Source organism: Desulfofustis glycolicus DSM 9705 (assembly GCF_900130015.1).
Taxonomy (GTDB): Bacteria; Desulfobacterota; Desulfobulbia; order Desulfobulbales; family Desulfocapsaceae; genus Desulfofustis; species Desulfofustis glycolicus.
Window position 1 is genome coordinate 1 of sequence record NZ_FQXS01000018.1, and the last position, 57,538, is coordinate 57,538.

Genomic DNA, 57,538 nt, shown 5'->3' on the forward strand with positions numbered 1-57,538 from the left:
ATGTCTTTGTTGTCATGCTGGCGTATCTGATCCGGCGCAAGCTGGCGGATGCCTGGCGGGATCTGGACGTGACCGTCGAGGAGGGGTTGAAAAAATTATCAACCCTGTGCGCGATGGAGCATGAAATCAACGGCAACCAGACCGGTGGCATGCTCAGCGTACCACAGCCACGGCCAAGTCTGGCTCGGTTATTCTCAGCACTGACGATTACCCCGCCCAGTGCTCTGCCGCGTCGGACTGGTCACGTAGACAGCAGAAGGAAGCTGCCGAGCAGGAGAAAATCGAAATAAATTCAGAATATTGAGGGGCAAAATCGGCCTTTCTATATTTGGAACATCCGTTGGAGCTGCCTGGGGGATCGCCTCATATACATGAAACCATGTACAATATTTAGGAGTTGTGTAAATATGACAAAATGTGCTGTACACTGCTGAACGGACGATCGGGCTGATCAGTATTGCCGTTCGCTCACGTGCGACCCCGTGGGCTATAGGTCCTGTCTCTTTATCATAGTTGGATCTGGTGATTTATGATTTCATACCCAGGGCGAGTTACCGTAGAATGAGACTCTCCGGACTGACACTATCCATTACGGTAACGTTCGTGCTGGTGCTCTGCGGTTCGCTGGCGCTGGGGCTCTTTGTCACCGTTGTTTTCTGGCAGCGAAGTCTCGTGCATGCCGAGGAAGCACGGGTACAGTTCGCACTTTCTCAAATAACACGGGACCTGGCGGCGGGGAGTAGGCCGGGTGAACCTGTAAGCGTTGAGAGGTTGCAACGGTTCGTTGATGACAAGGTGCTTCTTCTTGACGGCTTGTCATATTTCGATGGGAAGAAATGCGTCAGTTTTCCCGGCCCCGAATGCGATGGCGCTGTTGAGCGGGTTGTTCGCAGCTGCGCGCTCACGCAGCAGCAAAGTTGTGTTTCCCGAGACAGTGTCTGGGCAGCCGTATCGCCCGGAGTCAAGACACTGGTTGTTGCCCGGCCGTTTGATCTGGTTGGGGGGGCGGGAGGTTCACTTGCCGCCGTTGTTGAGATGGAGCCGATCTATTCTGCCTTTCGCCGTGAAATCAAAATGGTCGGCGTATATGTGGCGGTTAACATCATCATCTTTACCGTCATCGGCCTCTACCGAATGATCAGCCTAGTGGTCAGACCGATCGAGCGCATGGTCAAGGTGTCCGAGACTTACTCGGTTGCCGAAGGAGCCCGCTTCAGCGGGATGGATACCGGCAGTGAATTCAGCCGTCTTTCCATGGCACTGAACTCCATGCTGCTACGCATCGAGCTGGATCGGGAGGAGTTGCGCCGTACCGTCTCCTCGCTGGCTTGGGCCAATGAAGAGCTGCGCAAGACGCAGCGGGAGATGGTGCAGGCAGAGAAATATGCGGCGGTGGGGCGATTGTCTGCCGGCCTTGCCCACGAGATCGGCAATCCGCTCGGTATCGTTCAGGGGTATGTGGAGTTGTTGAGGCAGGCCGATCTCGCCATTGGTGATCGACGGCAATTTGCTGAACGGGCTCTTAGAGAGTTGGGGCGCATCGATCGGCTGATTTGCCGATTGCTCGATTTTGCCCGGACCCGGCCGCGCCGCAAGGAACTGTTTGGCGTACAGAAAGTTTTCGAGGAGTTGCAGGATATGTTTGCTGCCCAGGCGCGCCGGCTTGGTTTCGAGTTGACATTTGAGGCCGGGGACCAGGTGCACGTGCTCGGTGACCGCGACGGCATTAAACAGGTGCTGCTCAATTGCCTGCTCAACAGCTTTGACGCGGTCGAGACGGCAGGCCGGGGAGGCGGGGGGCGGGTGTCTGTCTCCGCCTCTGTCGAAGCGGAGACAGACGGCGGCGAGTATGTTTCTATTATAATAAGTGACAATGGCATCGGGCTCGATGGTGGTGAGGCGCCCCTTCTGTTCGAGCCATTCTACACCACCAAGGGACCTGGTAAGGGGACCGGGCTCGGCCTGTCGGTGTCCCGCGCCATTATTGAAGCGCATGGCGGGACGATGGAACTGACCGGGGTGAAAGGATCTGGAGCCCAGGTTATTATAGAGTTGCCCGTTGCAGGCGACGACGAACATCAGCCAGGAGATTCCCGTGACGGAGCAGCAACACCTTCTCGTCATTGACGACGAGGAGAACATGTGCCATGTCCTCAAGGTTCTCCTCGAGCGGCATGGCTACCAGGTTACGACTGAAACGGCCGCCGAGAGGGCCCTGGCGCTGCTCGAGAGCGAGACGTTTTCATTTATCCTCTGCGATGTGCGGATGCCCGGCATGGATGGCCTTTCGTTCATCAAGAAGGCCAGTGAGCGGTTAAACGATTGCCCGGTGATCATGATGTCTGCTTACGGCAGCGTCGAGAGTGCAATTGAGGCCATGAAGGCCGGCGCCTATGACTTCATTTCCAAGCCGTTCAAAACTGACGAGGTGCTCCTGGCCCTGAAAAAAGCGGAAGAGCGGGAACAGCTCAAGCGGGAAAATGTTACGCTGCGCGAGCAGATTGCCGAAATCAGCGGAGGTTTGCGCTTCGGCTCGATGGTTGCCGCCAGTCCGCTTATGGCGGAGTTGTTCGAGGTGGCGGAACGAATAGCTCACTACAATACGACTGTGCTGATCAGCGGGGAGTCGGGTACCGGCAAGGAACTCATCGCGCGCGGTATTCACCGGGCGTCTCCTCGTCGTGACAAGCCCTTTGTCGCCGTCAATTGCGGCAGTATTCCGGCCAATCTGCTGGAAAGCGAACTCTTCGGTCACGTGAGAGGGGCATTTACCGGGGCCGACACGGAACGAAAGGGGCTGTTTCGCGAGGCCGACGGCGCAACCCTGTTTCTCGATGAAATCGGCGAGCTGCCCCAGCCGATGCAGGTGAAGCTGTTGCGCGTGCTGCAGGAACAGGAGGTTCGTCCGGTGGGATCCGGCAAAACGGCGAAGGTGGATGTCCGGGTGCTGGCTGCTACGGCGCGCCGTCTCGAAGAACAGGTTGCCGGCGGCGCTTTTCGTGAAGACCTCTATTATCGGCTCAATGTCATGCCCTTGACCGTGCCGCCTTTGCGTGACCGGAAAGAGGATATCCCGCCTCTCTGTCTTCATTTTATTAAAAAATTTAACACCAGTCTCGATGTGCAGGTACAGGGAATCCGGCCGGCTGCCATGTCCCGGCTGCTTGAGTATCGCTGGCCCGGTAACGTGAGGGAACTCGAAAATATCCTGCAGCGCGCCATGGTCCTCACACAAAGTGGATATATCGAGGAAGAACATGTGCCTGAAGTGGTGACAAAAAATGTCACCGCTGATGTTTGCCTCGTTGATTCCTGCCGGATCGACATGATTGACGGTAACCTTTCTATCAAGCAGGCGCAGCGACAGATGGAAGCGCGCATGATCATGCTCGCCCTGGCTCGATGCGCCGGTAATAAGAGCAAAGCGGCAACCTTGCTGGACCTCAGCTACCCCTCTCTGTTGAGCAAGATCAAGCAGTACGGTTTGGAACCGTAGCGCGAAGCCGTTTTCGCGGGGGCTGTGTCTCCCCCTCATGAATCGCAGCTATTAAAAAAGTTAATAGAACGGAGCCCCCCTGCGAAAAAGCCAGTGTGCTCTGCTCTGCGGTACCATTCATATCAGTTAATTAGAGCATGTCTGCGCCAATTGGATAAGAATTTGCATATGTCGTTGGGAGATTACAGGCTCATATCATTGTCTATAGGAGTGTCACGCTATGAAGCCCGGTACAGATGATCAAAGGTTGCATCGGAAGAGGAACGGATTCACCTTGCTTGAGGTGATGATAGCCTTGGGGATTTTTTCCATCGGTATATTGGCGGTTATTGGCGCCCAGCATCTTGTGGTACGGGGCAATGCCAATGGCAATGTGGTAACCGAGCAGATGTTGCTTGCGCAGCGAACGATGGAACGGCTGAAAAATAATCCCGACCCGACGACCCTGTCCTCCGGTACTGATGCCAATATCGACGCAAATGGCGACCCGGGTGGTCCATATACCGTTTCTCGCCGGGTAACCAACGCCCTGAGCAGTACCTCCAGCCGGGTTATCGAGGTTACCGTCACCAAACAAGGGCCGCACGGACATCCTTTAACTATCCGATCTGTAACGCATGGGAACGGCGTATGAAACGGGACTATAAAAAAAAATTGATCATGGGGGGCAATGGCGGCTTTTCGCTCATTGAGTTGATGGTGGCGATCGCCATTGTCGGTATTGTTCTCGTCTCCCTATCAGCCGTATTTGAACGCTCAGGCAGGCTCTACACCACGCAGAACGTGAGCGCAGCCCTCCAGGAGGAAGTCCGTGCCGCCGTGGAGATTATCGCCCGGGAGGCACGGATGGCTGGTTTCGATCCGCTGAAGACCGGCGATTTTGAATTAAAGACGGCAACGTCGACCCACCTTCGTTTTACTACGGACCTCAATGAAGACGGAGCGGTGGCCACCACCGGCTTTCCAAACTGTGAGCGTTTGTCGTTCCGTTATTCCGCAGCGCAACAGGCCCTACAGATTGTCTGCAATGAGGGCGGGGCCGGCCAGGATATCCAGGTCCTGATCGGTAATTCGGATACGCTGGTGACCGCCGTCGATTTCGCCTACCGGGATAACGACGGCAACCCAACCACCTTCGTCAACCAGATGCGCAGCATGGTCATTACGTTGACCGCCGAAGCGCCGGCGGGAAGAACGGGCATGATCGAGCGGAGTTACACAACCTGGGTGGATTTCAGGAATATGGCCTCCAATGCAGCCTACAATTGAGAAAACGGACAACAGGTACTCGAGTGGCAGGAGAGATATGATGAATACGTGGAGATGGGGAGGGTGCATATGCACTGTGCCCAATCAAACCGGAGCGGTCCTCGTCGTTGCGCTGATGATGCTGGTCATTCTTTCGATCATGGGCGGTTTCGCTTTGACCATCAGTTCGATCGAACAGCGGGTGACCAATAACAGCGAGGTCTTTCAGCATAATTTCTACGCGGCGGAAGCGGTTACCCTGGAAGCGGCGACAACGATTTTTGAGGAAGATGATGACAATCTGAATCCTCCCAGCGGTGCACCGCCTGCTTTCAACTGGCTCAAGCTTGACGATCCAGCCATCGACCTGACGCAATCCTCGCAATGGCCGAGCGCGCTCATTGCACCGGCAGATACCACACTTACAGAGGCCCTCAGTGCCTTTGCCGATATCACCCCGCCCGGTTACGCGTCGGATGGGACTGCTGCTGGGGACCGCATCTGGTACGCCGCCATCGACAACGGCACCTGCGGGGCCTGGACCGGCTCCGGCGGGTCGTTAACCGGTGGTCCGGGTGCCCCTCAGGAACGGTGTTACGACGTCTATGGCATGTACGATGTCAAGCGGGGAGGCGGCAAGACGTACACTGGTCGGATGATGATGACCATCGGGTATAAGAAAGTTCTGTACAATTAAACGGACCAACCGAGTGATCGAACGGAAAACGTGTTTTCTGTTGACTCTAGTGCAACATGTCACTTCTCTGCGGCTCTTGCAGTGGAGGGAAACGGCAGCTTAGCTGAGGTAATAAAGATGAAAAAAAGCGTCACAACGCGAGTATTTTTCTGGGCATCGCTTTTAGGAATGCTCAGTCTTGCCGGCAGTGCCTGGGCGGCGGACTACACGGTCAGTATAGACAGTCCGACAGCAGCCGAAGGAGGCACAACGACGAGCGGATCGCTTCTTTTTACTGTGACGCTTGATCCGCCGGTTACTTCGGGAGAAGGGGTAGAAGTTTCCTGGGCGACAACAGACGGCTCGGCAACGGTTGCGGATGGGGATTATGCGAGCCAGAACGGTGTGCTGGTGTTTGGCGTGGGAGAATTCTCCGGTAGCTTCGCAGTGGACATCAGCGGCGATAACGCGCGGGAGCCGGATGAAACCATCGGAATTACCCTGTCCAGTGCCTGCTCTACCAGCGCGCCACCATGTTCGATCAACGTGGCAAGTATGACCAGCACGACGGGCACCATCGTCAACGACGATCACGATATCACCGTATCGGCGCCTGCTGATCAGGTTGAAGAATCGAGTCCGTATACCTTCGAGGTTAGCGTTGTTCCCCCGGTGACCGGAGGGGAAACCGTTGCAATTTTCTATGACATTTCCGACGGTGTTGCGCCGTCCGCCACTGCCGGCAGCGATTATACCGACCAGAGCGGTACGCTTACCTTCATCAGTGGAGACAGTGGGCCGAAACTGGTCGAGGTCGGTATTGTCGATGATGCGTTTTACGAAGAGGCGGAAAACTTTGTTTTCGAACTGCACACTCCATCAGAAACCGTAGACAGCTATCCTGCCTCCACCGCGGGGCTGATCACCAACACCGATTATTACTCCATCTCGATTGCCGCGGTCGCCTCTCCGGTGGCCGAGGAAGCCGGCAATGCCCAGTTCGAGATTACTGTTACCCCGGCCATCCAGGGCAGTGATACGGTTTCCGTTCAGTACCAGACCGCCGATGGGACAGCTGTAGCCGGTTCCGATTATACGGCGACCAGCGATACGATGACGCTGTCTGCGGCCACCAATCCGCAGACCTTTTCCGTGCCGATTCTCGATGATGGTATACAGGAGACAGACGAGTCATTTTCGGTGTCCCTGAGCAGCCCGAGCAGCAATAGCGGTATTGGTACTGGCAGTGCGTCGGTGACGATCAGCGACAGCGATTACACCATCTCGATTGCTGATGAAACCGTCAGTGAGGACGATGGCACGGTAACCTTTACCGTTTCTCTGGATCGGGCGCTGCCGAGCGGGCAGGTGACTGTAGAGTATGCCACGCAAAACGACACGGCGGTTGCCGGCAGTGATTTTCAGGCTGCCAGCGGAATGGTTACCATCGCCGCTCCTGCCGCTTCCCAGACCTTTACCGTAGACCTGATCGACGACAATGTGGTTGAGGGATCCGAACAGTTCCAGGTCCTACTGAGCAATCCTTCCGCCAACGCCTCGATGTCCGACAGCGAGGCGAATTGTACGATCACCAATGAAGACCATACCGTCACGGTTACGTCCGTGGCTAGCCAGCCGGAAGAGACGTCCCCCTACGTCTTTTCCGTGGCTGTGAATCCGCCGATTTCCGGAGACGAGACGGTATCCATATCCTATGCTCTGGCAGATGGAGCGGCGCCTTCGGCTACTGCCGGCAGCGACTATGTCGACCAGACCGGCACGCTGACCTTTACCAGTGCGACTCCCGGGCCACAGACCGTCAATGTGAACATCATCGACGATCCGGCCACCAACAACGCCCACTGGGAGGAGGACGAGAATTTCGACTTCGTCCTGAGCAGCCCGTCCGCCAATATTGAGACCTATCCGGCAACCACCACCGGTGTCATCACCAACACCGATTTTTATTCGATCACGATCGGCGCGGTGGCGGCCTCCGTCGATGAAGAAGACGGCTCGGCGGCATTTCAGGTTATCGTCTCCCCGACCATTCGCGGCTCGGACCAGATAACCGTTGACTACCAGACGGTCGATGGCACTGCGCTAGCCGGCGACGATTATACCGCTTCAACCGATACGCTGACCTTTACCAGCACCAGTCTCAACCCGCAGACGATAACGGTACCGATCCTTGACGACGGCGCCCAGGAACCGGACGAGACATTTTCCGTCTCGCTTTCCGATCCAAGCATCAACAGCATCATTGCCACCGGCAGTGCTTCTGTCACCATCGTTGATTCCGATTATACGATTTCCATCGCCAATACCAATGTAACCGAGGGAGAGCCGTCGGCAGCGTTTATCGTCTCGCTCGATCGAGCGGTTGATCCCGGCGAACAGGTGACCGTCGAATACGCCACGCAGAATGGTACAGCTTTAGAACCTGGAGACTACACGCTGACAACCGGTACCGTAACCTTTGATCCCGGCGACGCGACCGAGACGATTACCGTCCCGATTCAGGATGACGCCGTCGCCGAAACGCTTGAGACCTTCCAGGTGGTTCTGACCAATGAGTCAGGTAACGCATCCATCTCCGATGGGGTCGGTGACTGCAATATTTCCGATGACGATTACACGGTTGCCACCTTCGCCGATATGACCGTAAATGAGGACGCGGGCACGGCCCAGTTGACACTCCGTCTCAACCGAGTGGTCCCGGCAGGCGATTCGGTGACCTTTGATGTTGCCGTGATGTCCGGTTCGACGGCGATTTCGGGGACTGACTTTAACCTGCCTGCTATCCCTACCATCACGGTTCCGGCAGGAGCCCTAGAAGGGACACTAGACGTTGCCATCAACGATGATGGAGAAGTCGAGTTTCCCGAAACCATTATCCTGGCAGCCACACCGACGTCCGGCAACGTTATTTTCTCCGGCGCGACTGTTCCGGATAATACGGCGACCATTACCATCGGTGTCGATGATCGGTACGGTGTTTCAGTGAACGATGTCACCCTGCTCGAAGGGGATGGTGAAGCCATCTTCACCGTTTCTCTCGATCGACCGCTGGAGGCCGACGATGACGGCTTGCAGGTGAATTACGAAACGGCCGACGACACGGCCACGAGCCCTGATGACTACACCCACCAGAACAGTTACGTCGAGTTCCTCTATACGGTTGCCGGAACCACGACGGCCACGTTTGCCGTCCCGGTCATCGATGACGTCATCGACGAAGGCGCCCTGGAGACCTTTCTGGTGAACCTGAGCGCAGTATCGCCCTATGCGGAGATCATCACCTTTGTCGATCCGCAAGGTGTCGGCACCATCCAGGATACCGAATATATCATCACCCCGAGCTGGACCCAGGGGGGCACGGTAACACTGGAATCGCCCGCCGGCACTGCCGTCGCCATCAGCAACGGCGCAGCTGTGGGTATCGAGGACAATACGCCGGCGATCTTTACGGTCGTAGCGGATTACGAGATTACGCAGGTCCTTGTTGACGGAGTCGCTCCGTCGTCGTTAGGCTACATCACCGTGACGGTCAGCTCACCCGTATACCATACCTACGAGTTTCTCAGCACGACACCGCAGGGCAATCGCACGATATCGGTACAGTTCGACCACCGCGTTCAGTACACCGCCACCGGTCCCGGAACGGTAACCGACCCCGGCGGTCTGTCAGTGCATGACGGCGGCCCGATGGATTACATCGCCGATCACAACTCGAGTCCGACCTTTCTGATAGACGCCGACTCCGGATCCTGTGTTACCGATCTGCTGGTTGACGGTTCCTCGAAGTACGCGTTTCCTGTTTCCAGTTCGAATAACTGGGAGGGTGATAGTTACACATTCTCGGGCATTACGACCGATCACACGATTGAAGCGGAGTTCGGCTCCGTTGAGATTACCGTCATGCTTGGTGCCGATGACGGGGCCACCGGCACCGCCGAGGACCTGATCATCCAGAATCCGGTCAGCGGCAGCGGCTGGCGTGCCTATGTGACCGACTCCAGCGGTGACACTTTGATCATGGAAGGAGATCATAGTGAATCGTTTGTTATCCCTGATGATATACCTACAGCCACGCCCTGTGATGCCCGCTATATCAGGATCGAATTTCTCAATGTCGACGGTTGGCTAAGGCCGGATCCTGTGCCTCTTGATTTGCGGGATCAGTTTGAAGATCAAGTTGTTGAAGGGCTCTACGATGCCAGTTCGCATGTCCTACAACTCGTCTTCGATCATGGCTCGATTACGGCCGACCCGATCGGTGAGCCGGCGGTTGGCGCCAACCGCTATTACTATCAGAGCGATACAGACGTGACCCTGGTCGCCGTGCCGGATGCGGGGTGGTATTTCCACGGCTGGGAGGGAGATGCATCCGGTACCACCACTCCGATGACCATCACGATGAATCGCGACAAGGTTGTCGAAGCAGCGTTTGTCCAGGGGTGTACCGATAACGACCTTGACGGCTATCGGGTCGATCCCGGTGACGGCAGTTGCGACCCCGGCCCGCTTGTCGACTGCAATGATGGGGATGCGTCCATCAACCCCGGAGCAACCGAGATCTGCGGCGACGGTATCGATCAGGACTGCTCGGGTGGTGATCTTGCCTGTACCGGAGATGATTCCGACGACGACAATGACGGCTACACCGAGAACCAGGGTGACTGTAATGACGGCGATGCCGCCATCAGACCCGGAGCCGAGGATATTCCCGGTAACGGGGTCGACGAGGACTGTTTCGACGGCGACCGGCAGATCGGCAGTGAAGTGACCTGTGTCGCCCCGTCGGATATTCCGGCCAACGCGTCCCGGAAGCCGGCGCCGCCGCTGCTCATGTTCCTGCTCGACGACTCGGGTAGTATGGACTGGGAGTTCATGACTGATGCTGACAACCAGCTTTATGCAAGCCGCTATTATGTTTATTACTCGGATGATGAATCCAGAAACTATTGGGATAACCGCCTTTCTGAAACCCAACGCAGGGAGTGGCGGAGTCAGTGGGCGGGCCACAACCGGATTTTCTTCAACCCGGAAGCAACATACGACCCGTGGCCGATGTGGGAGGATGTCGTAGCCAGCGTTGATAGCGGCGAGTATGACGGCAGTGAGCAGATGTCGGTCCGTACCCACGAGAACAGCTATGATACCGACAACGCCATGTTCCCGGATATTGCGTTTCCTGACGGGTTCACCCATGCCGATATGGACTGGCCGAGAAATAATACGCTCGATGGTGAGGACGGTCACTCATGGTCCTATATCGCAGACGATGGCACACCCAATCGGCACATTTTCGAGCTCAATGCTGAATACTTCAATGTCCAGGCAGCAGGTGGAGGACAGCAGGTTATTGTGACGCGTGATGAACTGAGTTCACCGGACGATAGCGATACACGGGCCGATGCCATAGGGCTATCTGTGAGGAATGATCTGCAGCTAAATGTTCCACATCGTTGGTATTGGTATACTGCCGCTAATCGTCCCGAAATTATATTCGATAATGAAGACGGTGATGACATCTACTGGGAAACGGATAACTGGATCGAGTCCTGGGGAGAGGACTATTGGGAGTGGGAGGACAGTTTACATTACACCGAAAATGTCGGTGAGTCAGCAGGATGGAGGCTTAACCTAACTGCTGATCAGGCGAACGACTGTGCTGCGGCTGGTGGCTGTTATGTCTACGCTTGGATAGATGAATATTACAATAGTGATGCGAACGCAAAATATACTATTTATTCCCGTAATGCTTCAGGTGATTTGGTATCGGAAGATGTTCGGGTTAATCAGCAACCTGATCCTGACAACGACGGGACGGACGAAGGCCCTCAGTGGATATTGCTTTCTGACACAAGGTACAATTTTACCGCGCAAGCGCCGGTCCAGGTGAGTGTCAAGAATGCTCATTATTACGTCTGGCATGACGAAAACGGCAATGATGATCGAGATCTCGGCGAAATTTACCTGATCAATATTCCCGGTGAAGGGCATGCGGTGGGTGACTACAGCCTCGAGTATTATCGGTTCAACGATCTCAACGGTGACGATCGGGTCGATGATGGTGAGTTAATCGAGCTGACGGATCCGGCCGATTACGCACCGGTAAAGCCGGTCCGTTATGATGAGACCGGCACTGAGATTACCGATGATGACGAGCTTGCCTATGTCGTTCGGCAGAATTTTGCCGACTGGTACTCGTTCTACCGGCGGCGTATCCTGACCGCCAAGGCGGCGGTGGGGTTGACCGTGGCCGATATGGAACGGGTGGAACTCGGTCTGCACACCATCAATCGCAGTTACTCCGAGCCGTTGGAGTATATGGTCACGGCTGAGAGTGCCGAAAAGATCGCCTATCTGAAAACACTCTACAATGTCAATGCGAGCGGTTCCACGTATCTCCGTCGCGGACTCAACGATGTCGGTAGATACTTCGAGGAGGGCGATTCCGGAGATTATTTTGACCTTTATGATGCAACCCGTGATTTGAGGACGTCAAATGGGCTGCCTTCTGGCGATAATTCTGTATTCTGGGACGCGACCGTCGATGACGATGCGGACGATATAGACGACAGCGGCGGTGAGTGTCAGCGCGCCTATGTCATTGCCATGACCGACGGCTACTACAATCAATCTTTTTCGATTAGTAATCGTGACGGCAATTCCGCCTACGCCTTGACCGACAGTGCGTCCAACACGGTGGCCGATATCGCCCATCGCTGGTATCATACCGATATGGACTCGGGACTTGATAATAATGTCCCGGCCAAAGGGTTTGACGATGCGCCGCATCAGCACATGACGACGTTTGGTGTTTCGTTCGGCGTGTTCGGCCAGTTTGATCCGGACCTGTATCCCGACTGTCTGCCCGCCTGTACGACGCCGGGCAGTGACGGCTGCCCGGATCTGCAGGACCTGGGCAAGGTTGACGATTGTCAGACCAATGGAGATGGGGACATTGAGTGCCGCACCTGCACGAGAGCTTCCGATGGAACGACTACCTGTTCAGATGACCGCACGGTGGGACCGTTCGACAATATGTGTCCGGACTGGCATAGCCAAATCTATCTGGATACAGAGAGAACAGTCGACGACCTCTACCACGCCAGCGTCAACGGTCGCGGCAAATTCCTCAACGCTGCCGACCCCTCGGAACTCGTACAGTCGATGAAAGCGATCAAGGATCTGATCGAGGAGACCGAGGGAACCGCGGCGGCAGTCTCTATCAATGCCAACAAGGTGGAAACCAACACCCTGCTCTTTCAGACATCTTATGATTCAGGTGACTGGAGCGGCGACATCCAGGCAAAATGCCTAGATATCTGGGGTAATATCTCACCCTGTGACCGGGTGGTTTGCTCGAGCACGTGCGATGCTTCCTACGAGAGTTGCATTGCACTCTGCACGATTGGCGATATTGATTGCGAAGAGGTATGCCTTACGGCACGAACCAACTGCTATACGACGAACAATTGCGAGGATTACCAGACATGTTCAGCGGCGCACACCGGTTGTGTCAATGCGTGCGATAACGATTCCGCCTGCATTTCCTTGTGTGACGATGCTCAGTCGGTCTGTCTCGACGATCCGCCGGAAGTTAAGTGGTCGGCGGCCGAGGAAGTCGATAGCATGGGCTGGTCTACCCGCAGGATTATTACGGCAACCGCTTCCGGTCAGGGTGTGCCGTTCCGCTGGGGTGATGCGCTCGATTCCACCATGGACGGCCTGACCGCTGCGATGAAAGTGCAGCTGGACGGAGATGAGTTCGTGCTCAATTATCTGCGGGGCGATCACAGTTGCGAGGAAGACACCACGACCGGCTGTACCAGGGGGTTCAGGAACAGGTCAAGCGCGCTCGGTGATTTCATTAACGCAGAGCCCCACTATTACCAGAACAGCGCCTACAACATCGACTGGGTCATCGCCGGTGCCAACGACGGCATACTGCACGTGTTTAACGGTGAAACCGGTGCGGAACTCTTCGGCTACGTTCCGAACATGGTGTTCGGCAACCTGATCGAGTTGACCGAACCCGGTTATAACGATTCGCACGTGGTCTTTGTCGATGGATATACGACCATCTCCGAATTGGATAATGCCAGCCTGTTGGTCGGTGGCTTGGGCAAGGGCGGCAAGGGCTATTACGGACTTAACCTGCGGGCGGCCAAAGCCGCTCTGACAGCGGGGACGCTGGAGGCGTCGGCCGGGTCGATTATCAAGTGGGAACTGAATACAACAACCCCGAACACCATCGCCAACGCGGCCGATGCAACGGTGTTGAGCAGTCACCTGGGATACAGCTTCTCCCGACCACAGATTATCAACTCCAATGACCCGAGCGCCGAAAAGCTTCTCGTGTTCGGTAATGGCTATGACAGCGCTTCCGGCCATGCCGTTCTGTTCCTGGTTGGACTCGATGCCGACGGCGAAATCGTCTGGACCCACCATATCGACACGGGGGTCGGGGACAGCGGGCCCGATAACTGCAATGGCCTCTCCTCTCCGGCCATTATCTTCCCGCAGGGGGATGGCCTGAACGATTATATCTTTGCCGGCGATCTGCTCGGCAATATGTGGAAGTTTGATATCAGTGATCCGGACCGGGCCAACTGGGGTGTCTATTTTGCCGACCCGGTCAGCGGGGATCCGAAACCGCTGTTCTCCGCGAAAAGCAATGCCGGCTATCGTCAGCCGATTACCATGCAACCGGACGTGACGACAACCTGTGTCTTCAATACCGAAGGCTATCTGGTCGCGTTCGGGACCGGCCGTCTGCTCGATCCGGATGTGGACATTATGGACCTCTCGATCCAGACTATGTATGGGATATGGGATTGGTCTGCGGAGTGGGAGGTTCAGGGAGCCGATCCGACGACCACCTATCTCGGCGATTTCCAACCGAAGTCAACGGCAGTGACATCCTCCTGCCTGGGGTCATGTTCCGCCATTCAGACGCAATGCGTATTCGATTGTTTCGGCAACGCTGAGTGCGAGTTGGAGTGCTCCGAAGAAAATATGAGCTGCGTGGACAATTGCAGTTCGGTGAGAAACCTCTCCAACATGTCGACGATCGTCGGCGGTGGCAATGCCCCGTATGTCGCCCTGCTGCAGCAGCGGCAGATCTCGGTGAACGGGCTTGTCTACAATACCGACGGTTCTCTGCAGAGTCAGGAGTATGGTGAGACGAACCTGAACGCGGTAGACCAGGTTGTCCGCACCATGTCCGACTATGAAATGCAGTGGTTCCTGCCGTCCGCGGCAGCTGCGTTTGCTGCTGAACCGAACAAAACCATCCATCATGTGGGCTGGTATTTCGACCTGCCGGCCAATGGCGAGCGTGCGACAAAAGACGTCCTGATCGCCGCCGGCAAGCTGATCTTCACCACGTCCACCCCGGCGGACGACCCCTGTACCGGCGGCGGCACATCGAGTATCTGGACGGTTGAGGTGTGCAGCGGCGGCAGAACCTCCTATGCGTACATGGATCTCAACAACGACGGAGTTATCGACGAGAACGATTATATCAATATCGGTACGGATGCCGACCCCATCTGGGTTGCTCCCAGTGCGGTCAACGTCGAAGGGATCAGCCCGCAGCCGACCCTGGCCGAGGTGAGTCGGGGGCTCGACCGTATTTACGCGCCCGGCCTCGGCGGAGGAGGCGGCGGCGGTGGCGGCGGTGGCGGCGGCGGTGGCGGCGGCATGGGCCACGGCGGCTACGGCATCCCCATTCTCCACTGGCGTGAACTGAATTGGCAATAAGAGGAGCCATTTGCAAAACAATCTTTTCGCCCAGACTCTGCGTTATGCTCAAAATTTTATCCTCGGAATATCATGTATATGCCTGCGGTAAAATTTTTCACATGCCTAGATTTTGAACGAAAATCTAAGTTTTGCAAAAGGCTCCGAGGTTGAAACGTTCTTCATAAGGAGGTTGTGCAGATGAGGAACAAGATCATGAGAATAGTACTGGGAATCGCGGTTCTCTGCTGCGCTTTCATGCTGGCAGGATCTCCGGCGATCAGCGAACCGCGTTATGATCTCCACGACGACCTGGTGGCCTACAGTGCCATCGAGCGTCAGGGGAGGCTGGATCTCATCACTCCGGGTAGTGCTGAACGACCTGCATCGGTTACCATCGACGATCGGTCCTTTGCACTTGACGAGGACTGCATCTTTCGGAACGGTTATGGTGGCAGAACGTCGCTTGACGCGTTCGAAACCGGCATGGACGTCGGTTATTTCGTCGTCGATGATAAGACGATCACCAAGATGTGGCACGATGCGGAACAGGAAACAGACAGTGACCAGCCGCCTCCGGAACTCACTCCCGATTCTTCCGGATCGACGGGAGACGAGATTAGGTTTGAAGACGGCGTGTGGCGAAACTAATCTGCCTAAGGAACCAGGTGCCTTTTATGACGAGGTCTGAAAACAAGCGTGGAACGTTAGGTTTTACGCTGATCGAGGTTTGTGTTACTGTCGGGATCATTGGGATATTGGCGTTAATCGCCATTCCCAATATGATTGGCTGGCGTGCGGAGCGGCAACTGCAGGGTGCGGCACGGGAGTTCTACGGCAATCTACAGCACGGGCGGTTTACCGCGATCAGGGAGGCCGTGAATGTCTCGATGACCATCAATTCGCCGAGCGGAGATTATCGGATATTTGTCGATCCGAACCAGAACTACACGCTCGATGCCGGCGAACAGGTCCTGAGAGATGTGACAACGCCGTCCCAGGTATCGGTGGACGCGACAAACCTGCCTGGCAACCAGACGCAATTCGACAGCAGGGGAATGGCACTGGTGCAGGGTAATCTGAGATTTTTCAACAATCGGGGAGACCAGGTGGAAATTCATCTGAACCCGGTCGGGCGATTGTGGATTGATATGTAACTAGCTCATAACACCTGTTTTATGGCGCGATCTCGGCAGTGAGTGAGATCGCGCTTTTTTTGTGCATCCCTGGATGCCCGTAATACAATTTTTTTCACCCGACGGGGACCGTAATCAGAAATTTGTCAGATCAGCATCGTAGGATTGGAGAAAACTCATCAATTTCTCATAAGGGGCTGATCGATGAAACCCCAAACCGGCATTACCCTGATGGAAGTTGTGACGGCTGTCAGTATCCTGGCTGTTCTTACCTTGATTGCGACCCCGCCGCTGCTCGCCTGGAAGAAGAACGCCCAGCTGCAGGGAGCGGTGTCTCGAATGGCTGCGGGTCTGCAATTGGGAAGGACCTATGCCCTTGCGAACCGAGAATACGTTGTTCTTGATTTCCAGTCGAACCACTTCCTGGTTTTTGTCGATAACGGTGCGGGCGGAGCGGTTGCCGGCGATTGGCTGAAAACAGGGGATGAACAGGTGCTGCGCGAGTATGAGTTCCCCTCGACCATCGCGTGTTCCACGAATTTCCCGTCAGACAGATTCCGCTTCAAGGGGTTTGGCAGAAACCAGCCGGGGACGATCGTCATGACGCAACAGGGCGGCAATATCGCGAAAGTAATCGTCAATGTCGTCGGGCGAATCCGTGTCGAATAATCTGCCTGATCGTCGCCCGGGCTGGAACGGATGTCTCAGTCGACAACGTCAAAACCTGTTTTTTCTATCGCTTCTTTGACAAGACCGTGGTTGATGTCTCCCTGATAGGTCGCCTTCCCCTTTTCCAGGTCCACTTTAACATCCGAGACGCCTGGAAGACCCTCAAGCGCCTTGGTGACCGAGGCGACGCAATGCTGGCAACTCATTCCTTTTATCCTGATGGTATTCATTGTCATCTCCCGAAGGTTCCTTATGGTTTAACCTGTGAGTTTAGTTGATACCACACTGTATGCTACTAGCTACACTAAGAAATGACAGTCGATCGATCAAGGGAGCGTTGTTGATTTATGGCTCGTGTGGAAAAGATGTTCTCGGTCGGCGGCATGCATTGCGCCTCCTGTTCAAGTCGAATTGAGAAGGTTCTCTCGCAGCTGGACGGGGTGGACTCCGCCCAGGTCAACCTGGCTACCGAGGAGTTGCGTCTGAGCTTTGACCCGCAGCAGGTAGGTGTTGATGAGGTGGTCGAGCGGGTGGCCGGACTTGGGTTCTCGTTGCAGGAACAGTCGACCGGAGAGAAGACGGTCGGTTTTGCCATTTCCGGGATGCACTGCGCTTCCTGTTCGGCGCGGATCGAAAAAGTGCTGCGTGCTCTGGACGGGGTGGCTGAGGCCGAGGTCAGCCTGGCCGATGAACGGGCCCAGGTGAGCTATGACGGGCGTCTGGTCAGCGTGCGCCAATTGCGGGAGACCATCGAGAAGCTCGGTTTTCAGGCGACGCGCAGTGAAGGGGGGGGCGATGAATACAGCCGCCGTCGGCAGGAGGCCGAGGAGCGGCTCCAGGCGATGAAGAAGCGGCTGGTTGTGTCTCTGGTGTTTGCCGGTTTGCTCTTCGTTGTTTCCATGGGCGAGATGTTCGGGCTGCCGCTGCCGGGGGTGATCGACCCGCATCGCCAGCCGCTTGCTTTTGCCGTGCTGCAACTGCTGCTTGTGTCGCCGGTGATGGTGCTCGGCCGGAATTTCTTTCTCGACGGACTGCCGGCCTTGTGGCGACGGGCGCCGAATATGGATTCGCTGATTGCGGTCGGCACCGGGGCGGCCTTCGTCTATTCGACCTGGGGCGTGGCCGAGATTGCTTTGGGGATCGACGTGCAGGAGCGGGTCATGGATCTCTACTTCGAGTCGGCTGGGGTGATTATCGCCTTGGTATCGCTCGGCAAGTTCCTCGAGACCCGCTCCAAGCTGCATACCTCCGATGCCATCTCTAAATTGTTGCAGTTGACGCCGGAGACGGCAACGCTGCTGGACGGTGACGAGCAGCGGACCATCGGCGTCGATGAAATCGGCGTCGGCGACCGGCTGCTGATTCGGCCCGGTGAGCGGGTGCCGGTGGACGGTCTGGTGGAGAGCGGGGCCGGCAGCATTGACGAGTCGATGCTCACCGGTGAGAGTCTGCCGGTGGACAAGACGGAGGGGGACAAGGTCTTCGGCGGCACGCTGAACCAGACCGGCGCGTTGCGGGTGCGAACGCTGAGCACCGGCGAGGACACCGTGCTGGCCCGGATCATCAAAACGGTGCAGCAGGCACAGGGCTCCAAGGCGCCGATCGCCTCATTGGCCGACAGGATCAGTCTCTACTTCGTGCCTATTGTTATGGCGATCGCAATCGCCTCCGGCCTGGCCTGGTACTTCCTTGGCGGCGCCGATTTTTCGTTGTCGTTGCGCTTTTTCATAGCCGTGATGGTGATTGCCTGCCCGTGCGCCCTCGGCTTGGCGACGCCGACCTCGATCATGGTCGGTACCGGGCGCGGCGCCCAGCTCGGTGTGCTGATCAAAAACGGTGAAGCGTTGCAGACCGCGGAGCAGGTGAAGACCATCGTTTTTGACAAGACCGGCACGCTGACCCATGGTCGGCCGGAGGTAAGCGACTTTAGTGTTATTGGTGACGGATTCAATGACGAGCAGGTGCTGTACCTGGTCGGCTCGCTGGAGCAGGAGTCGGAGCACCCGCTGGCCGAGGCGCTCGTACGGTATGCCCGGGAGCACCAGAGTCGTTTCGAGCAGGCCGAAGCGTTTCGGCCGCTGGCCGGTTCCGGTGTCAGCGGGACGGTGGCCGGTCGCCGGGTGCTGGTCGGTAACAGTCGTATCCTGGAGCAGCATGGCATAACGGTGCCCGAGGAGGTGCGGGATGACGACAGCTTGTCTGCCGCCGGCAAGACTGTGCTCTTTATCGGGGTCGACGGTGGGTGTGTCGGAATGGTGGCTATTGCCGACAAGCTCAAGGAAGATGTGCCGGCGGCCGTGGCCACGCTGCGCCGGCTCGGCATCTTGGTGGTCATGCTCACCGGTGACCACCCGCTGACCGCCCGGGCCATTGCCGCTCAGGCCGGCATCGATGAGGTGATCGCCGGCGTGCTACCGGACGAGAAGCAGCAGAAGATCGAGGAGCTGCAACGCGCCGGGACCGCGGTGGCGATGGTCGGCGACGGCATCAACGACGCACCGGCCCTGGCCCAGGCCGATGTCGGCATCGTCATGGGGTCGGGGACCGATATCGCCATCGAATCCGGTGATATCGTCTTGATGAAGAGCAGCCTTGGCGGCGTCATTACCGCGCTGTCACTGTCCCGGGCGGTGATGAAGAACATCCGCCAGAATCTGTTCTGGGCCTTTGCCTATAACGTGGTCGGCATCCCGGTCGCCGCCGGCCTGCTCTACCTGTTCGGCGGCCCGACCCTCAATCCGATGCTGGCCGGCGCAGCCATGGCCCTCAGCTCAGTATCGGTTGTCAGCAACGCCTTGCGCCTTCGCTTTTTTCGTGGCTGAGGGGGGGATGACAGCAACGCTTTTGGCTTGACTTTTTCTCCTTCTCCTATATATATAAGCCTCTGTAAATGAATAGCGGTTCAGGCGTCGTTTCGTGCGTGTCGTCTGCATCGGCAAGAGTCAGTTTGTCTTGATGAACGTTGCCGGCTCGCTCTGGGTGGGCCGGCGCCATTTATTTCAATACACTTCAGAGAGGAATGCTATGTCGAAATTAGTTGCTCCCCACGGTGGAAAAGGTCTGGTCTGCGCCCTTCTCGAAGGCGCCGAGCGCGAAGCGGAACTGAAAAAAGCTGCTGGCCTCAAGCAGATTGAGATTTCCGCCCGCGCCAAAGGCGATTTGATCATGATGGGTATCGGCGGCTTCAGCCCGCTGACCGGTTTCATGAAAAAAGCCGACTGGAAAGGTGTCTGCGAGAACTTCCAGATGGCTGACGGTACCTTCTGGCCGGTCCCGATCACCCTCGACGTTTCCGCTGCCGATGCCGGCGCCATCAAGGAAGGCGACGAGATCGCCCTGGTTCGCGGTGGTCAGACCTTCGCGACCATGAAGGTCGAAGAGAAGTTCGAGATGACCGAGGAAAACAAGAAATGGGAGTGCGAGAAGGTATTCCGCGGTGAAGGTGAAGACTCGATCGGTGACAAATTTTGGCAGGTCGCCATGGAAGATCATCCCGGCGTCCAGATGGTCATGGCTCAGAAAGAGTTCAACATAGCCGGCCCGGTCAAGGTCCTTTCCGAAGGTGAGTATCCGGCCGAGTACCCGGGCATCTACATGCGTCCGGCAGAAGTACGCGCCAAGTTTGAAGAGCGTGGTTGGGCCAACGTAGCCGCTCTGCAGCTGCGCAACCCTATGCATCGTTCACACGAGTATCTGGCCAAGATCGCCGTCGAGGTCTGTGACGGTGTGCTGATCCATTCGCTGATCGGTAACCTCAAGCCCGGTGACATTCCGGCCAAGGTTCGGATTAAAGCAATTGACGTCCTGATCGAGAATCACTTCGTCAAAGAGAACGTCATCAGCTCCGGTTACCCGCTCGACATGCGTTATGCCGGCCCGCGCGAAGGCCTGCTCCATGCCACCTTCCGCCAGAACTACGGTGTTAACAACATGCTGATCGGCCGTGACCATGCCGGCGTCGGTGACTTCTACGGTCTGTTCGAGGCCCAGGAGATTTTCGATCGCATTCCGGTAACCGGCGATCCTGCCAAAGACCTGCTCTGCAAGCCGATGAAAATCGACTGGACCTTCTACTGCCACGAGTGCGACGGCATGGCATCGCTGCGTACCTGCCCGCACAAGAAGGAATCCCGCGTCATTCTGTCCGGCACCAAGCTGCGCAAGGCGCTGTCCGAGGGAGCCGAGGTCGTCGATCACTTCGGTCGTGACGAAGTCCTCGCCCTGCTGCGCGAGTACTATGAGGGTCTGACCGAGAAGGTCGAGGTCAAAATGCAGGGCTTCGCATCCGGAACAAAGATGTAATTGAATCGTTTTACATCGCTGTAACGTTGTATCGGGAGATGCCGCTGTGCTGGCGGCATCTCCCGTTTTTTTTCTGCAGTCGATTCTTTAACAGAGGCTGGTTTTTTAAGCCGGCAGGGGAGGATGAACCATGGGGATCTTGCAGGTCGGGCTGGGCGAGCGGAGCTATCCTATTTTTGTCGAGTCAGGGTGCCTGGCAACGGTGCCGGCCGAACTGGCCGCTCGCTGGCCGGCCAGCTGCTATTGCCTGGTCGCCGACGACACGGTGGCCGCCCTGCACGGACAGGAGCTTCTTGAAGCACTGCGGGCCGCCGATCTGACAGCCGAGATGCTCAGCTTTCCGGCCGGCGAGGCGAGCAAGACCATCGAGACTGTGGCCTGGCTGGCCAGCGCCGCCGCCCGGCTTGGCCTTGATCGCCACTCGATGATCATCGCCCTGGGCGGCGGGGTTACCGGTGACCTAGCCGGTTTTTTGGCGTCTGCTTATCTGCGCGGCGTGGATTTCGTACAGGTGCCGACTTCCTTGCTGGCCCAGGTGGACTCGTCGGTGGGCGGCAAGACCGGGGTCGACCTGCCGGAGGGCAAGAATCTGTTCGGCGCCTTTTACCAGCCCAAAGGTGTGTTCATCGACCTGCATGTCTTGCAGACGCTGCCCGAGATCCAATATCGCAACGGCCTTGCCGAGGTGATCAAGTACGGAGTGATCCGGGAACCGACCTTTCTCGATTATCTCGAGCAGCATCGGGATGCTATCCTGGCCCTCGAACCGACCGTGGTGAGCGAGATGGTCCTCACCTGCTGCCGGATCAAGGCGGATGTGGTTGCTGCCGATGAGCGCGAGGGCGACCTGAGGCGCATCCTCAATTTCGGCCATACCATCGGCCATGCGGTGGAGGCCGCCTCCCGGTTCGAAGTGCTGCACGGCATGGCGGTGGCTATCGGCATGGTTGCAGCGAGCCGTATCGCAGTGAGCCGCGGAATGCTCAGCGCCGAGCGGGCCGAGCGGATCACCGGGATGATCGCCGCTTACGGGCTGCCGACGGAAATTCCCGAAACCCTTGACCGTCGGCAGATCAAAAGCTATCTTCTCACCGATAAAAAAAGGATCGGTGGTACCCTGTTCTTCATTCTGCCGCGCAGCGACGGCAGCGTGGTGATCACCGACGAGGTTACCGAGGCCGATATCGACGCCGTCCTGGCGGTCGGGCCGTAGGATTTCTGTACGAGTCTCACAGAGGATAGAGCGATGCCGATTTACGAGTTTTATTGTCAGCCCTGTAATACCGTGTTCAATTTCTACTCGAAACGTATTGATACGACGACCACGCCGAATTGTCCGCGCTGCGGCGGTCCCGACCTGCAGCGACAGGTGTCGATGTTCGCCACCATCGGCAAGGCTAGCGAGGAAGACGATCAATTCGCCGGTCTTGACGAGAACAGGATGGAGCAGGCGCTCGAGTCGCTGATGCGGGAGTCGGAAGGCATCAACGAGGATGACCCGCGGCAGATGGCCGGCCTGATGCGCAAGTTCTCCGAGAAAACCGGCATCAATCTCGGTGAGAACATGGAGGAGGCCATCGCTCGCATGGAACGGGGCGAAGACCCGGAACAGATCGAACAGGAGATGGGCGAGCTGTTCGAGGGCGACGACTTCTCCTTCGACGCGATGAAAAAGCGGGCATTGGCCCGATCGGAGCGACCGCGCCACGACGAGACCCTGTACGACCTGCACCCGGAATAATTCGTAAAAAGAAAAAAGGGGACAGTCCCCTTTTTTTGTCCTTTTTTTGCTTCCAGAAGGCGGAAAATGGTCGGTATCTGGTGAAATTGCTGCTATAATCCTTCGATAATCATTGGCGATATGTCGCAATGCGGCGGCATGGCCCGTTAACCGACTTTGATCCCGGGAGAAGACAATGAATCGCTTTGACGGCGGCGTGTTCCTGGAAAACATCGAATGGTTCGACGAGACCGGACAGGAACTGGTGCATCGGCTCCCCGAACACGGCTCAGGCGAGATCAAGTGGGGCGCGCAACTCACCGTTCGCGAGAGTCAGGCAGCGGTATTGTTCTATCAGGGCAAGGCCCGCGATGCGTTCGGTCCGGGCCGGTTCACGCTGAAGACCGCCAACCTGCCGATCATCACCAAGATCCTGTCCATCCCCTGGCGCGGCGACAGTCCGCTCCGCGCCGAGGTGTACATGGTTAACCTCAAGTATTTTCCTAACCTGAAATGGGGGACCACCAATCCGGTCGCCTTTCGCGATAGCGAGATGGGGCTCATCAGGCTGCGCGCCCACGGTATCTTCAACATCCAGGTGGTCCAGCCGATCCTCTTTATCAACTCCCTGGTCGGTACCATGGGCCGGATTGGCACCGAGGAGGTCGCCTCCTATCTCAAACGGGTGATCGTCTCCCGCTTCAACGATTATCTCGGCGAGAATCTCGATACCATTTTGAATCTGCCGGGTCGGTTCGACGAACTCTCCGTCGAGCTGCAGAAGAAACTGACCCTTGATTTCGCCCATTTCGGCTTGCGTCTCAGCCACCTCTACATCACATCGATCACGCCGCCGGAAGAGGTGCAGAAGGCCATCGACGACCAGTCGCGGATGAGCGTGATCAAGGATATGGAGAAATTCGTCAAGCTCAAGGCGGCCATGGCCATGGAAAAAGCGGCCGAGAACCAGGGCGAGGCCGGCGCCGGACTCGGCTTGGGCATCGGCATGATGATGCCGGCCATGTTCTCTGCGGCGGCAGCTGGCAGGACCGGCGGGAGTGGCGGAATCGGCGGCGGAGTCGGCACTGCCGGACGCGGCGAGACGACGACCTGTCCGGATTGCCAGAATCCTATTCCCGCCGCCGCCCGGTTCTGTCCGCTGTGCGGCCATCAGGTGCTCGTTCTCAGCCAATGCAGCTCCTGCGGCAAAAACCTCTCGCCCAATGCCAAGTATTGTTCACGTTGCGGTACGGCAACCGAACAAAGCCCGTCCGAGGTTCACTGCCGGGAGTGCGGTACCGAGAACCTGCCGGGGGCGACCTTCTGCAACCAGTGCGGACATCGGCTCGGGTAGGGTATGGAGCTGCGAATCAGTCACGGCTGTCCGTCCTGCGGCGCCCCGGTGGAGATGAAAGAGGCAGATCGGCTGACCGACTGCGCCTTTTGCGATGTTCAGAACTATCTGGTCGACAGCGGTCTGCAGCGTTATGCCCTTCCGAGCAAGGACACCCGGCGCCGTGCCGACCACGGCGCACTCTATTTCCCGTATCTGCGCTTTAAGGGTAATATTTTCAGCTGTCAGGGGCTGCAGATCAGCCATAAGGTACTCGATACCACCTATCGTGGGCTGAGCGCGCCGCTGCTGCCGCCATCGCTCGGGGTACGGCCCCAGGCGATGAAGGTGCAGATGGTCGATGCCACCCTCGGGGGCCGCTATTTTCGGAGAAAGGAGACGGCGGTAGCTATTTTGCAGCGGGCCGCGTCAACGGTCAAGGCAAGCGGCACGGTTGAAGACGGGCCGCTCTACCACCGCTCATTTATCGGCGAGACGGTAAGCTGCATCTACCTGCCGCTGGTGGTCGAGGACGGCATCGTCTATGACGGGGTTCTCGACCGGCAGATCGGTCCGGCCGAGCCGTGGATGATCGACACCTCCATTTCAGTGCCGTTCCAGCCACAATGGCAGCCGTCGTTTCTGGCGACGATCTGTCCGCAATGCGGTGCCACCATGCGCGGTGAGCGGGACAGCCTGGTGCTGCACTGCGACAATTGCCAGACCTGCTGGTCGGAAAAAGGGCGAAAATTCGTGCCGGTGCCTTACCAGGTGGTGCCGGGGACGGCGAGTGATCTCGTCTACCTGCCGTTCTGGCGGATCGGTGTCGAGACCCGGGGCATCGAGATGCGGACCATGGGCGATCTGCTGAGAGTGACCAATCAGCCGGTGGTGGTAAACAGCGCCCATCGCGAGCGTGGCCTGGAGTTCTGGATCCCGGCGGTGAAGCTGCGGCCGACGGCCTTTCTCAAACTTGCCAGGAGCGCAACCCTGTCGCAACTCAAATTTCCTGAGGGTGAGCGTCGGCTGGCCCGCCCGCTCCATCCGGTCACTCTGCCCCTGAAAGAGGCGACTCAGGCCTTGAAAAGCCTCGTTGCCGAAATGACGGTGCGAAAAAAAGAGGTCCTGCCACAACTGCCGCAGCTCTCGTTTGGGGTGCGGCAGACGTCGCTGGTCTTTCTCCCCTTCGAGGACACTGGTCATGACCTGGTGCAGATCCATGCGTCACTGGCCGTGCCGTCGTCCGTCGTTCGTTTCGGCCGGAAACTCTAGCCGGGTTTCCTTTCGTCAATGTCTTCCATCGATCACCAGACACCGATGCGGGCTGCTTTGGACGAGGCCCGCCAGGCCCTTGCTGCCGGCGAGTTCCCGGTGGGCTGCGTGATAACAACGGGGAAGGGGCTGATCGTTGCTCGGGGGGCGCGGAAAAACAGTAGAGACGGCGGCGAGATCGATCATGCCGAGGTGGTTGCCGCCCGCTTGCTGCTTGCTGATCCGGACGGCGGCCCGGATCCGGCGGAGTTGATCGTCTACGCGACGATGGAGCCGTGCCTGATGTGTTTTTCCACCTTGATTCTCAACGGTTTCAGAACCATTGTCTATGCCTATGAAGACGTAATGGGCGGCGGCACCGGTCTTGATTTGCAGGCCTTGCCGCCGCTCTATGCGGCAATGGACGTCACCGTTGTCGGCGGCGTTTGCCGCAGCGAGAGCCTGGTGCTCTTTCAGCGTTTTTTCCGCGAAGACCCGCACGGCTATTGGCGGGATTCACTGCTGGCACGCTATACGCTGGCCCAAGAGATATGAGTCTTGATCCCCGCACCGTTTCCTTTGCCGCCGGCGAACGAAACGTTTTTCTGCACATCCTGACCGCCTGCAACCTGTCCTGCCGTCATTGCTATATCAATCCGGTCCAGCACGGTACGACGATGCTCAGCCGGGAGCAACTGGCTGCCTGGATCAGGTTGTTTGCCGACAGGCAGCGGACGGCCAATATCATCTTTCTCGGCGGCGAGCCGACCATGCACCCGGATCTGCCCTACGGTATCGAGATTGCCCGCTCCTGCGGCTACACAACCACAGTGGACAGCAACGGCTACTTGTTTCACGATTTTCTCGAGCGCGTCAATCCGCACCACCTCGACTATCTCAGCTTCAGCCTCGATGGGCCGGACCCGGCGATCAACGACCCGATCCGCGGGCAGGGGGTGTTCGCTGTCTGCACCGACAACCTGCGCCGGGCTGTTGCCCGCGGCTTCAACACCAGTCTGATCTATACCGTGAGCAGCAGCAATATCGATCATCTGCAGCGGATGGTCCCGCTGCTCGTCGAGTTGGGTGTTAACCGCTTTTTTATTCAGGTGATCGGCCTGCGCGGAAAATCGGCTCCAGCCGGAGGCACGGTCGAACAGCAGTTGCAGGTGGCCCCCGAACAGTGGCTGACCGTGGTCCCGGCCGTGGCCCGGCAGGTGGCCGAGGCCGGTATCGACGTAGTCTATCCCAAGGTCTATCTGGAGGAGGGCGAGATTTTCGAGTGCGCCGGCCGGGTCGCCGAAAACTTTTTCGTCTTTCCCAACGGCCGGGTCTATCAATGCCCGCTCTGCGAAGACCACCCGCTCCATTCCTATGAGATCAGGGACGATCAATTGATCAGGACCGGCGGAGTCAACGAGGAGCGTCTCTTTACCCTGGGCATCCCGGAGGGCTGCGTGATGAACAAATTGCTGCAGCCGGACACCATCGCCTACGACAGTGCCGGCCGGCCGCTGCACCGCATCTCCTGCTGCTTGTTGAAGCAGCGAATCAGCGGTGGTGGCAACGGAGCCGAGCACCAGCCGCGCTGACGATCGCCGGTAGCGGTTGCTTAACCTTTTTCACGCAGAAATCCCCGCCAGACAGACATATTTGACCTCGACGAACTCCTCGATGCCGTAGCGCGAGCCTTCCCGACCGATGCCCGATTCCTTGACGCCGCCAAATGGTGCGACACTGGTCGAGATAATGCCGGTGTTGACCCCGACTATGCCGTACTCGAGTGCTTCGGCCAGTCGCCAGATACGGCCGATATCGCGGCTGTAGAAGTAAGCGGCCAGCCCGTATTCGGTGGCGTTGGCAAGTCGGATCGCCTCTTGTTCGTCGGTGAAACGGAAGACCGGTGCTACCGGGCCGAAGGTTTCTTCCCGGGCGATCAGCATTTCCTCGGTGACATCGGCCAGCACGGTCGGCTCGAAAAAGGTGCCGCCCAGCCGGTGGCGCTTGCCGCCGGTCACCGTCCGGGCGCCTTTGGTCAGCGCGTCGGCGAGTTGCTTTTCAACCGTTGTCACCGCCTGCTGGTTGATCAGCGGCCCCTGCTGCGTGCCCTCCGCCAGGCCGTTGCCGACGCGCAGATCGGCCGCGGCCGCCGCCAGCTTTTCGACGAAACGATCATAGATACCGTCCTGCACGAGAAAGCGATTGGTGCAGACGCAGGTCTGACCGGTGTTCCGGTATTTGGAGAGCAGCGCACCGGCAATGGCCTGGTCGAGGTCGGCATCGTCAAAGACGATGAACGGTGCGTTGCCGCCGAGTTCCATCGAGACCTTCTTCACCGTGCCGGCACAGGCGGCCATCAGCTTCTTGCCGACGGTGGTGGAGCCGGTAAAAGTCAGCTTGCGAACCAGCGGGTTGGTGGTCAGTTCGGCGCCGATGGTTCCGGCCGAGCCAGTGATGACGTTGAGAACCCCCGCCGGAACGCCGGCGCGCTCGGCAAGTGCAGCCAGGGCCAGGGCGGAAAACGGCGTTGCCGAAGCCGGCTTGACCACCATGGTGCAGCCGGCCGCAAGCGCCGGCGCCGCTTTGCGGGTAATCATAGCCGCGGGGAAGTTCCACGGGGTGATCGCGGCGCAGACACCGATCGGCTCCTTGAGGACCAGCAGCCGCCTGTCCTGCTGCTCTGAGGGGATGATCTCGCCATAGACTCGTTTGCCTTCCTCGGCAAACCACTCGATAAACGAGGCGGCGTAGGCGATTTCGCCGCGGGATTCAACCAGCGGTTTGCCTTGCTCGGCGGTCATCAGAATTGCCAGGTCTTCCTGGTTGGCCATGAGCAAGTCGTGCCATTTTTTCAGGATGGCGGCCCGTTCTCTGGCCGTCCTGGCCCGCCAGCCGGAAAGGGCGCGAGCGGCCGCTTCGATGGCCCGGCGGGTCTCCGTCGTGCCCATGGAGGGGACGGTGCCGAGTACGTTACCGGATGCCGGATCGGTTACCTCGATGGTGCTTTGGTTGTCGGCAGTGGACCATTGGCCGTCGATGAAACAGTGAGAGCGGAGCAGGGCGGGATCGCTGAGAGTCGGTATGGTCATGGAGTATCCTGTTGGTATGGGGGGCGTTAGTGCTGCCGGATGTCGCGCACACGCGCTCTACCCGGATGGCGCAGACTTTGTAATCGGGAGTCTTGGTAATCAGAGTCAAGGTGTACCTGTTATCGTTGATGATCCAAGGAAATTTGAAATGCTGGATCACGTTACCGGGGAAGACGGTAATATGCAATATATGCATATTACCGTGGCAAAGGCAACCGGGTAATCCGGAAAAATGACGAGAAGGGGGAGGTGCCGGCTATAACGGCTTCTGCGAATCGGGGTCGAACAGTTCGCGGAAACGATGGTTGGCGTAGGATTCGATATCGTCCTGCAGGGTTCGATAGTTTTTGATAAGAGACCGTGCGGTAGGGGTCAGCGTCGTGCCGCCGGCCCCGCTGCCACCTTTCTTGGAGAGTACCAGTTCGTCGGCGAAGTGCTTTCGCAGGATTTTAATGTGGGTCCAGGCTTTTTTATAGTTCATGGACAATCGCTGGGCGGCACCGGCAATTGAGCCTTCTTCCTCGATCAGTTCCAGCAAATCCGTTTTCCCCTTGCCGAATAATAGATCGTGGTTGTCGTTCTCGATCCATGTCTTTGTTTTGACGTGTAGTTTCATGGCTGAAAGAAGCGGTGACAGATCCTATTTGTCAATGTTTTCCCGGTTTGCTTCATCCTCTGCCGGACCCGGGTCAACCGTGGGCTTTTTTTTGCCGAACAGTGCCGTGAGTAGCACGCCGGCTTCGTAGAGACCGAACAATGGAAAACAGAGCAGCACGGTGGCCATGAGATCGCCGGCACTGAGCAGGAAGGCGACGACGACGATGGCGGCGTAGAAATAGAGACGTTTTTTACGGAAGTAACCGGGCTTGACGATGCCGGCCTTGCCGGTCATTACCATCAGAAAGGGGATCTGAAAGGCCAGGCCGAAGGCGACTATCAGCCGGGCGACAAAGGTCAGGTAGAGCCCGAGTTTCGGTAGAGGCTCCAGGCCGGGGTGGGCATAGCTCATGAAATAGACGAGCAGGCGCGGCAGCACGCTGAACAGGGCAAAAGCGGCACCGCCGACGAAGAGCAGGGTGGACCAGAAGACCACGGTGGTGACCAATCGTTTTTCGTTGTCGTGCAACCCCGGGGCAATGAAGCACCAGCTCTGGTGCAGTAGAAACGGAAAGCTGGTGATCAGGCCGATCATGACAGCCAACTTGATATAGGCGATGAACGCCTCCGGCAAGTTGGTGTAGACCATCTGGTAGACCATCGGACTGGCCTCAAACAGTGGCCGGATAAAGAATTGGGCGATCTCTTCGGCAAAGAAATAGGCAACACCGGAGCAGAGAATAACAGCGATGAAGCAGCGCACCAGCCGCTTGCGTAGTTCGTCGTGATGGGGGCGGAAAAAGGCCAGGCTGCGTTCGAGCGAGGACATCGATCAGGCGCGCTGCGAATCGGGAGTCGACTGCTTGTCGGTCGAATCTTCGGCGGTCGTTTCGTCACCGGTCGGCGCCTGCTTGCCGGAGGCATTTTCAGTCGGTAGGTCGTTTTTGTCTTCGGTCGAAACGTCTTCAATCGGTACGTCGTCGACATCTTCGATAGGGATGTCGTCAGCCGATTCTGATGCATCAGCGGCTATCACGCCTGCCGACTCGTCGGTCGGTTCGTCGTCTTTCTCGCCGATATCGGAGACGACAACTTCTTCGGTGCTCGCCTGTTCGTTGATTGCCTGTTCATGCGTATCGACGATATCGTAATCGCCGGCTACCCCGGTCCAGCCGTCGGGATCCGGCTCGCCGAGCTGCTTCTTCAACGAGTTGGCCGCGTCTTCGAGCTGCGGCCGGACCTCGTCGAGCGGATTGTCTTTGGCCAGGTCTTCCTTCAGGTTGTTGACGGTCTTTTTCAGCTCCATGACGCCCTTAGCGATCGAGCGGGCCATCTCCGGGAGTTTATCCGGGCCGACGACGATCAGTGCAAGCGCCATGATCAATATCAATTCTGGCAAGCCGATGCCGAACATAATTCGTATTCACCGTATCGGGTGTGCCGTTGGCACTACCCATTGATCTTCTTTAGGGAACCTTGAAAAATTGTCATTTCGTCCAATCTCGTCGTTGCGCAATCAAATTTTATCCTCGGAATATCGTGTATATGCCTGCGGTAAAATTTTCTTGCGCGCCTCGATCTTGAACGAAATTCCTGCTTTTTCAAGCTCCCCTGAACCTTGAAAAATTGTCATTTCGTCCAATCTCGTCGTTGCGCAATCAAATTTTATCCTCGGAATATCGTGTATATGCCTGCGGTAAAATTTTCTTGCACGCCTCGATCTTGAACGAAATTCCTGCTTTTTCAAGCTCCCCTTCACTTTCCCGCCGAGGCGACGATCAGTCGTGTGTCTCTGCGGACACCAGCTGAAATCTAACAGAACGGTCGGCAGAAATCGACTGCTAATTGGTTGGAGCCCACCGACTGGGAGGGTGACGAGCTCTGCCTAACCTCCCAGATTTTTATGGGAAAAGCGAATAAATTTGATAGATTGACTTTGTTTGCATGGTTGACTATAATTACCAGGTTTTACTTCTGACAATCCGTGCGGTTTCCGTCGTCCGGCGGGAACCGGCATGTTTTTTTGACGAGGAGATACCAGATGTCCAGTGTTGTTGTGGTCGGCGGTCAGTGGGGTGACGAAGGCAAAGGCAAAATCGTTGACCTGTTGACCCGTTATGCCGATTGTATCGTCCGCTTCCAGGGTGGAAACAACGCCGGTCATACCCTAGTGGTGAACGGCCGGAAATATATCTTTCATATCATCCCGTCCGGCATTCTCTACCAGGACAAGATGTGCATGATCGGCAACGGGGTGATCATCGACCCGGAGATCCTCCTCGCCGAGATCAAAAGCCTGGATGACAAAGGACTGCCGGTGACCCCGGAACGGTTGATGATCAGCGAGAACGCCCACCTGATCGTCGATTACCATAAGCGGCTCGACCAGGCCCAGGAGGAGGCCCGCTCGGCAAGCAAGCGGATCGGCACCACCGGTCGCGGAATCGGGCCGTGTTACGCCGACAAGACGTCGAGGACCGGGATCAAGATCGGCGAGTTGCGCGATGAAACGTTGCTGCGGGAGAAATTGCAGGCCAATATCGAAGAAAAGAACTTCCTGCTGACCAAGCGCTTTGGCGCCGAACCGGTATCATTTGACGCGGTGCTGGCCGATCTGCTCGGGTTTGGCGAGAAACTGGCGCCCTATCTCGACAACGTCTCCGTCGCCCTTGATACCGCGCGCAAACAGGGGCGGAACATTCTCTTTGAAGGCGCGCAGGGCACCCAGCTCGATATCGATCACGGCACCTATCCCTTCGTTACCTCGTCCAATACGGTGGCCGGCAATGCCTGTAACGGTACCGGTTTCGGTCCGACGCACATCGATTCGGTAATCGGCATCCTCAAGGCCTACACGACCCGGGTCGGAGAAGGACCGTTTCCGACCGAACTGCACGACCAGGTCGGTGAGGAGTTGCAACAGAAAGGCGGGGAGTTCGGAGCGACCACCGGCAGGAAGCGGCGCTGCGGCTGGCTCGATGGCGTTGTCGCCGGTGATGCGGTGCGCCTCAACGGTCTGACCGGTCTGGCGCTGACCAAGCTCGATGTACTCAGCGGCCAGCAGGTTCTCAAGATCGCCACTTCGTACCGGCTTGGCAAACAGGTCGTGCAGGCTATGCCGGCCAATATCAGGCAGGCCTGTCAGGTCGAGCCGGTCTATGAGGAGATGCCGGGGTGGCAGACCGAACTCGACACGATTCGTTCCTATGGTGATCTGCCCGTCGAGGCACGCGATTACATCAAGAGGATTGAGGATATTACCGGTGTCGAAGCGGTTATCGTGTCGGTCGGCCCGGATCGGGAAGAAACACTGTTGTTGAAGAATCCGTTTGAACAAAAAACGACGCCGCCTGTATCGGTGTAATCGGTGGCGCCTCCTTCAATGAGATTAGGAAAATAGGAACTTATGGCACGGATAACAGTAGAAGATTGTTTGCAGCAAGTTGGCGACGGTCAGCGGTTCGGTCTGATTCATCTGGCGGTTCAACGGGTCAAGCAGCATCGTCAGGGAGAGCCGTACCTCGTCGAAGGGAAGAACAAAGAGGTGGTGATGTCTCTGCGGGAGATCGCGGCCGGTCTGGTGACTCCGGAAAATATCGATGAGTTGCCGTCGGCCGACCTGAACGTGCCAGTACTGCCGGAACACAATAAGGAAGTAGAGGCTGAGCTGTAAGCCTGTTTTTGGTATGCCACGAGATTATTACGAAATACTTGGAGTCAGCACGACGGCGGGAGCTTCCGAAATCAAGAAAGCGTACCGGAAGCTGGCGATGAAATATCACCCGGACCGCAACCCCGGAGACCAGGAAGCGGAGAGTGCTTTCAAGGAGTGTGCCGAGGCCTACGAGGTGCTCAGCGACGAGCAAAAGCGACAGATCTACGATACCTACGGTCACGAGGGACTGCAGAACAGCGGGTATCGCGGTCCCGGCAACTTCGAGGATGTCTTCTCCAGCTTCAGTGATATTTTCGGGGATCTGTTCGGTTTCGGCTCGGCACGCAACCAGGCGCGGCGCAACGGCCCGGTGCCCGGCAACGACCTGCGCTATGACATCCGAATTTCCTTCATGGACGCGGTGCATGGTACTACCAGGGAAGTGGATATCACCAAGCGTGAAACCTGCTGGACCTGCGATGGTTCCGGCTGCCGGCCGGGGCATCAGCGGCAGACCTGCCCGTCGTGCAATGGACGGGGCCAGGTAATCCGCTCCCAGGGCTTTTTCCAGGTCAGCTCCACCTGCCCGCAGTGTCGCGGCGAAGGCTCACTGATCACGCATCCCTGTGAGGATTGCCACGGCAGCGGTCTGGTGGCCAAGTCCAAGAAGGTGTCGATCAAAGTCCCCGCAGGGGTCGATACCGGTGCCCGGATGCGCTTGCGCGGCGAGGGCGAGGGCGGACGACGCGGCGGGCTGGCCGGCGATCTCTATGTGATCATCGAGGTTGAACCACACGAATTTTTCCGGCGGGACGGAGACGATATCCACTGCCGGCTGCCGGTGGCCATGGTCGATGCCGCCCTCGGTACGAAAACCGAGGTGGTGACCGTCTACGGGAAGAAGAAACTGACCATCCCCGAAGGCGCTCAGTCCGGTACGGTCTTCACCCTCCGCGGTCAGGGTGTTGAGAGCCTGCGTGGCCACGGACGTGGTAATATGTATGTCGAGCTACAGGTGATGACGCCCATCAATCTCTGTGAAGAGCAAAAGAACGTGCTTCGCGAATTCGATAAGCTGTGCGAGAAGCATGGGCAAAAAGATGAAGGAGAAGGGTTCTTTTCACGCCTGGTGAACGAAGTGATGGGAAGGAATCATTAACGGGAGTATCACAGGTGAGTGACCAAGAGAAATTGACCCATTTCGACAGTGACGGCAACGCCATCATGGTCGATATTTCCACGAAATCGGTGACCAGTAGAACGGCGGTCGCCGCAGGTGAGATCACCATGAATCGACAGGCCTTCGAGATGGTGCGCAGCGGCTCGATGGCCAAGGGCGATGTGCTCGGTGTGGCGCGGCTGGCCGGTATCATGGCGGCCAAGAAAGTGGACGAACTGATCCCGCTGACCCACCCGCTACTGATCGATTCGGTCACCGTTGATTTTTCTTTCGACCCCGAGCGCTGTGCGGTTATCATCGAAGCGAGCGTGACGATCAGCGGTAGAACGGGTGTGGAGATGGAGGCCCTGACGGCGGTATCGTTGGCGGCCTTGACCATCTACGATATGTGTAAAGCAGTCGATAAGGGCATGGAAATCGGCGCCATCCGACTGCTCAGCAAGACCGGCGGCAAGAGCGGCGCATTCAGGCGGGAATAACCGAAGGTAACCGGCAGAGCAGAGCCGGGTGTGTGATAAACGAAGGAGATGAATCGGATGGAGAAAGAGTTACTGGAGAAGTTCCGTAAGCAACTCACTGAAAAGCGCAAGGAAATCCTCGAAGAGGCGAACCGGACCCTGGCCGATATGACCGATCAGAGCTCCAACGTACCGGATCCCAACGACCGGGCCTCGATTGAATCAGATCGCAGTTTCGAACTACGCATCAGGGATCGCGAGCGTCGTCTGCTGACCAAGATCGACGAGGCGCTTGCCCGTATCGAAGACGGTGAGTACGGGATTTGCGAGGAATGCGGTTGCGATATCAATGTCAAACGGTTGGAGGCCCGGCCGGTGACCACTCTGTGCATTGATTGTAAAACACTTCAGGAGCAGAAGGAGCGCTCCCAGGGTCAGTAATACACTATGCCGGAATTGCGTAAAGATCCGGTTCTCGGCCGATGGATCATCATTGCCAAGGAACGTCGTAAACGGCCGACCGATTTTCTGGTGGAAAAGTCGCAGGTGCTCGGCGGCTTCTGCCCGCTCTGCCCCGGCAACGAGGATTTTACGCCACCGGAGGTGCTGGCCTACCGGGGCGGCTGTCAATCCCGGAGCAACCAGTCGGACTGGCAGGTCCGGGTGGTCCCGAACAAGTATCCGGCGCTGATCATCGAGGGTGAACTCGGCAAGGCGGCGGAAGGGTTGTACGACCGGATGAACGGCATCGGCGCCCACGAAGTGATCATTGAATCGCCGGGCCATAATGACCAGTTGTGGAACCAGCCCGTCGAGCATATCGCTCTGGTACTGCGTGTCTATCGCGATCGTCTGCTCGATCTGCAGAAGGATTCACGGTTCCGTTATGTAATGATCTTCAAGAACTACGGCAAGGCGGCCGGAGCCTCGCTGGAGCATTCACACTCCCAATTGATTGCGCTCCCGGTCTTGCCGCGGATGATCACCAATGAGCTGGATGGCGGGAAATCCTATTTTCGTTACAAGGATCGCTGTCTGTTCTGCGATATCATTCGGCAGGAAATCGAACAGGACGTCAGAGTGGTCTGTCAGAACGAATCGTTCATTACCATCTCTCCCTTTGCACCCAGGACGCCGTTTGAGATGTGGGTGCTGCCGAAACGGCACACCTCCGGCTATTGCCACGAAGACGATACGGAGTTGCTCAAGTTGGCCAGAATCCTCTCGGAAAGCCTGCGCCGGCTCGACGGTTGCATCTCAAATGTCCCCTACAATTTCGTGCTGCACACCCAGCCGCTGCGCTCCGGTGAGCTGGAGCATTTCCACTGGCATTTTGAAATTGTGCCGAAGTTGACCTCGATAGCCGGTTTTGAGTGGGGCTCGGGGTTTTACATCAATCCGATGCCACCGGAAGAGGCGACCCAGTACTTACGTGAATCTCTGGATAGTTGAAGGAGGTCATCATGAAAAAATTGCTGATCGTCGACGATGACGAGTCGATCCAGTTGCTCTACCAGGAGGAATTCAAGGAAGAAGGGTACGAGGTGGCCGAGGCGCTCAACGGGGAGAGCGCCCTGGAGCAGTTCAAACAGTCGCCGCCCGACCTGGTGGTGCTTGACATCCAGATGCCTGGTCTCAACGGCATCGAGGTGTTGCGGCAGATGAAGATGCTCAACGCGGCCATTCCGGTGATCATCAACAGCGCCTACAACGAGTACAAACAGGATTTGGGCGCCTGGGCCTCTGATGAATACGTGGTCAAATCATCGGATATGAGCGAGTTGAAGACCGCCGTTCGCCGGCTGGTCGGCTGACCCGGTTGCCGGACGGCCGCAGCTCGGGTCCGCGTCGATCATGAAAGATATCCAGAGTCAGCAGGATTACCGACGTATCGATATCAAGAAAGTCGGTGTCAAAACCGTCACCTACCCGATAACGGTCCTCGATAAGGCGCAGAGCAGACAGAAGACCATCGCCACCATCAACATGTACGTGAACCTGCCGCATCACTTCAAGGGCACGCACATGAGCCGCTTTATCGAAATCCTCAATTGCTTTCACGGCAAGATAGATATCAAGAATTTCCGGCAGATTCTTGAAGAAATGAAGCTCCGGCTGGATGCGGAAGCTGCCCATATGGAGATGTTTTTTCCATTTTTTCTGCGGCGCAGTGATGATCAGGATACGTTGCGGATCAGCAGGTATGAATGCACCATGAGCTGTTTTCTCGGAGAGGATGACGACCTGCGGATCGATCTTTCCGTGCCCATTGCCTATCCACCGTCCGATGAAGGAACTGCCGAACGCGGCGGGCTCTGGGGTACGGCGCTGGTCAGTGTGCGTTTCAAGCGCTTTATGTGGCTGGAAGACCTGATCGATATCATCGAGGCGACCATTAAAGCGGAAATGACCGAGCGCCGGAAGTGCGGTGATGATCCAGGCCAGCCGATGGAAACCCTGCTCGAACGGCTCGACCGGCGATTGGCGACCCTCACGGAGTTACGCTGGTACGAAGTTACCGTTGAAAACCTATCACAGGGGTATTCGTTATTTGCACTGACGAGTGGCCCCGATCTGCTGCCGAATCCGGCGGTATAATGCGATCACCTTTTGCAAAAGGCCACCATGAAGGATTTACTATTTGAGATTGGTACCGAGGAGCTGCCGGCCGGTTTTCTTGTTCCGGCCATGGAGCAGCTTGCCTCGTTGTTTCGCACGAAGGCGGAAAAACTCAAGCTCGTCTTCGCCGGTCTGCGCACCTATGGCACCCCGCGCCGGCTCGCCCTGGTTGTCGAGCAGCTTACCGAACGCCAGGAAGACAGCCGGGAAGAGCTGCTCGGCCCGTCGAAACAGGCAGCGTTTGACGACCAGGGAAAACCGACCCGGGCCGCCGAGGGATTTGCCCGCTCAAAAGGGGTAACAGTCGATCAACTCAGTCTGGTGGCTACCCCGAAAGGCGAGTATCTGAAGCTGGTTCGCCAGGTTGCAGGCGTCGCGACGGAAACGGTGTTGCCGGAACTGCTCAAGGAGATCCTGGTCGAGCTGTCTTTTGCCAAGTCCATGAAATGGGGTAGTAACCAACTCACCTTCGCTCGCCCGATTCAGTGGCTGCTCACCCGATTCGGCGACGATACGGTCGTATTCGAGCACGAGGGGATCGTCAGTTCAAATCTGAGTCGTGGTCACCGCTTTCTCGCCCCCGACACATTTACTGTCGCAACGGCGGCCGACTATGAACGCGCCTTGGAAGAACGTTTCGTTATTGCCGATGTCGAGCGGCGCCGACAGCGGGTACTCGATGAAATCAAGGCTGCCGTGGCCGTTGCCGGCTTTGGTGATGGCGCCGAGGTGGCTGTTGACCAGGGGCTGCTCGATACGGTGACCAATCTGGTTGAATGCCCGTTCGGGGTCTGCGGTCGTTTTGCCGAGAAATTTTTACAGATTCCGGCCGAGGTACTGATCACCTCGATGCGTGAACACCAGAAATATTTTCCGGTGATCGACCGTCAGGGTTCGTTGCTGCCCGGCTTCGTGGCGGTAAACAATACCCGGGTACGACAGATCGAAGTAACCAGGACCGGGCATGAGCGGGTTTTGCGGGCACGGCTGGAGGACGCCTTCTTCTTCTTCGAGTCGGACAAAAAGATCAGGCTGGCCGAGCGGCTCGAGGCGCTGTCCGGCATCATCTTTCAGGCGCGGCTCGGCTCGATGCGCGACAAGGTCGATCGCATCGTTAAGCTGACCCGCTTGCTCGCCGATATGCTCGAGCCGACTGTTGCCGAGGACGCCTGCCGAGCCGCGCTGCTCTGCAAGGCCGATCTGACCTCAAACATGGTCGGAGAGTTTCCGTCATTGCAGGGGGTAATGGGCAGCGCCTATGGTGCCCATGACGGAGAGGCCGACAGCGTTGCAGTGGCCATTGCCGAACACTACCTGCCGCTGCGGGCCGGCTCACCCTTGCCGACCACGGCGACCGGCGCCCTGGTCGGATTGGCCGATCGGATCGATACCATTGCCGGCTGTTTCGGTATCGGGCAGACCCCGACCGGCACCACCGACCCATTCGGTTTGCGTCGCCTGGCCCTGGCCGTACTCCATATCATTGAACATTATCGCTATGGGCTGCCGTTATCCGATCTGCTCTACAAGGCGCTGGCGCTCTACGGCGACAAGGTGGCCGGCGGGGCGGCAACGGTAGAGCAGATCATGACCTTTATCAAAGGCCGCTTCGTCAACGACTGCGCTGCCAGGGGGCTGGATGCCAGAGCCGTAGACGCGGCTAGTTCAGTCGCATTTGACGATGTTAATGATTGTTTGCAGCGGATCGAGGCATTGATTGCAATCAAGCGACAGGAATCGTTTGAGGTGCTGGCCGGCTCGTTCAAACGGATTAGAAATATCATCAAAGATCACCAGGAGCTGGAGGTTGACCGTTCGCTGTTGACCGAACCGGCGGAGCAGGAGTTATACACCGTTTATCAGCGCTTGCATGCTGCCGGCGAGCAACGGTTGCCGCGTCGCGACTATAGCGGTTTTCTTGAAGAGATGCTGGCCCTCAAAGAACCCGTCGATCGCTTTTTCGACGACGTAATGGTCATGGCCGAGGACGAGGCGGTGCGGAACAACCGGCTCAACCTACTGACCGGTATCGGTACGCTGATCCTGGCGATTGGAGATATCTCCCGCATGCACGGCGGATTATAAATCTACGCATACTGAGGGCCCGATTCTCCGCCCTGCTGGGCCTTCGTGATTGCTGACCGAAAGGAAAAACAAAAAAAGGCTGCTCCCGTTCGGAGCAGCCTTTTTTATTGTACTACCAAACCTCAGTCGGTGATACGCATCACCGTACACGGTTTTATTGATGGCAGGGCTTGCAGCCTTTGAAGACCTCGGCCAGGGCCGGGTTATCGGCAGCGGCCTTTTTATGGCAGTCTCGACAGTTCTTGTGGGCGGCATCTTTATAGGTGGCGACTTCTTTGGGCAGCCCTTCGATGCCGGAGTTATGGCAAGACTCGCATTTGGCGATCTCCATGCCTTCCGTGTAAGGAACCTGCTTGCCGTTTTCCGCGCCGTGATGACAGTCGCCGCAGGCAGCGATCTCCTGATGTTTGGCGTGCGGGAAAACAGCCGGTTTCGGCTTTTTCGCTTTGTCGATTTCGGCTTGCAGAATCATGTCAGCCGGTGGATCCTGGGCGACGACGACGCCGGCAAAACCCAGAACCGCGACGGCACAAATACAGAGCAACAATTTCTTCATCATGGTGACCACTCCTCTCTTGAATTGGTTTTCTGCCGGTAGAACTGAACGAAGATTCACCCTATCCATCTTATACCGGGTTAGCGGGCGTATGTCAAGAACCTCTCTTGGAAATGTTTTTCTTTAATAGTCTGGTTTTTCATATAAAAAACTGATTTCAGGCGTAACTGTGCAATCCTGAGAGCAGGAAGTTGACACCGTAGTAGGTGAAGATCACGGCGAGAAAGCCGAGTAGGGACAACCAGGCAATCGCATTGCCGCTGATGCCGCGGGTATAGCGGATGTGCAGGGTAAATGCATAGACGAACCAGGTGATCAGCGACCAGGTTTCCTTCGGGTCCCAGCTCCAATAGGTGCCCCAGGCGGAGTTGGCCCAGACCGCGCCGGTGATGATACCGGCACTGAGCCAGATAAAACCGAAAATGAGGCATTTGTGGATAATGTCGTCGAGTACCCGCAAAGACGGCAGCAGACCTGCTTCCTGCCGCCTGTTGCTGGCGGCGGCCTTGATCAGGTACATGAGGGCCAGTGCGGCGGCAATGGCAAAGGCGGCGTAGCCGACGAAGCAGGTCAGTACGTGGGCGATCAGCCAGTTTGATTGCAGGGCCGGGACGAGCGGATTGATGCCCTTGTTGATCGGGGCGAACGAGGCATAGGCCATGGCCAGAAAGGCCAGCGGGACGGCAAAGGCGCCGATGGCACGATGCTTGAATTTCCATTCGATGCCCAAGTAAATGACGATGATCATCCAGGCAAAAAAGACGACAGATTCGTACATATTGGACAGCGGTGCGTGGCCGATGCCCATCTGATACGATTCTATCCAGCGCAGGATGATTCCCGCGGTCTGAACGAGCAGGGCCAAAGCGGTAAAGGTCGTGGCGATGAACCCGAGTCGCGCGCTGCGAAAGACGAGCAGGGCGACGTAGAGGCCGGAGGCGAACAGGTAGGTGAAAGTGGTTATACCGAGAAGCTGGGAACTATCCATTGTGCTACTCCGTCTGCAAATAATCGAATTGTCGGACGTCCATGGTATCTAGTCGTGCTGTTCCGTTCGGAGCAACTGCTCGAGTTCTTCCATGGTTCGGGTAAAACCGGGTCGGTTTTTGTTGGCCGATCCGGCCAGCAGTACGGTTGCGCCGTTATCGGCGGCGGAAACGAGAACCCAGAGACGCCGGTGCGAGGTGAAAAAGGCGATGTAAAGACCGATTAACATCAGCGAGCAGCCGGCATAGACCCACCAGACTCCGGGATCTTTGGCCACCTGCAGGCCGGTGGTGTACATCTGCCGGGCACCGACCAGATAATTCCGCTCGCCCAGTTGAACTTCGGCGGTGTCGGTTTTATCCAACCAGACGGTTACCGGGGCGCTCTGATCGTCACTGATCCAGAGCTTACTGCTGACGACGGATTGCCCCATGGCTCTGGCGTTGATGACCCCGAACCGCAGACCTTCTTCCGGCCACCGCTCCTGCTTCTGGAACTCGACGATAAACGATTCGCGCAGATCGGCGGCGGTGTTTTCAATGGTGATCAGAAAGTCTTGAAACGATTGATAGCTGGATTGATAGAAGGTAATTCCCCGATAGGTAAGCGGGTCGTTTACCCGAATTTCACGGGTCAGGATTTCCTTGCCGTCTTCGATAATGGTTAGGCTGGAGACATAGTCTTTCGGGGCTCCGTTGGGATAGAAATCGACAAGAAAGCTGTTGCAGCGTACCGTGAAACCGAGGTTTTCGAAGGACTGGCTGCCGAACAGCGCAACACGGTCACGCTGCATGGTCTCCGGGATCACCATGCTTCCTTTGAAGCCACCGATGGCGCCGATGACGCCTCCAAGGAAAATGACCAGGATCGAGGCGTGGACGATGTATACGCCGGTCCGTGTCCATGCCCCTTTCTGACAGAACAGTAGGGTGTGGTCGGGTTGATCTTTCCGTGCCGGTTTCCAGCCATCATCGCGCAACAGGTCGGTGAGTCGGTTGGCGGTGGCGGATATGCCGGTGGCCACCTGCCAGCTGGTGCTGGTCGGCAGCGTCGCCAATCGATCGGTCGGACGGGCCAGGCCGTCGGCGGTGATCTGCTTCCAGGCCGCCGGAAACCGGTCGAGACTGCAAATGATCAGGTTGAAGCAGAGCAAGGCGAGCAGACTGACGAACCACCAGCTGCTGTACATGTCCGGGATATCCAGCACATGAAAGAGCCGAGCCAGCTGATCGCCGTACTCGCCGGCATAGAAGGCAAATGGTTTCTTCTGCGGGATAAGGGTGCCGATGATCGAGGTGACAGCGAGCAGAGAGATGGTGACCAGGGCCAGCTTGACCGAGGCGAAAAATTGCCAGATAGCGTTATGTTTTTGCATTGAATGGGGAAAGTGGGTAGTTAGGGGCAGCGGCAGTTTCGTTCGGTATCGAAAAACGCAGCGGTTGACTACGACAAATGACGACCTGCTGAACCGCGAACACGAATCTGCACTTAACCAGTTTTCGTCCCGATTGGAAAGCAGATTCTTAAATAGAAAGTAAATTTCAAATCCGAGACCGATGTTCTGCGCAGCAGGCACGGCGTTGCTCTTCGGGCAACGCGAGAAACGATCTCACTTCCCGGCGCATCTCATCGAGGTCGGAGGCCAGAGAACCGTGCACCTGGACGACGTTGTTGGCATGATCACAGGTCAGATAGGTTGGCGACGGGCGTAACCGTTCGAGCAGCAGAGCTAGTTCATGGACGGTACCTTCGGCACTCTGCGGGGTGAACGAGCCGTCATCGACCTGTTGCAGGAGCGGGCAGCCGGATCGGCCGGCAACGGGATCGGATTCGTACAGCCAGAGTCGCCTGATCCTGACGAAAGCCGGCTGTAACTCGTTGATCAACTCGGCCGTGGCGATCATATGTTCACGCCAGCGCTCGGTCCCACCGAGCCCGAGCAGGACGTAAAATGATTGCTCGATACCGGCGGCCGCCAGCCAGCCGGATACCTCGCGCACCATGGCCGGTGATTGTCCTTTACGTTGGAACCGCAGGACTTCCTCGTCGCCTGATTCGAGGCCGAGGTGAACTCTGGTCAGTCCTCGAGCGGCCAATTCCGCAATGGTCTGCCGGCCGAGTTTTCTGAGTGTCGAGACCCGGGCATAACTGGTTACTTTCTTGACCGGAAAGCGATCATAGAGCATATCGATGACCCGGCCGATCAACTCGCTGCCGCCATGAAGCGGATCGGCGTCACCGAGGAAAAAATCCTCCGCCTGGGGCCGGCGAGCGCGCATGATCTCGATATCCTCGGCTATTTCCTCGAACCGGCGGATCGAGAAAGACGATTGGCCGAGGTGCGGGTAGATGCCGCAGAAGCGGCAGCGATTCCAGTTGCAGCCCCGGGTAACGCGAATCAGCGTGCTCTGCCACTCGCTCGGAGGACGGATGACCGGCTGCTCGAGCGGTCTGTTGGGTTTTCTGCTCATCGGTGGGGTGATTTTTGTAAGGGTTATTGAGAAAACGGCAGCAAACGCCGGTCGGCGTCGAAGGAGCATCGATTAGGCCGGAGCGGAGCAGTGCCGTGGTCGGGTGCGATTCTCAGGATTATTCTAATCCTTCCCGGTCAAAGAGCAACCGGGGATAAAAATCTTGAAAAAGATTGATAGACGAGGTAAAAGAACTCTTTTGGGCTTTTTCGCCTTGGCAGATGACAAACCAACGTCACGCCGTCAGCACGTCAATCGGTCTGATGGTGGCGACAGGAGATATCAGGAGATCGATCATGGCTAAAGTATGTGAAATTTGCGGCAAAGGGCCGGTTACCGGCAACAATGTTTCCCATGCCAACAACAAGACCCGACGGCGTTGGCTGCCGAACCTGAAGCGAGTGCGCATGGTGACCGATAACGGCGGCGTTCGTCGAACCCGCGTGTGTACCCGTTGCATTCGTTCCGGTGCCGTTGTCAAACCCGCTGTCTGAACGATGAATGATTGCCGTCGCCGGTTCTGCATCGGGTGATGGCGGCGGAGTACCGGTGATAATGGTTGTTTTTTCGAATCAGTGAGGGCATCGATGTCTGACGAAGCCATGGAATTTCTCTCCTACGCTGAGGCCTTGAAAATCGTGGCCGCCATTCAGGAGGAGGAAGATATCCACGACAAGAACCGCCGGGTCCTGACGGTCTACAACTACGATGACCGGGAACTCTGCTGGTTCGATTTCGACGAAGTAATGGCAGCGGTTGGTGAGGTGCCGGCCGGCGAGCGAAAACAATCCGTTCAGGATTACATCCTGAAACACATTCCTACCTGGGCCTTGGACATCTGAGCCGATCCCGCCCATCTCCGGCATCGGTTTGCCCGCCAGCTTTCCGGTGCACTGCGGTGCACTGCCTCTACCGCGTTACGCCTGCTCTTTTTCGTCTTTCTTCTCGATAGCCATTCTGCTGCTTCTGCCCATCGCGGCGGGCAGCACCGGCGGTTGCCCGGTGCCGTACCATGGCCCGGAAAACAGTGATTTAATCAATACGATCAGCAGCCAGAGCGTGGTGATCGGGATAACGATCACCTGCAGGATGAAAAGTGACACGTACAAGGTGGTCAATACCAGGAGCGCGTTGACGATGTCGTCGCCGCTTTCGGCGATGCGCCGGTACAGGTCACGGGCGCCTTCCATCTTTTCCCGGGCCGATATGGTAAATGAAGAGATGATCCCGCTTCCCTCCGGGCTGTCGAAACCGCCGATGACCTGTTGCTCGGCGGAAAGTGCGGAAAGCTGCGCCTTGGCGGCGACCATGTCGTCTTTGAGCAGGGATTGGTAGAGGGTATCGCTGACCAGTGAAGAGAGCGGCAGCAGCAGGCGCAACGCGATCAGCACGGCCCCGAATTTCAAGAGTAGTTCAGTCAAGGGGATGCGCCGGCCGTCTCTCAGCCAGAGCGGGATAATGAGCAGCAAGGCGACGAGCGCCAGCAGAACCGGCGGCGCCTGCTGACCGATTTCCATGATCAGTTTCTGCAGACCGAGGGAGACGAGTGCGGTGACCATGACCAGAGACAGACGCTCGGTCAGGTCGTCGATTGGGTCGAGAATCTGGCCGGCGGCGATGCTCAGGCCAACTCCGGCCGGAGAAATCTCCAGCGCCGATTCCTTGAGCACCGAGACAACAGCATTGACGCCGCGCACCGTTGCATAGGCCAGCGCCGCATCGGTGGTCGTATCACGGAAATAGCGGTCGGCCCGATCGTCAAGGTAGGGAATGGCGCGGTCGACCGCTCCGGAGAACAGCAGGGCGGCCAGACAGAGCACCCCGGTGAGCAGTAGTTTCCTGGCCATGGTGTTCCGCGGTGGAAGGTGAACGTGCGTAAATCATACAACACCGTCGGAGAGATGGCAACGGCGGCAAAACGGCGGCAAGACGGCGGCCGGGCGAACACCGCGGCGAGACGATGCCGCTCCCGTCGTGCCCTCGGTCGGGCCCAACGGGAGCGGTTGGGGGTGGCTGCAAGGAAGGTCTTCAGGACGGCCGCAGCTGTCTAGAACCGTCGTCCGCCGACCCAATGCTGGTTGCTGCGGTGTTTCCCGCGGTCGCGGCGCATTTTCACCTGCCCGGCCGGTTCGGAAACCAGTTCCCAGCCGTTTTCGGTACGGCAGACCGTGCCGTAGATCTTTTTTGCCCTGCCGTTTACCGTTCCGAGGATTTCCGCTTCACGGCACGGCGGTCCCTGCGTGTAACGATCTGTGGCACCCGGGTAGTAGTGATGATTCTCGGTGACGTATTTGTTTTGGTAGACCACCCGCCGCTGCGGCGGGTAATGTTTGACGACCCGCTGCTGCCGGTGAATGACCGGCTGCTGTGAGTGGTAGACGACCTGGCGGTGATAGCCGCCGCTCTTGTCGATCTCGTTGCCGATCACATAGCCGAGCAGGCTGCCGACGGCCGTGCCGATCAGCGTCGCCTCGGTGTTTCGGCCGATGGCCTGGCCGGCGATGGCCCCGCCGCCGGCGCCGAAGATCAGGCCGTTGATGCCGTTGTTGTGATCTGCCCGGGCGCTCAGTGAGCCGGTAAGGGATACCATCAGGATGGTTGCTCCGAGAATAAGTTTTTTCATGACCGTCCTCCGTTGTTGGTTTTTCTACGGTTGGTGCTGCTGTTGTCTTTGATGTAAGCTGTTTTTGGAGGAAACGGTAGCGGACATGGGGCGATGTCGGGCCCGACATCGCCCGGCATCGGGCGTTTTTGGCGCTTTTGGCGTTGGTTGAGAGAGGAGCGATGGATATTTTTCTGCAGGCCCTGATTTCCTATATGGTTATTGTCGACCCGGTCGGTGTCGCCCTGGTCTTTCATGCCCTGGCCGGTGACCGATCCGGGACCTATCGAAGGACCATGGCCTTCCGGGCCGTGCTGATCTCCTGTGGATTGGTGATATTTTTCGGCTTTTTCGGCCAGTGGTTGTTGGGCAAACTCGGCATTTCTCTCGATTCGTTCAAGATCGCCGGCGGTTTGTTGCTCTTCTACACGTCTTTCAGCATGGTGGTCGGCGCCGAATCGGTCGAGCAGCGCGATGACGCTGAAGTGCAGAGCGACATATCGGTGTTTCCGCTGTCCATCCCGCTATTGGCCGGCCCCGGCTGTCTGACTCTGACGGTGCTGCTGTTCACCGGAGACGTTGGCGGGGTGGGAGATTATCTCTTTTTGCTGGCTGCGGTCGCGGTTGTCTTCGGCCTGTCGCTGTTTTGTCTGTTGGCGGCCGGTTCGGTCTCGCGAGTCCTGGGGGAAACGGGCAATAGTATCATGAAGCGGCTGCTCGGCGTGCTGCTCGCCGCGCTGTCGATTCAGTTCATTGCCGATGGGGTGCGGGGATTGCTTACTGCTGCGCTGTGATTTCGATCAGCGTGCCGGAGCCGGGCTGGCGGTACCGGATCAGGGCCGTGCAATCCGACAGGCGCACCGCCTGGTTGGCGACCAGTCGCACCTGCACGGTACCCGGTCCGGTGTTCTTGAGCAGCCACCTGACACTTCCTTTCTTCCGTTCGATTTTAGCGGGCTTCGGCTGGCCGGCGGTAACCGCTACGCCGCGTGGCAGGAACACCTCGACGATCAGGTTGCTCGGGGCCGGCCGGGACAGCGAAATCTCGACAATGACGCTATTCGGTTGATCCTGGAAGAGCCGGGCGGAGACACCGTCGGCATGTCCGGAGGTGGCCAGCAGAAAGAGCAGCGCCAGCAGGAAACAGCCGGCGGCAGCAGAGGGGTATCGTCTGGATGTCTTCATAACAATGCTCGGTGGTTGGTGAGATAATGGCATCGATCCTTTACTCCCGTACGGCAAAACGCTGCTGCTGGGCCTGCCAGACATAGCCGTCGCCCAGCCAGATATCCTCGATCAACTCCATATCGATGCCGATCGGTTGATCGCTGCCAGCCAGGTCGTAGACCGCCAGGATTTCCTCGTCGCTGATGCGGTTGTCCCGGTTGCTGTCCGCCCAGTGATGAACCCCGGAAGTACTCTGCCGGTCACCATCGACGGTGATCTCCGCGGTGGCGTTGTCCGGGCCTTTGACAAAGCCGTCCAGGTGCAGCGTCCCCTGGTAGGAGAGTTCGCTGCGCAGCGTATAGGCAAAGGTCGTCGTACCGCGCACCTTGGTCAGCCATTTGATCGAGTTGTCTTTCTTGTCCTGTCCGGAAATCGGGGGCAGGGCGGTGACGACGTGCAGACCCGGAGGAATGGCCTCCTTCAGGATGATGGAGCGGGGCTCGTCCGCCGGCGCATCGACCTTCAGGAAGACCGGAAACGGCTGCCCGGCAACGAAATGGGGCGGCGCTATACGGCGGACGCTGATTTCAAGCGGCCGGTTCTGGCCTCGTCCCATGAAGAAGAGTGCCAGGGCTGCGCCGGACAGGAGCAGTGCGGTGATTATCAGTGCCGTTTTGATTGCCCTGGTGGGGCGGGGCGCAGCTCCGGTTGCGGCCGGAGTCGTCACCTGCTCGGGCCCGTCGTCGGCCATCGACGTGGCTGCCGGTTCGGGCGGCTCGGGTGGCGTCTCCGGCGAGTCCGGTTCGGGGGCCTCATCCCGGTCGAGGAGTTCTCCAAGGTCCACCTCGAGAGAGGCCGCCAGTTTCAGAGCGTTTTCTTTCTTGATCGTCGGATAGCGTTTGTTCTCCCAGCGGGAGACGGTATCGGTGGTTACGTCGACTGAGGTGGCGATGTAGAGTTGGGTGAGGCCCTTGCTCTCGCGGAGGGCGCGGACTCTACCCCCGTCGATCTTGACCATTTCCGGGCCGCCTGGATAGCTTGTCTCGTTCACTGGTTGTCGCTGACCGGTTGATGTTTTTTCTTTATCATAGCAGATGTCGCAAGGTTTGCCATCTGCACCGGTACGGCAAACCACCCGATGTCGCCATCTTTTTTGGTCGATGTTGGCCGATGTCGCCTGTTCCCGGGTCGATGGAGCGGCTATGGTTTCGAAAAAGGGCGGACATCGGGTCCGGCCGCAGATCGAAAGGAGAACGAGATGAAACGAATTATTGCAATTATGGCAATGGTGATGATGGTGGCCGGCGGTGCGACGGCGGTTTCGGCGGCGAGCGCCCGCTGCGTCGTCGTCACAGCCGAAGACAAGGAGCTGGTGCTCGAGTGCGAGAGCGGCACCGACGATTTTCAGCCGGGCCAGGAGGTAAAGCTCAGGGTGGAGCGGGTTCGGGCGGCGATTGAGGGGTGCTGATTACCAGTCGAAGCGGAAACTGTTATCGAGCGGGTCGACCTTGACCGGCCTGACCATGACGCGGTTGCCCGGTTCGGGCAGCGGCGTCCGGGTGGGGGGCAGATCAATGTCCATCAGGATATCGGTGAGCAGCAGGTTGACCCGCTTCGGTCCTGTTTCGATGACCAGCGCTTCCATGTAGGTGTCTATATGGTCTTCCAGATATTTCAGGAGCCAGTAGCGATGTCGCTGTTGTTTGACGCTGTTGGCGGCGGCCAGGGTACGGGCGATCACCGAGGTGAAGTCCTTGCACATTTCTTCGGTAAAACAGACGCTGCGCCGGCGAATCAGGTGGTTGATCTGGTGCTGCATGACCAGGTCGAGCAGCCGTCTGATCGGTGACGTGACCGTGGTATAGAAACCGACGCCCAGGCCGCTGTGCGGCCTGGCTTCGGTGGTCAGCTCGCTGCGCGGCAGATGTTTGCGTTGCAGTGTGTTGAGGAACAGGTCGTCGTCGTCGCCCTGCACGAATCGTTTGGTGATTCGGCCTTGCGAACGGAACAGTCCGGGCGCCATGCGATCGGAGACGAAGCGGGCAGCCTCGGTGTTGGCCAGGATCATCATCTCGGAGATGATGGTGCGCGCCGGAGTGTCGGTCTTTCCCAGCGATACGTGCACCTTGCCCTGGTTGTCGATGTAGATGTTGACGTCGGGAAAGGGAAGCAGCAGTGCTCCTGCGGCAAAACGACGCTGGCGCAATTTCTGGCGCAGTATGTTGAAGATGCGCAATTCCGGATCAGAGTCGATCATCTGGTCGGCATTTTCGTACGTCAGCCGCCGGGCGACCCGGATAATGGAGGGCACGATCTGCACCTTGAGCACTTCTGCCTCCGGCGAGAGCAGGATCAGGTGCGAAAAGGCCGCCCGCGTCTCGTCCTGGATCAGGCTGCAGACCCCCTGCGACAGGTGTCTCGGCAGCATCGGTACCTGCCCTTCCGGAAAGTAGAGAGAGGTGCCCCGATTGAGGGCCTCCTGGAAGAGCGGATCGCCGGGCCGGACATAATGGGCGACATCGGAGATATGGACGCCGACCAGGTAATTGCCGTTTTGTTCCTGGATGCTGAGCGCATCGTCGAAATCCAGGGTGGTGGCGCCGTCGATGGTGAAGGTGGCCAGATCGGTAAGATCGACGCGGGCCGGATCGTTGAACAATGAATCGCTGCCATACTGAAGGATGGCCTCCGCCCGCTGTCGCACCTCGGTACTGAACGAGATGGACAGATTGGCGCGGAGCAGGGGCAGGTTGACATTGCGTGTCCAGATGCCGGCTTTGACCAGCAGGTGGAACGGATCGTGAGGTTTGTTGAAGCCGGCCTCCTTGAGAATGGACCGGACCAGATCGGCCTGGTCGGCATCGGAGCCGTGCAGGTAATAGTTCTGCAGCAGGGTGAGAATTTCGTCCTGCTGTTCGGTGAACGGTGCGGCCGCCTGCTCCAGCCGGTCGATGCGGCGCAGCAGTTCGGCGCCGTCGAGGATGACAGTTTTTTTCCAGGCCTCTTTTTCCAGCTGATTGCGCAGCTGTTGCACTTTTTCCGGACTGTGGACCTGAATCCTGCCTTCCCGGTATTTGAAGAACAGCTTGTCCTTGAACACCGAACGGAGAAAGGCGGAGATCCTGTCGTCGTCGGCAACGCGGCCGAACATCAGCTCGGTCAGGAAACGCGGGTCGAAGGTGTCCGTGGCCTCCGTGCAGGCCAGTTCCCAGAGCATTTCCAGATCGATGTCCTGCATCAACAGGTGCCGTTTTTCGGTCGTATCCTGTAGCAGTCTGATCAACGATTCCCGGTCGGAGACGGCCGGCGGCGAAGTCTGTGAACAGTGAACGATACGCGATACCGGCAGGTTCAGTTCGCGGCCGTTCTGGTTGAGCAGGCGGACGCGTTTGGGTTGGCTTTCGGTGACATAGCCACAGATAAATCTGCCGTTGTCGAGATATTCGATGAGTTTGCCGGAACTGATATGTGTGAAAGACATGTACGCCTTGATTGTCTGTTGCCGGACGGCGGTACGGCCGTTCGGAGGGCCTGTTGCCGGGATAATTGCATTGTCTGGGCCGAAACAGGGCCGATTTTTAGATTCGAACAGAGAAATATAGTGTATTTTTGCCATTTCTCCACGGTATAATCTCAGCAAACCGATAAATTCCACCTCCACGGTATAAAATATGGATGCTTTCCCCGCTGAAACGGTGAGTTCCGGGATGGTTGCCCTGGTCGGTCCCCCCAACGCCGGAAAATCGACCCTGCTCAACACCATGCTCGGCCAGAAGATCTCCATCGTCACGCCGAAGCCGCAGACCACCAGGAACCGCATTGTCGGGGTTCTCAACGGGCCGGACTACCAGATCGTTTTCCTCGATACGCCGGGGTTGCATCGGAGTTCCGGGCTCCTCAACCAGGAGATGGTAAAGATTGCGATGGACAGCCTGAAGGGGATGGATGCGGTGTTGTTCATGGTAGATGCATCCCGGCCGCTAACGAAGGCGGACAGGCCCGAGAAAGGCCATCAGTATCTCGATTATTTCAACGAGATTGACTGCCCGGCCCTGCTGCTGCTCAACAAGATCGATCTGATCGATCGCCGTCAGGTGCTGCCGCTGATCGATTCCTATGCCGCGCTCTATCCGTTCCGGGCGATTATGCCGGTTTCAGCACTGCGCGGGGAGGGGGTGCCGGAGATAATCGATCAATTGTTGACGGTGCTGCCCCGCGGCATCCGTTATTTCCCGGAAGACAGCCTGACTGATGCCAGTGAGCGGTTCCTTGCCGCAGAGATCATCCGGGAAAAGGTATTTCTGCTGACCGGCCAGGAAATTCCCTATTCTTCGGCGGTGATGATCGAGTCCTTCAAAGAGGACGACGAACGGAACAGCGTCACCATCCATGCCACCATCTACCTGGAACGTCCTTCGCAGAAACCGATCGTCATCGGCAAAGGGGGAGCCAAGCTCAAACAGATCGGCATTGCCGCCCGGAAAGACATCGAAGAGCTTATCGGCCGGCACGTGATGCTCAAGCTGTGGATCAAAATCAAGAAACACTGGACCCGGGACGAGAGGTTCCTGAAAGAACTCGGGTTTTGACGGCGGGTCAAGGACGGCGGACTAAAATTTCTCGACAATTTTGCGGTAATACTCGTCGTTATGATCGATCCTGGTCGGCCGGTCCCGGCAGCGGTCGATCTTCATCAGCAGTACGTTGAGTTTCTTCATCTGTACCAGCCGTTGATGGGCGTCTTCGGTCTTGGCGATCAGATCCTCGAGGCGATGCGCTTCCTTGCGCATCTCCACTTCCGGTGGCAGGTAGCCGCTGTTTTTCAGGATTTTGTAAGCCATTTTCAGATCGGCAGGGACGAACGGCTCGGTATCCATGGGCAGCGGTCGTCCGTGCCAGCCTTCCGTCCGCAGGGTTCCTTCTTCGATGGCCTGGCTGATCCGCTGTTCAGCGATAAGGGCAATGGCGTTGTACATGGGCTGTCTTATTCCCTCGTTTGCTGCCGGTTGAAGGAGGCGTAGAGAATCAGGCTCTTCAAAATGTTGTAGGCCTCGCGCAACTGGTTGTCGTTTTCAACCCGGCTCCGCATCTCGTCGGAAAATTCGGGAGTGTCTTCGGTCGGCTTGTCGCTCTGGTTGAAAAAATGGTTTTCCAGATCCTCTTCGCGCACTGCCGGTGCCGAAGATTCCCCGGTCTCATCCGTGCTGCCGTTTGCCAGTTCGATGGCGATGTCGGGCAGGATGCCGGTGGCTTGAATGGAGCGGCCGCTGGGCGTGTAGTAACGGGCGGTGGTCATTCGCAGGCCGGCGCCGTCGGCCAGTGGAACGATGGTCTGTACCGATCCCTTGCCAAAGGTTTTGCTGCCGACGATAACCCCGCGCTTATGGTCCTGAACGGCGCCGGCGACGATTTCCGATGCACTGGCCGATCCTTCGTTGACGAGGACCACCAGCGGGTAGAATGATTCGGTACGTTCGTCGCGATGCGCTTCATAGGTGAGATCGAGTTCCTTATTCCGGCCCCGGGTATAGACGATCAGCCCTTCGGCGAGAAAGAGGTCGGCGACGTTGACGGCCTGATCGAGCAGCCCGCCGGGGTTATTGCGCAGATCGAGGATCAGGCCGCGCAGGGGCTCGGCTTTTCTCAGCTCGGCGAGGTGCTCGCGAACCTCCTTGGTGGTATTGCGCTGGAAATTGGAGATGCGCAGATAGCCGAGGCCCGGCTTGATGGCAAAGGAGCGGACCGACTGCAGCGGAATAGTATCCCTGCTCAGCGTAAAATCCTTCAGTTCCTGCCAGCCTTCACGGAAAATGGAGATCGTCACTTCGCTGCCTTTCGGGCCGCGCAGCAGCTTGACCGCATCGAAGGGTGACTTACCCTTGGTAAAATCGCCGTTGATTTTGATGATCTTATCGTTGGCCTTGATGCCCGCCTTGGCGGCCGGTGTGTCCTCGATCGGGGCGATGACAGTGATGACACCGTCTTTAAGCGTGATCTCGATGCCGATACCGGTAAAGGCGCCGCTCGTCTCTTCCTGAAATTCCCGATAATGTTCCGGCTTCAGGTAGGAGGAGTGGGGGTCGAGGGAGAGCAGCAAACCGTCGATGGCCCCTTCGATAACCTCCTTGGTGTCTATCTCTTCGACGTAGTGTTCCTGCAGGATGCTCAGGATGGCGGCGAAGGTTTCCAGGTGTTGATACGTATCCTGTTGCTGCTTTTCGCTGATTTCAGCTTCGGCGATGGCCGGTGCCGGGATGGTGAGTAGCAGGGTCAGGAGGAGGAGACGGCAACAGGTGAACAAGCGACGTTGAAACATTATTTTCTGTGGGTTATCGGCGCCCGGGAACAGCGCGGCCGCCTAAGGTTTTTTCGATATTCGGGATGGGTCGAGCCAGTCTGACGGATCGAGGTTTTTCGAACCGTGCCTGATTTCGAAATAGAGTCCTTCATTTATTAAGGTTGCGGTCTCGCCCATGATGGCGATTTCCGTTCGTTCATCGACCCGCTGCCCTTTTTCGATCAGGATTCTTTCGACCCGTGAGGTGATAGAATAATACTGATAACCGTGATTCACAATAACCGTGTTGCCATAACCGCGGAGATAGCCGGCAAACATGACTTCTCCTTCGTGGATGGCACGAACCATGGTGCCCGTTGGTGCCTCAATGGCGATGCCGTTGCTCAGCGAGGTGATGCCAAGTCGGTTGGTGCTGTGCTCTTTGAAGCGGGTAATGATCGTGCCGTCGACCGGCGGCGGCAGCTTGCCCTTGTTGCGGAGAAAGCTCTGGTCGAGAAAATCTTCTTTTTTCTCGAGAACTTGCAGCGAAGATGAGAGGGACGCGCTGGCCTGCTGCATTTCCTCGATGGCTTGCTGGTGGAGTTTTTGCTGGGTCCTGATGCGGACCAGCAGGGCTTCCTTCTCCTGCCTGATATCGTCCAGTTTTTCCCGTTCCCTGGCATTTTGGGCGATAAACTCCTGGAGCAGACCCTCTTCAAGTTCCAGGGTCTCGATGGCAGCCTCCAACTCGTTGATAGTATGGCGGAAGGTGGCGATCACATCGCGGTCGTACCTGATCAGGGTCTGGAAGGAGTCGTGAAAGCGCATCAACTCGGGCAGGGTTTGGGCAGAGAAGGTAACGTTGATGAAGCCGATGCTGCCCATCTTGTAGTAGGCCTGAATCCGTTTCATCAGGTGGTCCTGCACCGCCTGTTTCTCGCTGCGGGTTCGCTGCAGTTCCCGTTCCTTGACCAGCAGCAGTTCGCGCTGCGCCTTCATTCTTGCTTCCAGTACATCGAGCTTTTCCAGCTGTTCGCCGAGGCGCAGGTCGATATTCTGCAACTCGGCAAGCAGGTCGCGTTCCTGCTGGCGGGTCCGGGTGATCTGTTCCTGTTGTTTTTTGATCCCTTCCTGGAGGCGCCTGATGTTGATCCGGTAAGTCTTGATTCCTTTGGCGACCTCTTCTTTCTTTTGCTGGCGCACTTCGGGAGAGTCGGCGGCGCCGGCATCGGTAGCCGGCAGGAGCACGGCGACAAGCAGGACAAAGCCTGCAGCGGCAAACAGTCTACGCGCGGTGCCTACAAGGGAACCTTGAAAAATTGCCGTTTCGCTCAATCTCGTCGTTGCGCAATCAAATTTTATCCTCGGAATATCATGTATATGCCTGCGGTAAAATTCTCTTGCGCGCCTCAATCTTGAGAGAAATCCCAATTTTTTCAAGCTCCCCTCAAGACGTCCCATGACCATTGTTCCGGCTCAGATGCGCAGGAATTTCTGCATCGAAAGATAACTGCCGACGGTGCACAACAATACGGATATGAAAATGATGGTTGCGACGGTCGGGCCCTGGAAAAATGAGAATTCGAAAATGGTGAGGATGCCCGGACCGGAAAACCTGAGCTTGATCCAATGAAAGAGTGTGTAGAGCGAGATGATTCCGACCGTTGAGCCGAGGATACCCTGCAGAACCCCCTCGATCAGAAACGGAGTTCTGATATAGTTGTTGGTGGCGCCGACCAGCCTGAGCAGTTCAAGTTCCGCCTGCCGGCCGAGGATAGTCAGGCGGATCGTGTAGGAAACCATGAAGACCGTGGTCATGATCAGCAGGCCGCCGCTGAGCAGCACGACGATGGACAGGAGCCGGGTGAAATAGTAGAACCGTTCGATCCAGTCCTGGCCGTACTGGACCTTCAGGGTTCCGGGCAAACGGGCGAGATAATCGGAAAACAGTTTGACCTGGCTGAGGCTGCGCAGGTTCTTCAGCGGTACCACTTCGATGGAGGCCGGCAGGAAGTCACGCGGCATGTCGTCGAGCACATCGCGGTCGTTGCCGAGCTGGTCGGCAAAGCGCTGATACGCTTCGGCTTTGGAGATAAAACGAATTTGCTCGACCTCGTCAAAGGCGAGAATCTTGCGCCGGAGCTGCTCCTGCATTTCCGGCCCCGGCTCTTCCTCCAGGTAGACGATGAGCCGCAGGTCGTCGCCGAGCTTGTCGCCGACCCCGAGCATATTCATATAGACCAGATAGAAAAAGGCGAAGATCAATACCGACAGGCTGACGGTGAGCAGCGTCATGAACTGGGAAGGCCAGGTTTGCCTGAGGTTTCGGGCGACCTGGCGAAGCACGGCGAGCCAGAAACTCATTGCGGTAGTCCCTCTCGGATCAAGTGCAGTTTGCCGCTACGCAACTCCATGATGCGATGCTGGGTGTCGCGGTAAATTGAATCGTCGTGGGTGGCGATTATCACCGTGGCCCCGGAGTGGTTGCACTTGGTCAGCAGGTCCATGACCCGCCTGGTCGTTGTCGCGTCCAGGTTGCCGGTCGGCTCGTCGACGAGGATCAGGGTCGGCGAATTGGCTACCGCTCGGGCCAGGGCGACGCGTTGTTGTTCGCCGCGAGACAGCTCGCCGGTGATGGCATCGTGCTTATCGGCCAGGGCCAGCCGGTCGAGCAGATCTCTGACCCGCTTTTTGATATGTTGCGGCTTTTTGTAAGAGACCTCCATCGAGATGGCGATATTCTCGGCTACGGTACGATCGGTCAGGAGTTTGAAGTCCTGGTAGGCGACGCCGATCTTCTGGCGCATCCTGGCCAGTGTCTTGCCGCGCAATTTCTGGATATCTCGACCGGCGATCTCGATCAGCCCGTTGGTCGGAGTTTCCATGTTGCACAGCAGCTTGAGAAAGGTGGTCTTGCCGGCGCCGCTCATGCCGATAAGAAAGAACATCTCCCCCTGGGCGATCGACACGGACACGTCGGAAAGCGCCCTGATATCGGGTTGATATATTTTGCTCACCTTGATCATTTCGATCATGGCGCCATTGCTTTCGCTCATGGATCACGCACGGGGAGAAGGGGCAGTTGTCTGTCGGGTCGAATTTCTTTAATAATCTTCTACTATTTAATAGGCTTGGCGGCCGGTGTCAATTTTAAAGCGACGCAATGCCTGGAAAGCACAGCGGCTGCCGCCCGGTCGGCGGGGAGGGGCCGGGGGACAAGACTTTCTGCTTGCAACTTGCCCTGTTGGTGTTATTGTACTTGGTTTCGAATAAATTCGGCCACTATTCCAGTGGTTGTCGACCTGCTTGGCGGGTCTTCCGCGAGCGAGGAAAAAGGAGAGAATCATGGACTACAGGGCGACGCTGAATTTGCCCGAAACTTCATTCAAGATGAAGGCCAACCTGACCCAGAACGAACCGCTGATGTTGAAGCGCTGGGATGCGGAAAACCTCTATCAGCGAATCCAGGAGAGAAGCGTTGGGCGGCCCCTCTTCGTCCTGCATGACGGCCCCCCGTATGCCAACGGCAATATCCATCTCGGTACCGCGTTCAACAAGATCCTCAAGGACATCATCCTTCGCTCCAAACGGATGGCCGGTTTCAATGCGCCTTATATTCCCGGCTGGGATTGTCACGGTCTGCCGATCGAACATAACGTCGACAAAGAATTGGGCGACAAGAAAAAGACCATTCCCACCCTGTCCAAACGCCGCGCCTGCCGGAGTTACGCGGAAAAGTGGATCAAGACCCAGAAAAAAGAGTTCAAGCGTCTCGGAGTACTCGGCGACTGGGAGCGGCCGTATCTGACCATGAGTTACGATTACGAGGCCACCATCGCCCGGGAATTCAATAAATTTCTTCTCTCAGGGGCGGTGGTCAGAAGCAAGAAACCGGTCTACTGGTGCTCGACCTGTGTCACTGCGCTGGCCGAGGCCGAGGTTGAATATCACCAGCACACGTCACCGTCCATTTACGTGAAGTTTGCCATCGATGCCGGCCTCGGCGATATCGATGAGAAGCTGGCCGGGACGCCGACTTTTATCGTCATTTGGACCACGACGCCGTGGACCTTGCCGGCCAACCTGGCCGTGGCCCTGCATCCCGACTTCGAATACGCCGCCGTCCGGGTTGGCGACGAGCTGCTGGTCTTGGCCAAAGAACTGGTACCCCGGGTCATGGACGAGTGGGGCGTGAGCGACTGGACGAT

General features: G+C 57.5%; 52 protein-coding genes and 1 pseudogene (1 of these 53 cut by a window edge). 34 read left to right on the top strand and 19 right to left on the bottom strand.

Translation table 11 applies throughout. The features are described from left to right. The 10 genes and pseudogenes from BUC26_RS23600 to BUC26_RS14155 form a co-directional block, all read left to right on the top strand. Positions 1–290, top strand: a pseudogene (locus tag BUC26_RS23600) (IS1634 family transposase); the annotation flags it as partial. A gap of 271 nt (positions 291–561) precedes the next feature. Then, positions 562–2,127: a sensor histidine kinase gene (locus BUC26_RS14115; protein WP_084540684.1), complete on the top strand. Its 1,566-nt coding sequence runs from the start codon at positions 562–564 to the stop codon at positions 2,125–2,127. Continuing rightward, positions 2,096–3,496 (top strand): sigma-54-dependent transcriptional regulator, encoded by a 1,401-nt coding sequence (locus BUC26_RS14120; protein ID WP_073377123.1) that lies wholly within the window; start codon positions 2,096–2,098, stop codon positions 3,494–3,496. The genes BUC26_RS14115 and BUC26_RS14120 overlap by 32 nt, the downstream gene beginning before the upstream one ends. A 220-nt stretch (positions 3,497–3,716) precedes the next feature. Continuing rightward, on the top strand, positions 3,717–4,130 hold the full coding sequence (locus BUC26_RS14125) for a type IV pilus modification PilV family protein (RefSeq protein WP_073377125.1): 414 nt from the start codon (positions 3,717–3,719) through the stop codon (positions 4,128–4,130). Then, on the top strand, positions 4,127–4,765 hold the full coding sequence (locus BUC26_RS14130) for a PilW family protein (protein ID WP_073377127.1): 639 nt from the start codon (positions 4,127–4,129) through the stop codon (positions 4,763–4,765). Before BUC26_RS14125 ends, BUC26_RS14130 begins: the two co-directional genes overlap by 4 nt. 76 nt (positions 4,766–4,841) lie before the next feature. Beyond that, positions 4,842–5,441: a pilus assembly PilX family protein gene (locus tag BUC26_RS14135; RefSeq protein WP_161949863.1), complete on the top strand. Its 600-nt coding sequence runs from the start codon at positions 4,842–4,844 to the stop codon at positions 5,439–5,441. A 117-nt stretch (positions 5,442–5,558) separates the two neighbouring features. Continuing rightward, positions 5,559–15,197, top strand: coding sequence for a PilC/PilY family type IV pilus protein (locus BUC26_RS24160; RefSeq protein WP_084540685.1), 9,639 nt, complete (start codon positions 5,559–5,561; stop codon positions 15,195–15,197). A gap of 195 nt (positions 15,198–15,392) precedes the next feature. After that, positions 15,393–15,827 carry a hypothetical protein gene (locus BUC26_RS14145; RefSeq protein WP_143166016.1) on the top strand — a complete coding sequence of 145 codons (435 nt, stop codon included), beginning with the start codon at positions 15,393–15,395 and terminating at the stop codon, positions 15,825–15,827. Then, a complete protein-coding gene (locus BUC26_RS14150; RefSeq protein WP_143166017.1) occupies positions 15,815–16,333 on the top strand; it encodes a GspH/FimT family pseudopilin in 519 nt (172 codons plus the stop codon). Before BUC26_RS14145 ends, BUC26_RS14150 begins: the two co-directional genes overlap by 13 nt. 183 nt (positions 16,334–16,516) lie before the next feature. Further along, on the top strand, positions 16,517–16,981 hold the full coding sequence (locus BUC26_RS14155; protein ID WP_073377136.1) for a GspH/FimT family pseudopilin: 465 nt from the start codon (positions 16,517–16,519) through the stop codon (positions 16,979–16,981). 35 nt (positions 16,982–17,016) lie between these two features. Here BUC26_RS14155 and BUC26_RS14160 read toward each other — a convergent pair whose 3' ends face one another. Beyond that, positions 17,017–17,211 (bottom strand): heavy-metal-associated domain-containing protein, encoded by a 195-nt coding sequence (locus BUC26_RS14160; protein ID WP_073377281.1) that lies wholly within the window; start codon positions 17,209–17,211, stop codon positions 17,017–17,019. A gap of 117 nt (positions 17,212–17,328) precedes the next feature. Here BUC26_RS14160 and BUC26_RS14165 point away from each other — a divergent pair, with 117 nt between their 5' ends. From BUC26_RS14165 to BUC26_RS14200, 8 genes are all read left to right on the top strand, one after another. Continuing rightward, complete coding sequence (locus BUC26_RS14165) at positions 17,329–19,803, top strand: heavy metal translocating P-type ATPase (RefSeq protein ID WP_073377138.1); 2,475 nt, start codon at positions 17,329–17,331, stop codon at positions 19,801–19,803. Between the two features lie 202 nt (positions 19,804–20,005). Next, positions 20,006–21,283 (top strand): sulfate adenylyltransferase, encoded by a 1,278-nt coding sequence (gene sat / locus BUC26_RS14170; protein WP_073377140.1) that lies wholly within the window; start codon positions 20,006–20,008, stop codon positions 21,281–21,283. Positions 21,284–21,413: 130 nt separating this feature from the next. Beyond that, positions 21,414–22,496 (top strand): 3-dehydroquinate synthase, encoded by a 1,083-nt coding sequence (gene aroB / locus BUC26_RS14175; RefSeq protein WP_073377142.1) that lies wholly within the window; start codon positions 21,414–21,416, stop codon positions 22,494–22,496. Positions 22,497–22,529: 33 nt separating this feature from the next. Further along, positions 22,530–23,024, top strand: a complete 495-nt coding sequence (locus tag BUC26_RS14180; protein WP_073377144.1) for an FmdB family zinc ribbon protein — start codon at positions 22,530–22,532, stop codon at positions 23,022–23,024. Positions 23,025–23,199: 175 nt separating this feature from the next. Next, the gene (locus BUC26_RS14185) at positions 23,200–24,357 is read left to right on the top strand and encodes an SPFH domain-containing protein (protein ID WP_073377146.1); all 1,158 of its coding nucleotides are present in this window, start codon (positions 23,200–23,202) and stop codon (positions 24,355–24,357) included. Between the two features lie 3 nt (positions 24,358–24,360). Next, on the top strand, positions 24,361–25,608 hold the full coding sequence (locus tag BUC26_RS14190; RefSeq protein ID WP_073377148.1) for a hypothetical protein: 1,248 nt from the start codon (positions 24,361–24,363) through the stop codon (positions 25,606–25,608). An 18-nt stretch (positions 25,609–25,626) separates the two neighbouring features. After that, on the top strand, positions 25,627–26,142 hold the full coding sequence (locus BUC26_RS14195) for a nucleoside deaminase (RefSeq protein ID WP_073377150.1): 516 nt from the start codon (positions 25,627–25,629) through the stop codon (positions 26,140–26,142). Beyond that, positions 26,139–27,179, top strand: a complete 1,041-nt coding sequence (locus BUC26_RS14200; RefSeq protein WP_073377151.1) for a radical SAM protein — start codon at positions 26,139–26,141, stop codon at positions 27,177–27,179. Before BUC26_RS14195 ends, BUC26_RS14200 begins: the two co-directional genes overlap by 4 nt. Positions 27,180–27,209: 30 nt before the next feature. Here BUC26_RS14200 and BUC26_RS14205 read toward each other — a convergent pair whose 3' ends face one another. Next, positions 27,210–28,676, bottom strand: coding sequence for an NAD-dependent succinate-semialdehyde dehydrogenase (locus BUC26_RS14205; RefSeq protein WP_073377153.1), 1,467 nt, complete (start codon positions 28,674–28,676; stop codon positions 27,210–27,212). Between BUC26_RS14205 and BUC26_RS14210 the strand changes: the two genes are divergently transcribed. Then, on the top strand, positions 28,669–28,899 hold the full coding sequence (locus BUC26_RS14210; protein ID WP_143166019.1) for a hypothetical protein: 231 nt from the start codon (positions 28,669–28,671) through the stop codon (positions 28,897–28,899). The genes BUC26_RS14205 and BUC26_RS14210 overlap by 8 nt on opposite strands. A gap of 33 nt (positions 28,900–28,932) precedes the next feature. Here the strand turns inward: BUC26_RS14210 and BUC26_RS14215 are convergent, their stop codons facing one another. From BUC26_RS14215 to BUC26_RS14225, 3 genes are read right to left on the bottom strand one after another with little or no spacing between them, the layout of a single operon-like run. Beyond that, on the bottom strand, positions 28,933–29,292 hold the full coding sequence (locus BUC26_RS14215; RefSeq protein ID WP_073377157.1) for a winged helix-turn-helix domain-containing protein: 360 nt from the start codon (positions 29,290–29,292) through the stop codon (positions 28,933–28,935). A gap of 24 nt (positions 29,293–29,316) precedes the next feature. Then, positions 29,317–30,102: a twin-arginine translocase subunit TatC gene (gene tatC, locus BUC26_RS14220; RefSeq protein ID WP_073377159.1), complete on the bottom strand. Its 786-nt coding sequence runs from the start codon at positions 30,100–30,102 to the stop codon at positions 29,317–29,319. Between the two features lie 3 nt (positions 30,103–30,105). Further along, positions 30,106–30,651 (bottom strand): twin-arginine translocase TatA/TatE family subunit, encoded by a 546-nt coding sequence (locus BUC26_RS14225; protein ID WP_161949864.1) that lies wholly within the window; start codon positions 30,649–30,651, stop codon positions 30,106–30,108. Between the two features lie 663 nt (positions 30,652–31,314). Between BUC26_RS14225 and BUC26_RS14230 the strand changes: the two genes are divergently transcribed. The 9 genes from BUC26_RS14230 to glyS are packed head-to-tail and all read left to right on the top strand — an operon-like array spanning position 31,315 to position 39,270. After that, positions 31,315–32,637 (top strand): adenylosuccinate synthase, encoded by a 1,323-nt coding sequence (locus BUC26_RS14230; RefSeq protein WP_073377161.1) that lies wholly within the window; start codon positions 31,315–31,317, stop codon positions 32,635–32,637. Positions 32,638–32,679: 42 nt separating this feature from the next. Beyond that, positions 32,680–32,946, top strand: coding sequence for a DNA-directed RNA polymerase subunit omega (rpoZ, locus tag BUC26_RS14235; protein WP_073377162.1), 267 nt, complete (start codon positions 32,680–32,682; stop codon positions 32,944–32,946). Positions 32,947–32,959: 13 nt separating this feature from the next. Beyond that, positions 32,960–34,087 carry a molecular chaperone DnaJ gene (gene dnaJ / locus BUC26_RS14240; RefSeq protein ID WP_073377163.1) on the top strand — a complete coding sequence of 376 codons (1,128 nt, stop codon included), beginning with the start codon at positions 32,960–32,962 and terminating at the stop codon, positions 34,085–34,087. A 14-nt stretch (positions 34,088–34,101) separates the two neighbouring features. Further along, positions 34,102–34,587 (top strand): cyclic pyranopterin monophosphate synthase MoaC, encoded by a 486-nt coding sequence (gene moaC / locus BUC26_RS14245; RefSeq protein WP_073377164.1) that lies wholly within the window; start codon positions 34,102–34,104, stop codon positions 34,585–34,587. 57 nt (positions 34,588–34,644) lie between these two features. Then, positions 34,645–35,007, top strand: coding sequence for an RNA polymerase-binding protein DksA (gene dksA / locus BUC26_RS14250; RefSeq protein ID WP_073377165.1), 363 nt, complete (start codon positions 34,645–34,647; stop codon positions 35,005–35,007). Between the two features lie 6 nt (positions 35,008–35,013). Further along, positions 35,014–36,018: a galactose-1-phosphate uridylyltransferase gene (galT, locus tag BUC26_RS14255; protein ID WP_073377166.1), complete on the top strand. Its 1,005-nt coding sequence runs from the start codon at positions 35,014–35,016 to the stop codon at positions 36,016–36,018. An 11-nt stretch (positions 36,019–36,029) separates the two neighbouring features. Then, a complete protein-coding gene (locus BUC26_RS14260; protein WP_073377167.1) occupies positions 36,030–36,380 on the top strand; it encodes a response regulator in 351 nt (116 codons plus the stop codon). Positions 36,381–36,420: 40 nt separating this feature from the next. Next, positions 36,421–37,164, top strand: a complete 744-nt coding sequence (locus tag BUC26_RS14265; RefSeq protein ID WP_073377168.1) for a GTP cyclohydrolase, FolE2/MptA family — start codon at positions 36,421–36,423, stop codon at positions 37,162–37,164. Between the two features lie 27 nt (positions 37,165–37,191). Further along, positions 37,192–39,270, top strand: coding sequence for a glycine--tRNA ligase subunit beta (gene glyS, locus BUC26_RS14270; RefSeq protein WP_073377169.1), 2,079 nt, complete (start codon positions 37,192–37,194; stop codon positions 39,268–39,270). Between the two features lie 154 nt (positions 39,271–39,424). Here the strand turns inward: glyS and BUC26_RS14275 are convergent, their stop codons facing one another. The 4 genes from BUC26_RS14275 to BUC26_RS14290 all read right to left on the bottom strand — a co-directional run bounded on the left by BUC26_RS14275 (position 39,425) and on the right by BUC26_RS14290 (position 43,284). Continuing rightward, the gene (locus tag BUC26_RS14275) at positions 39,425–39,829 is read right to left on the bottom strand and encodes a cytochrome c3 family protein (protein ID WP_244155857.1); all 405 of its coding nucleotides are present in this window, start codon (positions 39,827–39,829) and stop codon (positions 39,425–39,427) included. A gap of 154 nt (positions 39,830–39,983) precedes the next feature. Then, positions 39,984–40,814 (bottom strand): c-type cytochrome biogenesis protein CcsB, encoded by an 831-nt coding sequence (gene ccsB / locus BUC26_RS14280; RefSeq protein WP_073377170.1) that lies wholly within the window; start codon positions 40,812–40,814, stop codon positions 39,984–39,986. A gap of 48 nt (positions 40,815–40,862) precedes the next feature. Next, positions 40,863–42,188 (bottom strand): cytochrome c biogenesis protein ResB, encoded by a 1,326-nt coding sequence (resB, locus tag BUC26_RS14285; RefSeq protein WP_073377171.1) that lies wholly within the window; start codon positions 42,186–42,188, stop codon positions 40,863–40,865. Between the two features lie 166 nt (positions 42,189–42,354). Then, the gene (locus BUC26_RS14290) at positions 42,355–43,284 is read right to left on the bottom strand and encodes a radical SAM protein (protein ID WP_161949865.1); all 930 of its coding nucleotides are present in this window, start codon (positions 43,282–43,284) and stop codon (positions 42,355–42,357) included. 296 nt (positions 43,285–43,580) lie between these two features. Here BUC26_RS14290 and rpmB point away from each other — a divergent pair, with 296 nt between their 5' ends. Then, positions 43,581–43,778, top strand: coding sequence for a 50S ribosomal protein L28 (gene rpmB, locus BUC26_RS14295; RefSeq protein WP_073377175.1), 198 nt, complete (start codon positions 43,581–43,583; stop codon positions 43,776–43,778). Between the two features lie 93 nt (positions 43,779–43,871). Continuing rightward, on the top strand, positions 43,872–44,126 hold the full coding sequence (locus tag BUC26_RS14300) for a hypothetical protein (RefSeq protein WP_073377177.1): 255 nt from the start codon (positions 43,872–43,874) through the stop codon (positions 44,124–44,126). A 75-nt stretch (positions 44,127–44,201) separates the two neighbouring features. Here BUC26_RS14300 and BUC26_RS14305 read toward each other — a convergent pair whose 3' ends face one another. Next, the gene (locus BUC26_RS14305; RefSeq protein ID WP_073377179.1) at positions 44,202–45,131 is read right to left on the bottom strand and encodes a hypothetical protein; all 930 of its coding nucleotides are present in this window, start codon (positions 45,129–45,131) and stop codon (positions 44,202–44,204) included. A gap of 200 nt (positions 45,132–45,331) precedes the next feature. Beyond that, positions 45,332–45,907, bottom strand: a complete 576-nt coding sequence (locus tag BUC26_RS14310) for a glycine zipper 2TM domain-containing protein (protein ID WP_073377181.1) — start codon at positions 45,905–45,907, stop codon at positions 45,332–45,334. A 161-nt stretch (positions 45,908–46,068) separates the two neighbouring features. Here BUC26_RS14310 and BUC26_RS14315 point away from each other — a divergent pair, with 161 nt between their 5' ends. Continuing rightward, positions 46,069–46,680, top strand: a complete 612-nt coding sequence (locus tag BUC26_RS14315; RefSeq protein ID WP_073377183.1) for a MarC family protein — start codon at positions 46,069–46,071, stop codon at positions 46,678–46,680. On the opposite strand, the gene BUC26_RS14320 is transcribed toward BUC26_RS14315, so the two are convergent. Both BUC26_RS14320 and BUC26_RS14325 read right to left on the bottom strand, forming a co-directional pair. Continuing rightward, complete coding sequence (locus BUC26_RS14320) at positions 46,664–47,071, bottom strand: hypothetical protein (RefSeq protein ID WP_073377185.1); 408 nt, start codon at positions 47,069–47,071, stop codon at positions 46,664–46,666. The genes BUC26_RS14315 and BUC26_RS14320 overlap by 17 nt on opposite strands. Positions 47,072–47,111: 40 nt before the next feature. Next, entirely contained in the window at positions 47,112–48,071 is a 960-nt protein-coding gene (locus BUC26_RS14325; RefSeq protein WP_073377187.1) for a helix-turn-helix transcriptional regulator, read from the bottom strand. 240 nt (positions 48,072–48,311) lie between these two features. Between BUC26_RS14325 and BUC26_RS14330 the strand changes: the two genes are divergently transcribed. Next, on the top strand, positions 48,312–48,521 hold the full coding sequence (locus tag BUC26_RS14330) for a hypothetical protein (protein WP_073377189.1): 210 nt from the start codon (positions 48,312–48,314) through the stop codon (positions 48,519–48,521). Here the strand turns inward: BUC26_RS14330 and BUC26_RS14335 are convergent, their stop codons facing one another. Further along, positions 48,522–50,534 carry a ribonuclease catalytic domain-containing protein gene (locus BUC26_RS14335; protein WP_073377285.1) on the bottom strand — a complete coding sequence of 671 codons (2,013 nt, stop codon included), beginning with the start codon at positions 50,532–50,534 and terminating at the stop codon, positions 48,522–48,524. 190 nt (positions 50,535–50,724) lie between these two features. Between BUC26_RS14335 and era the strand changes: the two genes are divergently transcribed. Continuing rightward, positions 50,725–51,642 (top strand): GTPase Era, encoded by a 918-nt coding sequence (era, locus tag BUC26_RS14340; protein WP_073377191.1) that lies wholly within the window; start codon positions 50,725–50,727, stop codon positions 51,640–51,642. A gap of 21 nt (positions 51,643–51,663) precedes the next feature. On the opposite strand, the gene BUC26_RS14345 is transcribed toward era, so the two are convergent. From BUC26_RS14345 to ftsE, 5 genes are all read right to left on the bottom strand, one after another. Continuing rightward, the gene (locus tag BUC26_RS14345; protein ID WP_073377192.1) at positions 51,664–52,029 is read right to left on the bottom strand and encodes a DnaJ family domain-containing protein; all 366 of its coding nucleotides are present in this window, start codon (positions 52,027–52,029) and stop codon (positions 51,664–51,666) included. An 8-nt stretch (positions 52,030–52,037) separates the two neighbouring features. Continuing rightward, positions 52,038–53,369, bottom strand: a complete 1,332-nt coding sequence (locus BUC26_RS14350) for a S41 family peptidase (protein WP_073377194.1) — start codon at positions 53,367–53,369, stop codon at positions 52,038–52,040. A 42-nt stretch (positions 53,370–53,411) separates the two neighbouring features. Continuing rightward, on the bottom strand, positions 53,412–54,665 hold the full coding sequence (locus BUC26_RS14355; protein WP_073377195.1) for a murein hydrolase activator EnvC family protein: 1,254 nt from the start codon (positions 54,663–54,665) through the stop codon (positions 53,412–53,414). Between the two features lie 141 nt (positions 54,666–54,806). Further along, complete coding sequence (locus BUC26_RS14360; RefSeq protein WP_073377197.1) at positions 54,807–55,694, bottom strand: cell division protein FtsX; 888 nt, start codon at positions 55,692–55,694, stop codon at positions 54,807–54,809. Beyond that, positions 55,691–56,386 (bottom strand): cell division ATP-binding protein FtsE, encoded by a 696-nt coding sequence (ftsE, locus tag BUC26_RS14365; protein WP_244155858.1) that lies wholly within the window; start codon positions 56,384–56,386, stop codon positions 55,691–55,693. The genes BUC26_RS14360 and ftsE overlap by 4 nt, the downstream gene beginning before the upstream one ends. A 289-nt stretch (positions 56,387–56,675) precedes the next feature. Between ftsE and ileS the strand changes: the two genes are divergently transcribed. After that, on the top strand, positions 56,676–57,538 hold the beginning of the coding sequence (ileS, locus tag BUC26_RS14370) for an isoleucine--tRNA ligase (RefSeq protein ID WP_073377199.1). It continues 1,966 nt past the right edge of the window; only the first 863 of its 2,829 coding nucleotides appear in the window; the start codon lies at positions 56,676–56,678; its stop codon lies beyond the right edge, outside the window.

What these genes read in the sequence shown, in the direction of transcription:
- BUC26_RS14115 (WP_084540684.1), top strand. Translation starts at nt 562, where the DNA reads ATGAGACTCTCCGGACTGACACTATCCATTACGGTAACGTTCGTGCTG.
- BUC26_RS14125 (WP_073377125.1), top strand. Translation starts at nt 3,717, where the DNA reads ATGAAGCCCGGTACAGATGATCAAAGGTTGCATCGGAAGAGGAACGGA.
- BUC26_RS14130 (WP_073377127.1), top strand. Translation starts at nt 4,127, where the DNA reads ATGAAACGGGACTATAAAAAAAAATTGATCATGGGGGGCAATGGCGGC.
- BUC26_RS24160 (WP_084540685.1), top strand. Translation starts at nt 5,559, where the DNA reads ATGAAAAAAAGCGTCACAACGCGAGTATTTTTCTGGGCATCGCTTTTA.
- BUC26_RS14145 (WP_143166016.1), top strand. Translation starts at nt 15,393, where the DNA reads ATGAGAATAGTACTGGGAATCGCGGTTCTCTGCTGCGCTTTCATGCTG.
- BUC26_RS14155 (WP_073377136.1), top strand. Translation starts at nt 16,517, where the DNA reads ATGAAACCCCAAACCGGCATTACCCTGATGGAAGTTGTGACGGCTGTC.
- BUC26_RS14160 (WP_073377281.1), bottom strand. Translation starts at nt 17,211, where the DNA reads ATGAATACCATCAGGATAAAAGGAATGAGTTGCCAGCATTGCGTCGCC.
- BUC26_RS14165 (WP_073377138.1), top strand. Translation starts at nt 17,329, where the DNA reads ATGGCTCGTGTGGAAAAGATGTTCTCGGTCGGCGGCATGCATTGCGCC.
- sat (WP_073377140.1), top strand. Translation starts at nt 20,006, where the DNA reads ATGTCGAAATTAGTTGCTCCCCACGGTGGAAAAGGTCTGGTCTGCGCC.
- aroB (WP_073377142.1), top strand. Translation starts at nt 21,414, where the DNA reads ATGGGGATCTTGCAGGTCGGGCTGGGCGAGCGGAGCTATCCTATTTTT.
- BUC26_RS14180 (WP_073377144.1), top strand. Translation starts at nt 22,530, where the DNA reads ATGCCGATTTACGAGTTTTATTGTCAGCCCTGTAATACCGTGTTCAAT.
- BUC26_RS14185 (WP_073377146.1), top strand. Translation starts at nt 23,200, where the DNA reads ATGAATCGCTTTGACGGCGGCGTGTTCCTGGAAAACATCGAATGGTTC.
- BUC26_RS14190 (WP_073377148.1), top strand. Translation starts at nt 24,361, where the DNA reads ATGGAGCTGCGAATCAGTCACGGCTGTCCGTCCTGCGGCGCCCCGGTG.
- BUC26_RS14195 (WP_073377150.1), top strand. Translation starts at nt 25,627, where the DNA reads ATGTCTTCCATCGATCACCAGACACCGATGCGGGCTGCTTTGGACGAG.
- BUC26_RS14200 (WP_073377151.1), top strand. Translation starts at nt 26,139, where the DNA reads ATGAGTCTTGATCCCCGCACCGTTTCCTTTGCCGCCGGCGAACGAAAC.
- BUC26_RS14210 (WP_143166019.1), top strand. Translation starts at nt 28,669, where the DNA reads ATGGTCATGGAGTATCCTGTTGGTATGGGGGGCGTTAGTGCTGCCGGA.
- BUC26_RS14205 (WP_073377153.1), bottom strand. Translation starts at nt 28,676, where the DNA reads ATGACCATACCGACTCTCAGCGATCCCGCCCTGCTCCGCTCTCACTGT.
- BUC26_RS14215 (WP_073377157.1), bottom strand. Translation starts at nt 29,292, where the DNA reads ATGAAACTACACGTCAAAACAAAGACATGGATCGAGAACGACAACCAC.
- tatC (WP_073377159.1), bottom strand. Translation starts at nt 30,102, where the DNA reads ATGTCCTCGCTCGAACGCAGCCTGGCCTTTTTCCGCCCCCATCACGAC.
- BUC26_RS14225 (WP_161949864.1), bottom strand. Translation starts at nt 30,651, where the DNA reads ATGGCGCTTGCACTGATCGTCGTCGGCCCGGATAAACTCCCGGAGATG.
- BUC26_RS14230 (WP_073377161.1), top strand. Translation starts at nt 31,315, where the DNA reads ATGTCCAGTGTTGTTGTGGTCGGCGGTCAGTGGGGTGACGAAGGCAAA.
- rpoZ (WP_073377162.1), top strand. Translation starts at nt 32,680, where the DNA reads ATGGCACGGATAACAGTAGAAGATTGTTTGCAGCAAGTTGGCGACGGT.
- dnaJ (WP_073377163.1), top strand. Translation starts at nt 32,960, where the DNA reads ATGCCACGAGATTATTACGAAATACTTGGAGTCAGCACGACGGCGGGA.
- dksA (WP_073377165.1), top strand. Translation starts at nt 34,645, where the DNA reads ATGGAGAAAGAGTTACTGGAGAAGTTCCGTAAGCAACTCACTGAAAAG.
- galT (WP_073377166.1), top strand. Translation starts at nt 35,014, where the DNA reads ATGCCGGAATTGCGTAAAGATCCGGTTCTCGGCCGATGGATCATCATT.
- BUC26_RS14260 (WP_073377167.1), top strand. Translation starts at nt 36,030, where the DNA reads ATGAAAAAATTGCTGATCGTCGACGATGACGAGTCGATCCAGTTGCTC.
- BUC26_RS14265 (WP_073377168.1), top strand. Translation starts at nt 36,421, where the DNA reads ATGAAAGATATCCAGAGTCAGCAGGATTACCGACGTATCGATATCAAG.
- glyS (WP_073377169.1), top strand. Translation starts at nt 37,192, where the DNA reads ATGAAGGATTTACTATTTGAGATTGGTACCGAGGAGCTGCCGGCCGGT.
- BUC26_RS14275 (WP_244155857.1), bottom strand. Translation starts at nt 39,829, where the DNA reads ATGATGAAGAAATTGTTGCTCTGTATTTGTGCCGTCGCGGTTCTGGGT.
- ccsB (WP_073377170.1), bottom strand. Translation starts at nt 40,814, where the DNA reads ATGGATAGTTCCCAGCTTCTCGGTATAACCACTTTCACCTACCTGTTC.
- resB (WP_073377171.1), bottom strand. Translation starts at nt 42,188, where the DNA reads ATGCAAAAACATAACGCTATCTGGCAATTTTTCGCCTCGGTCAAGCTG.
- BUC26_RS14290 (WP_161949865.1), bottom strand. Translation starts at nt 43,284, where the DNA reads ATGAGCAGAAAACCCAACAGACCGCTCGAGCAGCCGGTCATCCGTCCT.
- rpmB (WP_073377175.1), top strand. Translation starts at nt 43,581, where the DNA reads ATGGCTAAAGTATGTGAAATTTGCGGCAAAGGGCCGGTTACCGGCAAC.
- BUC26_RS14300 (WP_073377177.1), top strand. Translation starts at nt 43,872, where the DNA reads ATGTCTGACGAAGCCATGGAATTTCTCTCCTACGCTGAGGCCTTGAAA.
- BUC26_RS14305 (WP_073377179.1), bottom strand. Translation starts at nt 45,131, where the DNA reads ATGGCCAGGAAACTACTGCTCACCGGGGTGCTCTGTCTGGCCGCCCTG.
- BUC26_RS14310 (WP_073377181.1), bottom strand. Translation starts at nt 45,907, where the DNA reads ATGAAAAAACTTATTCTCGGAGCAACCATCCTGATGGTATCCCTTACC.
- BUC26_RS14315 (WP_073377183.1), top strand. Translation starts at nt 46,069, where the DNA reads ATGGATATTTTTCTGCAGGCCCTGATTTCCTATATGGTTATTGTCGAC.
- BUC26_RS14320 (WP_073377185.1), bottom strand. Translation starts at nt 47,071, where the DNA reads ATGAAGACATCCAGACGATACCCCTCTGCTGCCGCCGGCTGTTTCCTG.
- BUC26_RS14325 (WP_073377187.1), bottom strand. Translation starts at nt 48,071, where the DNA reads ATGGTCAAGATCGACGGGGGTAGAGTCCGCGCCCTCCGCGAGAGCAAG.
- BUC26_RS14330 (WP_073377189.1), top strand. Translation starts at nt 48,312, where the DNA reads ATGAAACGAATTATTGCAATTATGGCAATGGTGATGATGGTGGCCGGC.
- BUC26_RS14335 (WP_073377285.1), bottom strand. Translation starts at nt 50,534, where the DNA reads ATGTCTTTCACACATATCAGTTCCGGCAAACTCATCGAATATCTCGAC.
- era (WP_073377191.1), top strand. Translation starts at nt 50,725, where the DNA reads ATGGATGCTTTCCCCGCTGAAACGGTGAGTTCCGGGATGGTTGCCCTG.
- BUC26_RS14345 (WP_073377192.1), bottom strand. Translation starts at nt 52,029, where the DNA reads ATGTACAACGCCATTGCCCTTATCGCTGAACAGCGGATCAGCCAGGCC.
- BUC26_RS14350 (WP_073377194.1), bottom strand. Translation starts at nt 53,369, where the DNA reads ATGTTTCAACGTCGCTTGTTCACCTGTTGCCGTCTCCTCCTCCTGACC.
- BUC26_RS14360 (WP_073377197.1), bottom strand. Translation starts at nt 55,694, where the DNA reads ATGAGTTTCTGGCTCGCCGTGCTTCGCCAGGTCGCCCGAAACCTCAGG.
- ftsE (WP_244155858.1), bottom strand. Translation starts at nt 56,386, where the DNA reads ATGAGCGAAAGCAATGGCGCCATGATCGAAATGATCAAGGTGAGCAAA.